Here is a 53,691-nt window from a genome sequence, read left to right as displayed (position 1 = left end):
GGGTAAGCTGTCCCTCCGCTTGCAATGTTTCGATTGTCCGATAAAACAAGGAATAACCATCCATCTCAAAATAATCAGCCACTAGCTTGCGCAACTGAAATTCTAAATCGTTACTATTAATTTTCTTTTTTTGTTTAGGGTGTTGGATATCGCTAATAAAACCTCTTACCCTTGTTTCAATGATGTCGATTGTACTCACCTACTTATATCTTCTTAGTGTCATAAAATAGACTCAGTTTACCTTTTTTTCACATCCTTTTATTATAAACTAGTTGAGTGATTGTTCGTAAATGAAATTTTTCTAAAATAATAGATTGAAATAAAAAAACACATCAGTGGAAATTCACCTTGCGATTCCGTCATAATGACGAAAAAACTGCCTAATAGCTTTAGTGCCGTAACGAACGTACTCGGTTCCTTCTTCCTTGTTTTACATTTTTGTTTCTATTTACTCAATAGTTACACCTACTCTTTCTGAATACCTTATTACAAAAGATAACATAAAACACAAAACCAAATTAAGAGAATTTCTTACAATTGTTCTATCAAGGCCTAAGCTTTTGTTTGACTAAAGTTGAAGGTAAAAAAACGAGAATGGCACTGTTTGGGCACCGTCAATAAAAAAAGACCAAGTGCCTCTAGTCAATGTACAACAGGAATTCGTCAGAATCCCTGGTATTATCGAGTTGGCGGGAATGGGTGGGAATCGAACCCACCAGACCTGGCACGCAGGTCTCAAGCAGTTTTGAAGTTAGAGGGAATATCTTTTTTCTAGTTATTCTCTGATAACATATGTTTTCATGAGATATTTATTTAAAGGGATTTTCGGGCTCATTATATGATATAGTAATTTTTTATTTTCATTTTGGAATTTTTTGAGATAACAAAAATAATGCTTAAATCTACCCATGCTGGGTCACATGAAATAATCCCACCTTAAAAGGTGGGATTAGGTGTTAGGCACAGAGGTTTTGATACAAGAAGCGGAATTTACCAGCCTACGGCTATGATTCAGTTTTTCTAAAGAATACATCCGGATTAGGTTGTCCATTCAACCTATTCCGATTATCGCCCCAAGAATGGAGCAAAGAATTCCCAGGACCAGTGATCACTTGGTTATAGTCACCCATATAACAAGTTACAGTAAATACAGGTGAAGATGGATTGCTGACTACCGATTCCGGACTTAAACCCTTGGTCAAAGAGAATGTTCTCTTGAATATTCCGAATGTTCCATTGCCGACTCCGCCAACTCCTGCTGGATCATTAAAACGGTTATATTGAATATGCGCTCCTTTTGCGTTGGCAGCTACTGAAGGGAAAAATGCAAAGGAAAGCCGATCAGGTGTTACATTCAACGGCGGGGACCAAGTTACCCCTTGATTTCTGCTAAATGCAAGGAAGATATTGATGAAAGTCTGCCCATTAAGAACTGTACCAGCATTCCATACAACATAAATCGTGCCATCAGGACCAATCGCAGCTTGTGGAAATTCATTATTCCTGATATTACTTTGAGCATTTACCGAAATGACTGGACGCAAAGCGTCACATTGTACAACAGCGTTCGCTGCGGCAGCGAAAGGAGGGGAAACAGCTACGTTTTGAGGGAAAGTATTTCCTCCGTCAAGTGATCTGACCATTCGAATCGTCCTATTTGGCTGCCCCAAAGTTAGAAAGTTAGTTATTTCTTCATAAACCACATAAATAATCCCCTGCTTGTCTACTACAACATTGGCCCCACGAACAAATGTATTGGCATTGGGAGGAATAATGATATCCCTATCAGTAATCAAAGGATTTACATTAACACCAGTTGTATATTTGGAGAAACGAATTCTTGGGTTACCACCTGTAGTCGTAAAATCAGTCCAAACAATATAAAGCGCCTCTTGTCCTGGTCTATTTCTATCAGGTCCTACTGTAATCCATTCTTTATCTTGAGTTCCTCTGTTCGCACTAGGGTTTTGTCCTCGGCCAACAACTTGAGGGGTACGCATTGTAATGGTTCTGTTTCGATTGACAGTTCCTGTTGAAACACTAACTACGCTTTGAAATACACCATTAACTACTTGCCTGCTTAATCCACCGTAATAGAATATACCATTTCTATCTACTGCGACTACTGGGTCACCATCAGTGAATTCCCCTGGATTTACCGGAATCGTACCGCTTTGTTTCCAACTTTTACCTAAATCAGCAGAAAAAGCAAACCCTGAAATACTGTTTGTGCCATTGAGATCATTAAATCCGTAAAGAATAGAGTTTTTAAAATGTGCTAAGCTTGTCTCACTTTGAACGATATTCGGAAAATTAGCTACATCATTCGCACGACTGTTCACTTGAACTTCTCTATCTTTTGGTTTTGGAGGTTTTGGAGGTATTTTAACCACCCTTTCATTATTATTTTTTCAATATAGAATATTAAAAAAATGAAAAGGTGCTTGTACTATTTCATCAATTTATATTTTTTTGATAGATTCTTTTTTGGTATCATCCAGGATTTAATGATAGGGATACAAGTGATCGGAGCAGCAAACGGCGTAAAAAATGAGGCAAAAAAAAAAATGTGCAACGTTCGCACATTTCTCTTTCCACGCTTCTTGCAATTAACTTGTTCAAGCATTATTGGTATTTTACATACTATGTAATGACCATTATTACTGGGAGGTGAAGTGAATGTCCGATAGTTTTGCCATATAATACGATGGCAGAGGAAATCTACAACATTATCCCAGGAAAGATATATCGATCTACTAGAAAATGGAATGGATCCACTGGTAAGCGGATATGCACCTGAAGACTGTCACTACTAGAGTAGTATCGGTTTTTGACAAAATACCAATAGTGATTGGCACTTATTTGTTATTTATGGTAAGGGTCCCCGTAATTAATGCTAAACTCCTCCTCCACAATCTGGCTGAGAATTTCTGCAACAAGGATTACATCCAAAAGTGGTTTCGGAACGAATAGGACAATCAACTAGTGGTATCACCGTGGACACCTATACCCAGGTGTTACAAAAATGCGAAAAGAAGCTGCCCATCAATTCGAGCAGCTCAATAAATAACCTATGTAAAAGATGAAAAAAGACATGTTACCAAAATGTGACCGAATATGATATTTTCAGTTGTTGGCCACCAACATTAACCTCAATTTAATTTCTCAAAAACCTTTAAAAACCCTTATCTATCAAGGTTGGCGGGAATGCGTGGGAATCGAACCCACCAGACCTGGCACGCAGGTCTCAAGCAGTTTTGAAGACTGTGGAGGACACCAGTCACTCAGCCAATCCCATTTAGGCTTAGAGCCTCAAGCGTTTGAAGGAAGACCTTAACGGTTTCGACGGACAAACCTCCACGGTCTAGTCCGTAGCCTTCACGGATTATTCTACACTATCCACGGACAAGTTTCCAGTGTCAAAACAAAAAAGACTCCCCGATCAGTCGGAGAGTCCATCAAGTATTTCACCAAGTATTTTGAACGGTATTTTGAACAATTTGAATAGAGCTTTGAAGACGTTCCCCAAGACCTTGAAAAACGTCTTCCTTCTAGTCGTCCTCATATTCAAACTCCTCCTCGTCGTCCTCCTCAATGTAAATGACACGGTCATTGTCGTCTTGTTGGACTTCAATTTTCTCGTCTCCGTTGTACTCGTAAGGGTCAAAGTCGTCGTCACTTTCGGCACAACCAATGAGAACAAAAACCATTCCAACAATTAGGAATAACGTTAGAGCAAACTTTTTCATAAATTACTCCTCCTCGTAAAAAGAGAATTGTGGAACCGTGTAGCCGTCGTCTTTCACTCCAAGAGCATTGAGAGCAGACTTCCGAGCCAATAAGTATTCCTTGAGAGCGTTTCGGTCACCGTTGACCACTTTGTCTTGAAGTTTCAACATTCCTTCGAGACTCTTTACAAATTTGACCTCACGTTCGGTGTCAGCCTCAACTCCTAGAAGGTCAAAGTTTTGAACGTCGTCTTTGTCGGACAACTCAAGAGCCATTGTGTCGTCGTCTATTTCGGCAAAGATTGAGACGGCTTTGTCTCCAAATTGAGCGTCAATTCCGTCGGCATACGAGCAGCCAACCAAACCAAACACCAACAAAGTTCCCATAATTCCAGCAAGTAACTTTTTCATATTAAAATTCCTCCTTGTTTTGAAGTTGAAATTGAGCGTCGTGAAGTTCCTCCTCCACGGCTCCAGCGTAGTCCTTTAACCACTCGACCTCACCTTCGAGACGGTCAACCTTTTCCTCAAGTTCTCGAATGTATTTCATTTGTCGTTTGGCAATTTCACTCAAGTCAACCACGTCTTTGAATAGCCGACCCATTAATTCGGCTCTCTTTGGAAAAAGAAGACCAAACAACCGACCAGCAACAATTTCAAAGAAGTCTCTCAATTGAACTCCACCTTTACCAATTGAACGACCATTCCAACCAAACACCAAAGAGCAGCGACGGCTCCAAAAACTCCAAGACCAATATCTCCGTCCATGAAGTTCCCAATAGCCAAATAACCGTTGAGGCCAGCCAAAGCTCCGTTTAGAATAGCAAATAATAAGTTCATTCATATTCCTCCTCGTCCGAGTATTTATAGCCGAATTGGTCGACGTAATGGTCTCCCCATTCTTCCATTTTCTTCAACGACTTCATGAATTGTTTGTGACTCAACTTTCCAGAATTATATTTCCGTTACAACTTCTCGAAGTATTTGTTCATGTAGTCCTCAATCCAAATGTCATAAAACAACGGCTCCATTTACCGAACCTCCTTTTCCGCGGTCTCCAGCCGAGCCTCCAAGGACTCTTTGGCGAACTCAAAGAAACAATCCTCGTGAACCCACTCACCGAACTCAGTTCCGATATAGTAAGCCTCCTCACCTTCGTAGACCTCTCCGTCACAATGGAGGCAACGAGAGACAACAACCTCGTCGTCACAAGGATTGTGGAGTTTCCAGTCGTCATAATTCCTCACGAATAGCTCACCGATTTCTTCCACTCGGAAAGCTCCTCACAAGCTGCCGTCAAGTTCATGAGCATTGTGAAAGCCTCTTTTCCTTTGTGGGTTTCAATGATCAGCGAGGAAAGAGCAAAATGAACTCGGTGAACGACCTCGTTGGTCTTTCCTTCCTTCTCGATTTGGTTTTGAATGTACGACTTGAAAAACTCTTTGGAGCCAAACTTCAATTGACTTTTAGTCACGGCCACTCCTCCTTATTGGGTTGTATTTTCGTACTTCCTACCCAACCCAACGAATTACAACCCAGATTGTGACATTGGAAACAATAAAGTTCAGAAAATAGGGTTGTATTTGGAAATTACCGACTTCTTGGAGAAATATTGTAAGAAATAAAAAAGAACTCCTCAAAGCCTGGGGAGTTCTATTTCTTCCACGAAAAACGAGCTGGAGTTTCTGGGAACCGACGAGCTGGAGTGTTTGGGTGAGTAAAGTCGTAAGCGTCTAGATAAAGACCTCTCTTTTCTTCAAACTCCATATTGTGTTCATATTCGAGGTCAATTTTGCAACGTAGAGAGTGAGACCACTCAAACAATGTTCTCTCTCCTTTACTTGACTCAACGTCTCGAATGTATGCAACCAAGTCTTCAAAAATTTGTTGTTTACTAACTCGTTTTTTCATTTTTAATTCCTCCATTTCGCTATTTGGTAACCAAGGAGCCAAGAGGCTCCTCGTTTTTATAGGATTGGGGAGAGTATCATATTGTTTTTGTTGCATTTATATTTTTTGTCGTCCATTGCCTCAAGGAAGGAGACTATATAAACATTTTTTGGTTCCACTCCGTATTGTGATTTATGCCACTCAATTTCGTCTTGGAGTCCTTCAAGAGCTTTCACCTTGTCTTTGTAGTAGTCGCTAATGTAAATTTTCATTTCATTTCCTCCATTTCGTAATTTAGTATTTATTGCTATGCCTAAAATATACACTGTGTTACATTCGAGCGTCAACAATTTTTTAATAAATTTCGTAATTTCGTAATAAAAAGGAGCCAACTTAGGCTCCTATGTAGAAAACTCGTTTGTTTTTCAATCTTACCTTCTCGGCTCCGAGGACTGGCTGCTCCGTGTCAACGTCGACAAATGAGTCATAGTCATATGGATTATAGGTAGCTCTCTTTGGTTCAAGAACGATCAGTTTTTGTGGTGTATAGTAGCCGACCACTCCAGCGTGAACATTCTTCCGACGTTCACGAAGAACACGTTGCCGTCCAGCCTCACTCACTTTGAAATAAGCGTTCTCAAGCGTTATGTCGTCCGTGTGAGCAATTACTAAGCCAGTTTTGAAGTCCTTGACCGAGAAACACTTCTTGTGAAGGTTATAGTAAACAAACACCTTTTGACCAACCTCAATTGTTCTTCCTTTAATTACTTGTAACATTTCCGCTTCCCTCTTTTTTAATTTCGTAATTTCGTAATCGAGGAGAAGAAAAAAAGTCTTCTCCTCTTTTATTTAGTTACAAGATAGGTTGAGTGTTACTTCCTCGAAAGACCACCAAGCCAAGTTGTTCTTGAGGTCTCCACCGATTTCGAGCTTTTCACCAGTCATTTCCTCGAATTGTTCAACCAGCTCCATGATTTCCTCATAGTAAGTGTCGAACCATTCATGAGTTTGTGAGTAGTAAATAAGCTCTGGGACGATACCACTTGCACAACCATGTTCGAGAACTTGATCAGCGAACTCTTGACCTCCGTTTTCCTCAATAATTTCCTTCACTCTTAATTCTAACTTGTTCATTTGAACCTCTCCTTTGTTTTTTATTTTTCGGTTGTTTCAACCTTGATTAAATAATACACTGTGTTACATTCAGTCGTCAACATAATTTCGTAATTTCGTAATTAAATTTTTAAATTTTTTTTTCGAGCAATGAAAAACCTCCGAACAATCAAGTTCAGAGGTTGCTGAGCAGCCTATTCAATTGTTTTCCAAGTTAGGTTGTCAAAGCGAAGGTCCAGCTTGTTTCCGTTCTTGAAACCAATGACCTCGTCGTCTCCAGCGAAGGCAAGAAAACGGTGAAGTTGGAACACTTCCCAGGCTCCGTTGACCATTTGTTTATGTTGGACATAACCGTTGGTGTCAATGTTCAAGCGGTTTTTGACAATAGCGTCAATTCGAGGAAGGTCAATTTTATCAACAATAACAATGTGGTCGAAACCTTTCCGACGAACATGAATTAGAGCAACGTCGTCCTTGATTTCCACTTTGTTTTTTAAATTCTTTAGGTTCATAATATCGTCCTCCTTGAATTATTTTATTTCGTAATCAAGTAACCAAGAGGAGAAAAACTCCTCAAGGTCTTAGTTCAAGGTCATAATTTCAACGTGGTCTGGAGAAACCCAAAAAGCTCGACCTGCTCCGTTGTCATAGTAAACAACTCCTTCTTCCGTTGGGTCGAAGTCTCCAGCCTCAACACAAGCCTTGAAGTTTTCATCATACTTGGCAAACTCCTCTGGACTTGGGTTCACGGCAAGAAGTTCACCTTCAAAAGCAGGTTTCTTACCACTTCCGAACAATACTTCACAAAATAACATTTCGGCTTTCAAACCTTCGTGAGTAATCTTAACTAATTTCTTCATATTCACATTCCTCCAAATATTTATTTGAGCCGTGGCTCCTTACATTTACTCCAACGAAGTTATTCGGCAAGTGTGACCTCGTCAGCGTAAAAAATTCCAATCTCATTTCCAAAATTGACATGGAAGTTTGTGAAACCTCCAGAGGTCGTTGTTATATCAAAGACTTGACCCACCTTTCCTTCAAACCTTTCCAAATAATAAACAGACTCTGGGTCAACCTTCTCCCACTCCGTCCTTTTCTCCTTGGTCATGACCAACACTTTCACTTGGTCTCCTTTGTAAATTTTCTTCTTCATTCTCCTCAACCTCCTCGACATATTGAACCACTTGGAGCTTGTAGACAATCTCAGCAGCCTTTCGACCAAACCAATTCTCTCTTTGAACTGGCTCTTTTTGGAGAACATACATGAGACCCAGTCGGTCACAACTAACCATGATTTCAATTATTTCTTGAAAAGACTTTGTCTCGTAGTACATTTAATGTCCTCCTTCATACTCTCCGAAGACCTTGAAACTCTTTGGTTTTCGTCGACCATTCATTTTGTGTTTGCCACTTGAAGACATGTCTCCCAAGTGTTCAAAGATTAGTTCACGTCTTCTCCTCAATTTGTACTGATCATGAGTCAAAATTGGATATTCCGTTTTTGTCACTTTGTATGGGTCATTGGTTTTGTCCTCAACTAACCAAGTAGCAAGACGTGAAAGTTCATATGAATCTGGCCTTTTACCAGTTTGTTCGACATAAGCGTCCGTGAGAGCTTGAATGAGTTTCATTTTGAAGTCGTCCGTGAGGTCTTGTTTTATCAACTTGTCGACCTCTTGTTTGAACGTTTCTTTGTAATTTCCATGAGTGAATAATTCGTCAAATAGTGTAATCATTTCGTGTTCTCCTCCTCTTTAGCTGCCTTCACTATTTTGGAAATAGCCTTGTCAATGTGTTTCGACACGGCTTGTTGTGATATTTTCATAGAGTTAGCCACTTCTTCTTGGGTCAAGTCTTTTTCGTATTTGAGGTACATAGCCTCCAGTTGACGTTCGGTCAAATTGGCTTTATCAATGAGCCTTTCAAAGTCGATCAGAACACAAGAGAGAAACGTCGTGTCGGTTCCTTGAAACCGTTGTTCTCTCAAGTCGTGAATGTCGTGGAACAAGTTAATAACTCCAAAGACCTTTGTCAATTGATACTTCTTGAGCAACTTTTGTTCATAAGCGTCCAAATTAAAAACCTCCTCCAGTAATGTTCATGAGAAGGACTTCCACTTGGTCAGTGAGTTCGTCCTTGGTTCCGTTGTTGTAAATGTCATAGTCAACCTCGAAGGTTCTCACATATTTCTCTGTAATGTGGTTGAAGGTTTTTTCGTCGTAGGTTTCACCAGCGGAGAGTATTCTTTGTTTACGAATGTAGGGTTTGGTGTTCACTCGGACAATGGTGAACCCACTCTCAACGAGTTTTTCATATTCATGTGGTTGTCGGAGGTCAGTAATAACAACGTTGTCGACGACTGGGTCAATTCCTTCAAAGAGCATTTCTCGGAACAAGTAGTTGACCCAAACGTTTTTGTCTTGAGCCACACAAAATTGTCCAAAGTCTTGAAGGAGTTTCCTGGGTTTCTCTCCTCCAAATTGGTCTGGAAAGAGTTTTCGGCAAGTCTTTACAATTCCGTCACCGAAAGCGAATCTTTTGAAACCGTGAGTCTCAACAAGATACTTTCCAACGAAGTCCTTTCCAGACCTCATTTCACCAGTCAAGGCAATTTGGAGACCTTTAAAATTTGGCATAGACTCTCTCCTCTCCGTTGAATTGGAGCCAAGTCAACTCGGTAGCTTCGAGGACGAAGGACTCAATTCCTCCGTTGATATTTCTTGGAGGAATTTCCTTCTTACAATTCCGACGGATTTTCTTGAGGTCTTCCACCGAGAAGAATGTGAAAGCTGGAGTCCTTCTCTCGATACCATTCACAAATAAAAGAGCAGCTCCTTGGCGAATGTACGAGTCAACTTGGTAACATTTCAAATAAATTGTTATAGAATGAGCCGTTGAGGTTTTTACTTCCATTGGAAGTTTGTTGAACCCAACCAAGTAATCGGCAGCGAGTGAAATTTTGGAGTCGTCCTCAATGTAGGCTCCACTCATGTCCACTCCGTTTTCAACGATTTGTCCTTTGAAACCATATTGTTTTTGAAGAAATTCGTTGAAAAGTTCAACAGCTCTTTGCTCTCGTTGGTTACCAACTAAAATGTCTTGAATGAATTGTTCTTTTGTACGACTTCCCATTCTTGTGTGGGTAAGTGTTGTCATACTCCAAAACCTCCGATTTCGTAATTGAGGAATTGACTTCCTAGTTACTCCAACGGAATGGTTTTTCTTGTGTGACAAAATTTTCTGTTGTTAAAGTTCGTCATTGCAGTATATAATAAATAACGTAATAGCGAAATTGAGAAATTAGGGAGTGTAAAAATGAAACTTGAGTTTGTTATGAAGTTGAGGAGTGTGTTAGACAGTCGTGGCATACAACAAAAGGAGTTAGCCGAAATGACTGGGCTTCGTGAGGCAACTATTTCCGAAATAGTTAATGATACAAGATCAGCTTATAATAAAAAGCATTTACTCAAAATTATGGAAGTGTTAGAAATAGACGATTTAAACAAAATTTTAGAAGTTAGAGTAGTTAAGTAATTGACGAGGCACATAGTACACAATATAGAAATTATAGAATTTAATATTTAATGGACAAACTATGAAGAATATAGTTTATTTAATATCTAAAACAAAATTATTGCATATATAAACGACCTCCAACCGTGAAGGAAGGAGGTCTTTTTATTACTTCAATACTTCAACCATTTCACCAAACAACTCGTCAAATTTAGCGTCGGAGTAGCCGTTGGCATAAGCAATTTCAAAAATAGCTTTTTCTCTCTCGGAAAGTTCCTCAATGAACGACTCAAAGTTCTCCATTCCTTGAGTAGCCTTCTCAACAATTTCCTCCGTATGACGAGCCTTTACAACTTCCATTGGAATTTTGAACATTAGTCATTTCTCCTTTCAAATTTCAAGAATGTATGAGGAATGTTCCTCACGTCGTGACTTCCTTCTCTTAGTTCAACGAGTTTCCAGCGAGTGTGTGACAACTTTGGGAAAAAAGCGTCACAACCATAAATTCCGTCGACCTCGGTCACAAAGACTTGATCAGCATGAGGAAAGAATAGTTTATATATTTCGGCTCCTCCAATAATGAAAAAGTCACCTTTCATTTTCTTGAGAGCAGCGAGAACAACTTCAAACTCACGAAATACATAAATTTGGTCTCCAATATTGAACTTTGGAATAGTCTTGGAAAGGACAATATTTCTCCTTCCAACAAGACCTTCTATTCTTCCAATAGACTCGTATGTTTTACGACCCATGACCACGGTGTGACCATAAGTCAAGTCTTTGAAGTGTTTCATGTCATTTGGTAGTTTCCAAGGAAGTTTGTTGTCCTTTCCAATTCCTCTGGCTCGGTCATGGGCAACAATAAGAGAGATTTTACCCATTAAACACTCACGGCTCCTTTCAAGACTCCGTGGGACGTATAGCCAACAATCTCAATGTCCTCAAATTTGAAGTCGTCAATGTTATTGACCTCTGGGTTGAGTTTGAGTGTAGGCAGCTCGTAAGGTTCACGACGAAGTTGAGTGAGAATTTGTTCAACATGGTTGTTGTAAATATGAACGTCTCCTCCAACATGAATGAACTCACCGACTTCGAGACCAGTCACTTGAGCGACCATGTGAGTCAAGAGAGAGTATGAGGCAATGTTGAACGGTAAGCCGAGAAAAACGTCAACACTTCTTTGGTATAGTTGGCAACTCAACTTTCCGTCGGCAACGTAGAATTGAAAGAAGGCATGACACGGAGGCAAAGCCATTTGAGAGACCTCGGCTGGATTATAAGCCACAACCAAATGTCTTCTTGAGTTTGGGTCTTCTTTTATTTGGCGAATAACTTGAGCCAACTGATCAATATAGACAATGTTTTTATGTCCAAGAACTGGGTCGTCTTGAACTCCTCTATACTCTCTCCATTGTTTTCCGTACACTCGACCAAGGTTTCCGTTCTCGTCTGCCCATTCGTCCCAAATATGAACTCCGTTGTCCGTCAAATATTTTATATTGGTATCTCCTTTAATGAACCAAAGGAGTTCGTAAATAATTCCTTTTATAAACAACTTCTTGGTAGTTAATAAAGGAAAGGCTTTCTGGAGGTCAAACCTCATTTGAGAGCCAAAAATGGAATAGGTTCCAGTTCCAGTTCGGTCTTGTTTAAATGTTCCTTCTTCAAGAACTCTTTGAGCCAAGTCCAGATATTGTCTATCTGCCATTTTTCAACCTCCTAGCAACTTCATGTAATTCCGAGTAAGCGTCGGCAATGACCTTCAATTTTGGGTCTTCGAGTGTTTTCAAGTGAGGAAGAAAAACCTCACGAGTCTCCTCCTTCACCGTCCAATTTAAAAGCTTCGTGGTTTCCGAAATTTCAATGTGTTCCAGGTTCCGAGATATAAAAACGAACGTCTCTTTCTTGATCAGACCTTTGAAAAACGTCCGTGTCTTTCTCATTACTTCTCATCCTTTCGGTTCACTTCGTCCATAGCCTCTTTAATTTGGAGAGCCAAGAGCTTATTCTTGAGGACTGGACTCTCGGCAAGACATACGGCAATGGTCAAAAGGTCTTCTCGGTTCATAACGACATTCAATTTGTCTTTTTGTTGGTGAATTTTCATTATTGGTTTCCTCCTTGGTCACGGTAGTCGTAGGCAGCTCCGTCTTTTGACTTTCCATGTTGACGAGCAAAATTCTCTTTTCTCTTTTCCTCGTAAACTCGAAAAATATCGTCTGGACCCATTCCTACACGTTGGGTCAAGGCAATAATGAAGAACCACAAGTCCGAAACTTCTTCATGGAGCTTTTCCATGTTGATTTCACCTTTGGCTTTCCACCATTTCCAAGCAATGAGTCTCCTAATTTCGTCAATCTCGGACTCAAGAGCCACGGTGTATTTCAAGACCCAGTCATGAAGGTCTTGAGGAAGTTTGTCTTGGTGTTGTTCAAAGATAATGGAGTCAAGTTCCTCCTGCATTTTGAACAATTCTTTCAAACGGTCAAAACTAGCGTTCTTTTGAAGTTGTTGGCGAATATACTCCTTGTCAGCCACGGTCATTGTAGTTTTGTCAATTCTCATTACTTTTCCTCCATTTCGTAATATTGTAATTGAAAACTTGACCAGCCAACTCATGTCTCCGACCTTGAAGTTCGGTCGATTTTCCAGAAAACATGGAGCCAACAATGACAGTCAACTTTCCAGCTTTAGTCCTCATAAATGACCTCCATTCTTTTCAATAAAATGAATAAGGCAATTCGGTCAGTAAGGAAAAATTCCTCGAACCAACCTTTTGAGTTTTCAAAGCGAACCAATTGTTCGTTCCACTTGACATAGGCTTTGTCGTAGCTGGAGAGAATGTCTTCCATAAGTCTCCAGTCCATGTTCAATTCCTCCTTCCATTTACTCCAACGAGAGAGGTCGTCAACCGTGACGAACCTTCTCAAACTTTTTCAACCCAATTCTTTCTTCGATACATTGGAGACCGAACTCAAAAGTCATGTCTCCTCGGTCACGGAAAAAGTCCTCGAAGGAGAACGGAGCAGCGAAGTAAGAGTTGAGGCAGTCCGAGGCATATTTGAAAAATGTCTCCCAACGTGTGAAACCAAGTTCCTTCAAAACGTCCACGGCACACAACCAAGCACGAACCTCAATGTCGTTGGTTCCTTGTTCATCATATTTCCAAATGTCTCCGTCGAAGTTTTCCGAGAGGTCAATGTAATGACCCAGTTCATGAGCCATTGCAATGACTGGAATTAAATTCGTTTCGTCATTCCAAAAGGAGCCACAACCGAAGGAAACCTCCTCCGAGTCTGGATTGAAATTGAAATAACAAATGGACGGCTCTGGGACTTCCCAGTCGACCTCGAAGGAAACTCCACGATCAGCAAAGGCTTTCTTGATTTTTTGGCTCCACGTTCTTCTTTCCTCAACACTTACTTGAAAATAGTGGTCAATTTTGAACATTTAAAGTTCCTCCTCGTTTTGTTTGCCTTACACCTGCTCCAACGAGGAAGGAATTTCGGTGTGACCAAAAAAAAGACAAAAAAAAATAGGAACCTCATTTCGAGGTTCCGTTGTTTCGTAATATGGTAATTATCTAACTGGACAAATACCACTCTCACAACCGTCTTGACCAATGTCGAAGTCTTCCGTTGAGCCAACTTCAAATTGAGCAAGAATGTCCATGTTGAATGGTTCCATTTGGTTGAGCAGCTTTTCATATGTCTCTTTGTCACACTTCTCATATGGAGCGAGCTGGTAGGTTCCTCCGTCGTGAGCAAGGAATGAGACTCCAACGAAGTTGTTCCAACCGTCCCAAACACGTTCCTCGGCTCTCTCCCACTCGTGTGGTTTGACCGTGATTGTGTTGGAGGCATTGTGTTCCGTGTAATATTCTTGGAACATGAAATAAGTGTCAAATTGTTCGTCGACGGTAACGTCGTCCTTGGTCACCTTGGCTCCAGAATAAATTGGGAAGTCAATGACAAATGTTTTAGCGTTCTTCATTTGTTCTTCACGAGTCTCACCAATGGTTCCGACTTCTGGATTGACAACCCAGCCTTTGTGTTCGAGAACGGCTTTGGCAAGTGGGTCATTAGCGGAAATTCTGATCCTTCTAATGTAATACTCGGAGTGAGCATAATGAAGACCACTTGAAACTCCTCCAGCAACCTGGGAAATGGTTCCTTCTGGCTTGACCGTTGTCACCAACAATGGAGTCGTCACTCGTAACTTCCGAGCGTACTTGTCAGCCTCGTCACGAGCTGCCTTCTTTAATATAGCAAGAAGTTCTTTCTCTTGGTCACGAGTAAAATTCAATTGTCCCATAGCGTCTTTCCAACCAGTTAATGAAGTTCCAAGAAGACGGTCAGTTTGTTGACGTTTTGACCAATGTGGAATTTCAAGCTCAACAAGAGTCATTCGGAGACCAGCACGAGCCGAACGTCTTTGAGCATTAATAAGACCTTCAAGGTCAAGTTTTCCTTCCTTGACGAAGTTCACAACGTTAATTGTTGTTAGGTTACAAACACCATAAGACCACAATAAAATTTCAGCACATGGGTTCATTCCCAGCTTTTCCATGACTTCTTCAAGTTGTTTCCGTGTTGGGTTCTCAATTCCAAGCATACGGAAACGACGGAGAGCAAGTTCCTCAAGGTTAATGAAAGCTGGTTCACCTTCGGCTTTCATCATTAAGAAAATGAAGTGTAAATACTCACGAGGAGGTTTTGAAGTGAAAGCCACGGAGTTGTTTGACATACGACGGTGGTGAAGTTCGGTTCCAATGTTCATTGGGAACATATAGAAACCACCAGTCTCGGCAGCGTAAGCTCTGGCCTCGTCTTCGTCGTCAAATTGTTTCCAAACTCCGTCAACGTTGACTCCGTGTTTCCTCTCACCGACACGACGAGCCGACTCTGGAACTTCCATTCCTAGACGATCAGCCTCTCTCATTATTTCCTCATGTCGTTGGAACATTTCCTCGGTCCAGAAACCGTTCAAGCCGTACTTGGCGAAGATTGTTTCAACGTCTTGGAAACCGTCAATGAGAAAAATTTCAGCCGTTCTCCGAACTCCTCCAACCACGACGTTGTTTCCAATAAAGTTCCCAAAGTCAAGGACATGAATTGGACGAAGACGAACAAATTTTTCGTCGATACGAACTGGAGGCTTGAGCGTTGGGTCAATTTGGTTTTTAATTACTCTCTCAAAGTTCGTGAACATTTCCTTTAGAGGCTCGTGACCACTAGCATGACCTCCGAACGTGTGGAGCTTTGCTCCGTTTGGACGAACAAAGTCATAAACGAAATGTAATTCCGTAATGTGTTCATGTTCTTTTAAGGAAATGATTTGGAAATAAAGTTTTAGAGCGTCAACCCAACCTTCCTTGGAGTCACCGACAACAATTGTTGCCTTGGTTCCTTCAAAAGACACGGTTGTTTTGTCAATTCGTACTCCAAGAGAATAGAGGTCTTCATATTCCTTGTGAGTCACAATGAAATTGTCACGGACTGGAGCAATGTTCTCAGCCATTTTGAATGTGTGTTTGAAACCAACTCCAGTTCCAACGAGTAGCAAATAGAACTGGTCGGCAAGGTCTTCCCACTTCTCAATTGTCACGAAGGAACAATTGAAATTTCCTAGAGGATATAATTCGGCAACTCCACCTTCGGCTCCACCGACCCAAAGAGTTCGACCACTCAAGAATTGATTGAGGTTGAACATGGAGTCGAACCAAGCCTCGCACTCCTCCATTAGTTCCTTGTAAGTAATTGGGAGACCTAAAAATTCAATATGTTTCCGAGCAAGGTTCACGTTGTATTCGACTGATCGTTTTACAGTCTCCTTCCAAGTTTCACGTCGTCCTTTTTCTGGAAGATAGCGAGAATAAGTTCTCAAATAGACAAAGGTTCCAATAGCGTTCATATGACTTGGAAAGTCGTCATATTTAGCAAGGAATTTTGGACTCAATCTAATTTCTTTCATTCTAGGTTTCCTCTCCTTTTTCAAAAGTTGTTTCCGTACATAGAGCCAAAAGGCTCTCGGTATTTATAAGTGAGGTTCCACCGTACTCAATACAACGAGGTTTTGAGGTTGTAGTGACAAAGAAAAAGGAGCCTTTTTCAGCTCCTTGTTTCTTACAACTGGACTCCAAATTCTTTTATTTTTTCTCGTATATAGTCTGGAGTAATTCCTTTGGCTCCAACTATTCTTCCAATCTCCTTTTCTCCGTCCAAGAATAAAAGAGTTGGAGTTCCCATAATGTCAAAGTCCTCAACATAATGTTTGTTTTCCTCACGGTCAATGTTGACCTTCTCAACAATAGCGTTGACTTCTGGAGTAGCCATAAGAATGAAGTCAAGAGCTTTACATTGTGGACAAACGTCAGCCTCAATTTTGATAATTCTCATTAGTCATTTCCTCCTTCATACATTTCCATTGGTTTTTTATGATAGAAACGAAACTTGGTCCAGCCTCGGACTCCGTCTCGTTGAACCCAAAACTCAACTCGAATGTTGTCTGGGAGATATGGTAAGGAGTCCACGAATTGTTGTATGGACTCCATTTCCTCACGATACATGGAAGGAACCAGCCGTTTTCTCTTGGTTCGTTTGGTTTGGAGTAATATTCCACCGTTGAACCCAACTCCGACAACGTCGAACATTCCTTTCGAGGCTGGAGACCTCGTCAAATAGAAATATCCTTCTTTTTCTAGGTGTCGAATGGCTTTATATTCGGAGTAACGTCCACGAGCGTAATTACTAGCCATTGTTGACCTCCTTCTCAACCTCGGAGCAGACCGTTTTGAACTTACAGAATAAGCACTTGGAGAAGTCTGGGTTCGGAAGTAGTCCTTCACGAACGTCCTTGGTTATTTGAGCGAGTTTGTCGAGAAGGTCATTTCTCATTTGATCAGTAATGTTGATATGGAAGACACGAAGGTCACTCCGAGCCTCTTTTCCTTTTGTCCAAGAGTCCTTGGCAAGAGATTCATAGCAAATAATATATTCGTTCACGTCAAACAATAAGGAATAGGCGACGGCTTGAAGGACGTTGTTCTCTTGTGGAGCTTTCAATTTGTAATCACCGACGGCAGCGATTGTTGTTGACTTTGTTTTGAAGTCAAACCCAATTCGTTTCCTTTCTGGTCGGTAGTACAACATTCCGTCCACCATTCCGTAAATTTGGAAGGTCTCACCATTGTGAGTAAATTGTTTCACGGTTCGAGTGTTCCGTTCCCAAGCTGGTTTTCCTTCTTTGGTTCGGCACACTTCAAACGGAGCATTTGGGAGATATTTTTCAATATAGAGGAGGTCTCGTTGAATAGCCTCGTGAACAGCCGAGCCGTTCCGAACCCACCGTTTTTGGTAAGGTTCAAATTCTTGAGCGTCCTCCTCGGCTCCAATGATTTTAAAAGCGAGTGACCTCTCACATGAGTCAACTCCACTTGGAGAAAATGTGTAAAGATTTTCGTCCCACGTTCCTCTCAAGTTGGCTGCTCCGTCGGTCATTTCTTCAATTTTCCATTGGAGAATTTGAACGTCGAGTTTGTAGTCGTTATTTACATTCATTGAGTGAAAGTCGTCCAACATTTTATGAAAGTCTTGGGCAATGTGTTGACCTTCACTCGTTAGCTTGTAAGCGTCATTTTTCTTTTTTATAGCTTTGGCTTTGTCTTTGTTAGTAATCATTAGGCGACCTCCTTATTTAGACGGAGAGCCTCTTGAAGACTAGGAGTCTCCCAAAGAGTTTCCCCAGTTTTTTCGTTTTTCAAGAAGAATAGTTTTCTAGTTTTATCAAACTTGAAACCTTCTCCCCATGTCGTCATAGCCTCGGTGTCACACTTCAATGGGACTTCGAGCTTGACGGCTTTGGACATGGTTTCTTCCATTTGAATAATTTCGTCGTGTGAAATTGTCTGGTCCACAATCATGAGGAGTTCGTCGTGAACCGTAGCCATTAAGTCCCAACATTTTGACTTCAAAAAAGCGTCCATTCGTAACATGGCAATTTTCATAATGTCGGCAGCCGAACCTTGAATGACGGCATTGACTGCTTGACGACGGACTCTTTCCACGGACTTCTTCACGGCTTGGAACTTCTTCTTCAAGTTGTATGGAATTTGAGGATATTTCTTTTTGTTCCAAAAGTCTTGAGGAAGTGTTTCACGGTTGATCAGCTTGAGAATTTGTTTTTTACAATCGTCATAAATACGAGCCTTTTCTTTATGGTGTGGGAAACGTCTCTTTCGACCATAAAGAGTTTCAACATACTCGTTTTCTTTAACAAACTCCCAAATGGACTCAATCCAAGCCTTTACTTTTGGGTAAGCCTTATAGAAGTCCTCAATGAATTGTTCTGCCTCCTCAACGGAAATTCCTAATTGTTTGGAGAGTGTCCACATTGAAGTTCCGTACATTACGGCAAGGAGTCCAGTTTTCATCATTTTTCTGTATTTGGAGCCGTCTCCACATTCCTCAATAGGTTTCTTGAAAACACGAGAGGCCAGTGTGGAGTAAAGGTCTCCACCAGTCAAATATGGTTCTCTCAAGTGTTCGTCCCCAGAGATATGAGCCAAAACACGAGGTTCAATTTGAGAGAAGTCAATTCCGAAAATGACCTTTCCTTCTGGAGCAATTACCAATTTCCTAGCACGACCTGGAAGGTTTTGAAGGTTTGGCTCCGAGCTTGAGAAACGTCCAGTGTCGGTCTTGTCTTGGTTGAATTGTCCGTGAATACGTCCGTCGGACTTGATTTTCTCTGGGAGAGCCGAAATATAGGTTGAATTGAGTTTGAACAAGTCTTTGTATTTCAAGAGTGTGTTCAAAATTGGAAGGTCGTCGGAAAGAATTTCAAGAGTCTTCTTGTCCGTTGACCGTTTTCCACTCACGTCGTCAAGACCATGTTGGTCATATAGGACGGCTTGGAGTTGTTGAGGAGAGTTGAGGTTTATGTCTCCGAGTTCGGCTTTAATTTCCTCCTCAAGTTCGACCAAATACTCCGTCAACTCGGCTCCGTATTCCTTTCCAAACTCAAGGTCAACCAACATTCCAGTCCGTTCCATATCCACAACAACTGGGAGCAACGGACTCTCAATGTGGTAGAAAATTCGGTTTAGACCTTCACGAGCCTTGAGAAATTTCTCTTGCCATTTCCCTAACAAATAGCAACCGTGAGTGTCTTTACAAGCGTAGACTTTGGCAATTTCAAGAGGAACTTCTGCGAATAGAGCGTTCTTTCCAAAGAGCTGCTCGAACGTGTAAGAGTCCTCTTTGAAACCAAGAAAATGTTTGTATTTTGTGAGTAAGTCCTTGAGTCGTTTTGACGGTTCATTTTCGTTCAAGACTTGTTGACCAATTTGGGTGTCGTGAATATCTCCGAGAATGTCCAGTCCGTGACGTTTGAACATATGTTTGTCGAACTTGGCATTGTGGAGAAACTTCTTAATGGACTGATCAAACAAATATGGTCGGAGCTTGTTGAAGACGTAATCACGAGGAAGTTGTTTTTCTCCAGTCGTGTGACCAAATGGAATGTAAACGTGAATGTCCTTCTTTGGAAGTGTGATTGAAATTCCAACCATAACGTCAACATAAACGTCCAACCCAGTGGTCTCAGTGTCGAGTCCAGTTTCAACCTCGTCTTTGAGATAAGTGACCAACTTCTCCATTTGGTCGGTCTCGGTAATCAAATAGTAGTTGTCTGGACATTCGTCAATCATTTGTTGAATACGAGCAGCTCGTTTCCTTTCCTCAAGGACGGCATATAATTCCTTGGCTTTGGACTTGGAGAACTTTCCAATTGGAATTGGTTCCTTAGTAATTGGGTCAATAAGACCAAGCTCTCCTTCCTCAATAGCCATTTTGACTTCCAAGAGCCACTCCTTGTGGGCGGTCAACGAGTCCTTGAGTTCCCAAATTCCTTTTTTCCACTTTCCAGACTTTGGGTTCTCGTAACCGTTCCAAACTTGTTCCCAAGTCGGCTCAAATTGGGCAGCCTTTTTCTTTTGTGTAGCTTTTTTTGAACGAGCTTTTTTCTTTGTTTCTTTGACCTTTTCTTCTTCGAGGTCTTCTGTTAAGTCGAAAGTCAATTCTTCATTCATAGAAAAAACCTCCTTTTCTCTTGGAACAACGAGAAATAGGAGGTCGTGTGACAAACTAACCAATGAATTTTTTATAGTGGGCTGCTATGAGAGCCTTTCCGTCCTTCACGGAGTACAAATAAGGCTCGACTCTCAAGCGAATAGAGGTCATTCCTTCCACATGATCAGTCGGAATGTAATAAATGGAGCCGTCGTTGGAGTCATACATGGCAACAACGTCAACCTCATTCTTGGTGTAAGGAGTGTGAGAGAAACCGAGCAGCTCTCTTTCACCGTTGAACGTGGTTCCGTGTTTCACTTGAACTTTGACTGATCGTCCGTCTTTCTCGGCAATAAAGTCATAACGAGCAGGACTGGTCGGAATGTTGACCGTGTAGCCTCTCCGAGCATATTCGAGCATGACGGCAAGTTCACTCACGGTTCCAATTGTTTGAGCTTGTTTTTTAACCTCACTCACACTAGTTCCTCCTCTCGTAGTCGTTTCACGGTTTCATGAATGTTGTCGGCTTTGTCTGCGAACCAACCACGGTAACAAGTCACGAGTTCATGGAAGGAAACTCGGTTGTCTCCTTTGAAGTGTTCCATATAAACTTGATATGGAAGGAGGCCAGCAATTTTCTTTATTTTCTTGTTGTCCACTTGGCGAACGGAACCAATGGACACAATTTTTGAAGTCTCGTCACAACGAGTGTATATAGCTTGAAGTTCTTCCAAGTCCATGTTTTGACACTCGTCAATAATTACGAATGACCTTTTCCATGTAATCCCACGGACAAAGGAAGTTGTTATGGGAACCAGCTTTGGTTGTTGTTTTTCTCTTTCAATCGTCCACTCCTCAAATGTGGCTGGGTGAACCAACTCAAGAGCGTCCATAATTGGAGCCATATACGGAGCAGACTTTTGTTTAATGTCACCAGTTAAGAAACCTTGGTCACGGACTGGAACGGCATTTCTTATATAAATCATTCGGTCATAATGTTCTCCTTTTATGACCTCATAGGCTCCTGCCAAAACAGCAAGCGTTGTCTTTCCAGTTCCAGCTTTAGCCTCACAAAATACGGCTTGGACATGGTTTGGGTCTTTCCAAAGGTTCAACATATAATCCAGTTGGTATGGGTCTCCATATACTTCAATCCCACGTTCCTCAAGCCATTTCCAACGAATGTCGTCGAACTTCCCCATTGAGTTCTCTCCTTTAATGATTGATATAGCAAAAAGGAGTCAAGGTTTTAGCCTTGCTCCTTCGTCGGTATTAAACTAGCTCATACTCATGACAGTCCAGCGGTCTTGGGTCTCCTTCACGATCAGTGAACAAATACTCCTCCTCGGACTCGGACCAGAACACTTCAAAAACGTCTCCTGTTTTAAAGCCGTCAACAAAGTCGTCTTCCAACATACGAATTTTCCGTCCGTTCAAGTCGTGAACAACTTCAAAGTCGTCAAAGACCAAGTTGGCAAAGTCTTCATGACCTTCTCCAGTTTTTACATGGACTCGTTCTGGAAGGTCAACTTTTTCAGCTCCAGAGAGAGCAGCCATGAACTTAATAAACGGAGGCATATCGTCGAACTTTGTAGCTGGGTTGATACGTTCAACAACCCACTCGGAGCCAATTGGAAGACCATGTGGGTCTTGAGTGAAAGTGTCGGCAATAACACGAATTTTTTGACCAACCTCAATTTTCTTCTTCATAAACAACCTCTCCTTTTCTTCTTCGTATTCATTGATCAGAGTGAGGAGGAGAAAACTCCTCCCAGGAATTAAAAGACTTTTGTTGGGTCAACGTCTCCACCGTCTTGAGCTTTTGGCTCCTCATTGTTGTCTTCCTTTTGGTCGTCTTGGATTTCGTAACCGAGTAATCCTTCAACGACGAAACCAGCGTTCTCAAGGTCAATTCCCATTTGGTTCGTTGACTTGATATAGAGAGCCTTCTCGAAGAAGTTGTCGTCAACTTTTAGACCGTTGGCTTTGTCAAACTTGGCTTGGTCGTCACCTTTCAACTTTAAGATTGGAGCCAGCTTGTAAGTTGTTTTTGTTCCTTCACCTTGACGTTTTAATTGGAAAGCTACGTCCTCAATGGACTCCTCATATTCCTCAATGTCGTCCATTAAAGAGCCACCTTGAGTGTAAGACACGTCAATATAACGAATCATTTCAAGGTCAATGTCGTAGAAGGCAAACAAAAAACGAGTTGTTTGTTTCAAAGCCGTGAAACCTTCATGTTTACTGGCCTCGCAAAATAGGCAGCGTTTGTCTCCTTCTCCAGTTGGGTTAATACATGGAGTAGTGTAAATTCCTTTTTCAAAAGAACCGTGTGACTCGTAAGTTGTGAAGTCTTCTGGACCTAACACACGAACACGGATTGAGTCACCAGCTTTTTTCAAGTCCTTGTTGATTTTGATTTTCTTGTAATCGAGTTTTTCACCTTCACTTTGAGCCTTTCGGTTTTTCATTTGTTCCTTAATTTCTTTTCCTTTACCAGTGAAAATTGACATAACTTTTTTCCTCCTTGTGAATTTGACTTGTATTGGGAGCCGTCTCCCATTAGTAGCAACGAGAAACTGTCACGCTTGTGACGGAAATTTTCCCAACTCCCACGAAGTTTTTGGTATAGACTCCGTGGAAGTTGATATATTCAAAATCGAAATCAATTTCGTAATTGGGTAATTGAATTTACATTTTCCAACTCAATTGATTAGCAAATGAGATTTGTCCGTTTTCAATAGCCTTACGAAGTTCCTTCACTGCTCTTGACTTGGCTTGGCGAATAGCGTCGGCTTTCGGCTCAATTCCTTTTTCAGCCTTGAGTAATTCTGATATTTCGTTATTTAGTAATTCGGTAGACCAATCAAACTTGTTGGCTTTGTAGATAAGAGGAACAATTTTTGAGTGGCGACCTTTACCCATTTTCTCGAAAGCCTTAACAACCTTCTCAACGGTAGAGCCTTCAATTGACTCAATGACTTGGTCTTCCACGGACTTTTGGTCGGCAGCCACAATGTCGGACATAGTGGACTCACCGTCTTCTCCAATGTGAGCTTGCAGAGAAATTTCACGGTTGACCATTTCGTCACCGATTTTCATTTTTGAGGAGCGTTTCTCGGCTCCAAGAGACTTGTTAATGTCAATGAGCTTACGACGGCAAGCCGTATAAATCAAACCCATTACATTGTTTTGACCGTCATTGTAACGATCAGCAAAGTCAAAGCATTTTTCAATGGCAACAACCATAAATTCCGCAACAAGGTCTTCCTTTTCAATTGGGGAGTATTTTCCACGAGCGAATGACTTCAACTTCGGCTCAACGATTGAAACGAATTTTTCTCCAGCCTCTTGGTTTCCTTCGGCAAACTCCACGGCTAAACGGTTCAATAAAAGGTCTTCAGATACATTGAATTTTTTCATGGTCAATTTCCTCCAAATTTTAAATTTTTGTTGTTTACACTTGCTCCAACGAGGAGCGTTTTTTGTTGTGACAAACTTTTTTAAAAACTTTCCAATCTGCCATTTTAGCGAGATTGAGATTTTTGCAAAAAATAAGTTTGAAATTTTTCAAATTACATAATTACGATATTTCGTAAGCAAAGATATACGAATAGAAACAAAACACCGATAGCATAAAGACAAGTGAAAATTTTATCCAACATACGACGAACCTCCTCCACTTTATAAATTACGAAATTGGGTAATTGTTGTGAAAAAAATTACGAAATTGAGTAAAAAAAATACGAAATTGAGTAAAAAAGAGGATAGGAAAGACACGTCCTCCATAACATGACTTTGATTTTCTAAACTTCTTACCTTACATTCAATTGAGAAAACTTGTTGTAATTTAATGGTAAAAAACTTCAAAAATAAAAATTATGTGAGGCGTGCTTTTCTATAAAACTCTTTATTACTTAATTTCGTAATTTGTAAATTTATTTTACTGCTACACTTTTATCTTGTCAACGGTTACATACCAAAATTTTCGTATAGTACAAAAATAATAAAAAAGACCTAGTGTTCGGTTACACTAGGTCAAATATTCTTTCAATTGTGTTATTAGCGTACTCAATAAGCTCCGCAGTCGGAATGTCATTCACGTCTTTATATTTTTCTGGGAAACTCATTTCTTCAATAACGAGGAGACCACCGAGTTGGTCGTGAATAGAGTCGGCAAGTCGTCGACCTTGTTTGTCATTGTCCGTGGCAATGACTAATGTTTCAATTCCTACGTCGAGGATCAGCCGTTTTTGTTTCTTGGTGAGGCTGCCTCCCATAACGGCAACGGCTGGAAAGCCATTCTTGAACAAGGTAATAGCGTCAATTTCGGACTCCACGAGCCAAACCTTCTTGGAGCCTTTTTTCATGACCAAGTCGAGCAAATATAAATGGTCACGGACTGGGTTGTTGTTGTAGTACCAAAAGATTTTGGAATTAACCGAACGGAATTTGATATTCACCAACGTTCCATTCTTATCGAATATGGGGAAGGAAACGGCTTTCTTTTGTGGGTCATAACCAATTTTCAAGGCTCGTTGGTAAATTTCCTCAATTCCTCGTTGTTTTTCCAAATAGGAATGGGTGAACTTGAACTGATCAAGAACGGAAAGAGGAATGACCTCGTTTTCTTTTTTGGTTTCTTCCCAACCGTCAAAGGAGAGTTCCAAGTCGTCGGTGTCTCGGAACCCAATAATGAAGTATTTTTCGAGGAGATATTCCTCAGTTTCCTCCCATGTCTCGTTTCGGAGCCATGAGAGTAGTTTTATGAATGGACCAGACCTCCACTCTCCACTTCCTCCAGAGTCAATCCAAATTCCACCTTTGTCATATGTAACGGCAAAACTTGGGTGAGTCTCGTCACGGAATGGAGAGCAAGCAATTAGCTTACTGTCCTTCCAACGAGGTCTGTACCATTCGTATTGACGGAGTTCGGACTCGAAGTCAACGTCGACTTCGTATTGTCTAATGAGGAGCATAACCTCAACCCCTTTCCATAGTAAGCGATTGGTTCAAAGTGGTCTCCTTTAACAACAAATGTGTATTTATGTTCCATGCAAATTGGACAGAAAATATCAATTTCATAATGACCAGGCTTTACGTTGTAGTAAAAGCACTCCCCACACTTTGTTGTTATTTCGTACAACCCACAAACATAATTCACACAAAGTCCTCCCTATTATTTTCTGTATGGAATTATTATATAAAAATATTACAAGCCAGAAAAGAGGTTTGAACTAAGACTATGGAACTAAGGTCAAATATAGTCAAGGTCAACCTCTTTCCATAAATATTATAACGAACGAGCGTTCCTGTGTGAAGTATTTTTTGTAAAAATTTCGTAATCGAGGAATTTAGAAGTATTCAATGTCACTTTGTTCCTTCAAAATACCATTATTCACGTCGGCAATAAGCTCGATAATTTTCCCAACTGCTCTTGGTTCACGAGCCTTCCTTATTCCGAGTTTGGCAATTCCGTCATAAGCGTCCATTGTGATAATGGTTGCCGAGTCTTGAATGACGGCACTCGTCTCCGAGAAGTCCGTAATTTCTGGAGGACTAATTATTCTCATTCCGTCTTCGTCCTCCTTGGCTTTTTCCTTTTGGCTTTGAGCCGAGGTTTGGTGAACGATCAGACCGGTCACTTTGTATCGACCCAAAATTTGACGGAGTTTTCTTGACGTTGCCGTCATTTTGTTCCGTGTGGAGTCGGCTTTCTCGTGAACCATTAAATTGAAACCGTCAATAATTACGAACTGGGCATTTGGGTTCATTTGAAGGTCAGCCTCCAACACTTCGAGCGAGAGACCGACTGGAAGGTCTTCCATTGTTTTCACTATATATGGAACCGTTTGTTTGTCTGGGTTAAAGTCACGAAGGAACTTTTTGAACCGTCCTTCTTGGTCTCCGAGCTGCCCACGACGGAGCTTTTGGTTGTCAAATTGTCCAGCCAATGTGTCCAAGCGGAACAATTGTTGACGTTTGGAAAGCTCTGGGGAGTAGTGAAGGACTCCAAAGCCATTTAACCAAGCGTGAAGACCCATTTTTGAGGCCAGCCAGCTCTTTCCAACGTTGGTGAAAGCCAACAACATGATATAGTCACCAAGCTCCATTCCTCCACCGAAAATGTCATTCATTACATTAAACGGAAACGGAATGAGAACCGTGTTGTTTGGGTCTTTTCCTTCCTCATACATTTTGAGCCGTTCTTCTCCGTTGGTAGCGTAATTTGTCCCAGCCTCGTAGTCAATGGAGGTCATTTTTTCAATTTTGGAAGACTCGGCAGCCAGCCACTTGACAAACTCGTCACCATTCAACTCCTTGAACTTTTGTTTGGCTCTATGTTGGAGCATTTCAAAGGCGAGTCGTTTACCAGTCCGAGCCTTTAATTGTTTACAAAGATATTTGAAGGTGTCGGTCACTTCTGGCTCATATTCAAATTCGTCGAATTTCTCAACGACGGTTCGGAAGTCGGGAGTTGTTCCTTCACTCTTTACATAGTCATGAACGAATTGGAACACGTCGGCATGAGTCTCGAAGTCATGAATGTCGACTCCATAGCGAAAAAGGATATAAAATTGTTGTTCGTCAATCACTTTTGAAAGAAGTCGTTGTTCAATCATGGTCAATTCCTCCTCCTATGGTCTGGACCTTCAAAACCGATCAGCTCACACGAACCTTCAATCCTTGACCGAATTTGTTCGGAGAGTAATTTCCCAACGGTTTCAATTGGTTCGTTGGAGGTCAAAATTGTGGCTCGTTCATCCGTGACTCTTTCGTCGATTATTTCATATAATTCATTGGCAAAAGCCTCGGTTGAACCACGGAGAGCAATGTCGTCAATAACCAAGAGGTCGGTCTTTACCATGAGCTTTTTCAACTCGTAAAATTTGAAACTGGCCTCCTCTTGTTGCTCCTTGGTTCCACGGAATTGAGCGTTGTATTGGTTTTGAAGTTTACTAGCTTTGACGAATAGAGCTGGAAGTTCTTCAATGAGTCTCTCACCTTTAATGTGTTGAACCAACCTTTGTTGTAGGTAAGTGTTCAGGATAGTGAGAGCCGAGGTCGTTTTTCCAGTTCCAGTTCCTTTTGGGTTCTCATTACACGGAATGGAATACAAATAGAGTCCGACTCCTTCGTCAATAAAGTCCTCAATGTTTTCACATATTCCAACAATAGCCTCGTAAACTTCTGGGTTGTCTTCCTTTATTGGGAGGTTTTCCTTCGTACAAGTTTTATATTTTTTAGGAATACCAGCCAAACCAACAATCCCAGTTTCCCCACTCTCTCCGTGAGCTTTACGGAATGGGAAACATAGGTCATGGCAATGTGTCGGCTTTCCTGCGAACTTACAAACTGGAGCCATGAGACAACGGTTCACATTTGTTTCACTCATTATCGTTGTCCTCCTTTTTTCTTTATTCGAGACATGATTGAGTCGAGAGCAACCTTTTGTCTTTCACTAGCCACAACGACTTGTTCTTTCATTTGTGACGACTCTTTTTTCATTTTTTCAAGTTCCTTCTTAGCTCGTTCAATAACCCAGGCTCTTGTAATGACTCCGACCTCCAACGGGTATTGAGCCGTATTTGACCAAGACTCGTAATTCTCGGCAACAATTTCGAGCAGCCGTTTTATATCGTTGTTGATCAGTCCGTTAAAGTGACCTTCAACCTTTTTCATCATTGACATTACTTTTGGATAATGAATTTTTTGTTTTTCACCAAGTTTGTCTTCAAGTAAACTCTTGAAATATGAAACAATTTCTTTGTTGGTCATTCTTTCATTCTTCATTCCTTCGTCCTCCTCACTATTATTCTTTTTATATATTTCTTTAGAGATATTATTTTCTTTAGTGGGTGTCAGTTTGACACCATTGATTTCATTCTTTGGTGTCAAGTTGACACTATTAATTTCATTTAATGGTTCCAAATTGACACCATTGATTTCTCCATACACGGAGAACACTGGGTTCGGATTGAGTTTGTAAACGTTTTTAGGTTTGCCTCTCCAACTTCCTTCAATGACTTCCACGAGAGGTTTTCCTTCATAAGTAAATTCCTTGAGCTTGTTCATTTCACGGAGAACCGTACTTCGTGACATACCAGTGTATTGGGCAATTTGGTCAATGGAAAGGTCACAATAACCACCTTGACCTTGAAAATTGGCAATACAACAAACAATGGAGAATAGTTTCGTTCCTAGTTTTTGAACGACGGTCTCGGTCTCACCTTCTCCAAGGTAGAAATATCCTTCAAACTTGATTTTGAAGAATTTCATGGTCATGTTTTCAACCTCCTTTCCGTCACCAAATAACAACGAGGTCTATTTGTGACCGTGACGAGACAAAAAAAAATAGCTCTCACGGTTGACCAGACCATGAGAGCAAAAAGGAGGCGAAACTATGACCATGAAAGAATTTTACTTTTTGGTGAACAACTTTGACTGATCATAAAGACCACTCGAAGATAGTCCAGCCATTATTCCAAAAATGACCTTTTCTTGAATTGTTGGAGCATCCACGGTTGTGAGACCAGCGATAACACCAAGAATGAGGTTCATTAATGGAACATACTTAGTTGGAAGACCTAATTGTTTTCCAACTTGGCTCAAACCAACTAGAACTGCAATAATGACTCCTACTTCAACCATTCGGAGTTCCTCCTTTCTTGTTTGTTCCTATCTATATCAACGAGAGAAGGAACAACTTGTGACATTACTTGTTTTTGAAAACGTCTTTCATGTCTTGACGAATTTCGTCCACGTCTTCGGCAAGTCTTTCATATTGCCGAGCAAGGACTTCAAATTGTTTTGAAATTTCGTCAATGAAGGTCATTAGCTTTTCCTCACGTTTCCGAGAGTCCACAATGGTGTATAAAAGTAAAATAACGAAAAGGACGGCAAACAAACCTTCCTTTGAGGCCAGTTCTAATAACACTTGTTCCAAACCAGGCTCCTCCTTTCCCGCTAAATGAAAAAGACCTCCAACGGTCATTTCGACTCGTCAAAGGTCTTTGATTAATGTTACTAATACCAACGAATTTTCAAGGAATTAGTGACCTCTCATTTTGACTAAAAGTTGAGTATTTTGAGCAGCCGTTCCTTTGTAGTTGGCAATTCCGTATTGACCAGCTAGTCTTTTTCTATTGGCAAAACTTGAGTCCACTCCAATTGACTTCAAATAGTCAACTAGACTATTAGTCTTTTGGTCTCCTTTTGGAGCAGGAGGAGCCACTGGTTGTGGAGCTGGAGTCGAACCTTTCCTCATTAGTTCAAGAAGTTTCAAGTTTTGATCAGCCGTTCCTCGATAACCAGCAATTCCATATTGAGCAGCGAGTTTTTCACGGTTAGCAAAACTTGAGTCCACTCCGATTGAGTTCAAATAAGTGACAATTGAATTTGTATTCATATCACCTTTTGGTTGTGGAGCTGGAGCCGTCTTTTGAGGAACCACAATGTAAGAACCAATTTGTAAGGCTCTTGGGTTGACTCCTGGGTTTGCTTGTTGAATGTCTTGGACGGAAATTCCAAAGTCACGAGCAATTGAATAGAATGTGTCCCCAGCCTTGATTTTGTAGTTTCCATTATTGTGTTGAACTGGAGTCTCATGTGTAATTTCAATTTTTGTTTCATTGTAAGCAACTCCGAAATAGTCACAAACGGTCTTGACGATTGCCTCGGCGACTTGTTCTCTATATTTTTCTTTGTGTTCTCCAAACATATATTTGAAGTCACCAGCAATGTTTGAGAAGAAACCTGCCTCGATTAAACAAGCTGGAGCGTTGGTCTCACGGACAATATGGAAGTTAGTCCAAGAACCTCTTTCAGAGACCCAAATTCCACTTCCCCAAAGTCCAACTCCGTCAACCATTCCTTTCCAGTTCTCAACGAACTTTTGAGCAAAACAAAGACCGTCGTTGGAGCCTTTCCAATAAAAAATACCCATTCCGTGAGCCGTTGCATTTCCAGAATAGTTGCCGTGAATGGAAACAACAAAGTCAACTTTTTCACGGTTGTAGAGGTTTGTTCTTGTTTGGAGAGGAACGTCGTTTTTGTAAGCTGGTTGACCAAGGATTGTTCGGAACCCAAGCTCTTTCAATCGTTTTTCAACGATTAGACCGACGGCAGCGTTGAAATGGTGTTCTTCGTAGTCAACACCGTTGACCTTAATTCCTTTGGCATGATGAACCGTCCATGTGTCTTCACCGTGACCAATGTCAATTGCGATATATTTACTCATTTAACATTTCCCCTTTTCGTAATTTAGTAATTTAAAGGAACAAGGAAAATTCCTTATTCCTTTGACTTCTTTGAAATTTCAGCAAGACAAGTTGGACAAATGTCCAATTCTCCAATCTTGCGTGTCTTACCATTGTTCATTCCACAAACGTCACACTCCTCGTCCTCGTCAGCAGTACGAATGAATACTCCATAAGCGTCCGAGAATACTTCAACCTTTCCTCCAGGCTTAATTCCAGCGAACTCTAATTTATCAAGCGGAAGAACAACGGTTCCGTCTTCTCCCACTGGAATAATAATTCCAAGTGTTTGTTTTTTATTTGGGTTTTTCATTTTAGCAGTCTTTGTCATATTATTTTCCTCCTCTTATTACCAGCGTTTAGTCCAACCGTTTTGGTATGAATAGAAACCAGTACCAGCGTAACCATTTCCGTACCAAATAGCACCGTTGACTCCATAAGCACCAGTTGAAGAACCAGAACCAAGGATTATATTAGGACAGAACACTTGACCGTGGTAAACGACAAGGTCTGCACCTTGAACTCCCAATGTCCAGTCATTACCCATTCGACCAATTCTCATGTCATAGTCAACCGAACTACTAGACTTAAAATCAATGTAAGCCCATTCTGAAGTCAACTCAATTGATTGAGCGTCTAGACCCCAGTCCGTACTAATTTGGTCATTGACATGAAGTCTTGACGTGATACGAACTCGGTCTTGCCAGTCGTTTTGAGCGTCAATGACAAGTTCCATAGACTCTGGGTCGGAACCATTTGTGTATTTTTGAACGTAAAGTCCTACCCAGTCTCCAGAGCCTCCATATGGGTCGGTTGGGAAAGAAATTCCACCAAGTCCAACATTGAGTTTTCCGTTGATTGTAAGGTCTCCAGAAGACCAGAACCAAGCCGAGTCTTTACCGTCCACTTTGACAACAAGACCGTAGTCACTATTGGCATTAGCGTTCCAAAAGATTTCGGACTTGTTTGTTCGATCAGCGTCGAACTTTATTCCTTTTGTTGCTCCGTCAAATATAAGGTTTCCAGTAATTGTTGTGTCACCATTTACCGTAATACCAGCACCGAATGAGCCAGCTCCAGAAACACTCAATTGACCTTCAAGCTCAAAAGAGCCGTTCAACTCTGGAAACTTATTTACTCCAACACTTTTCTTCACCGTGTCAATGAAAAGGATTGGCTGCCCAGTCCCAACACTTGCTGGGTCGGTGTTAGAGACGAGTTTGTCGTCAACTTGCACCTCGAAGTCCCAAGCCTTTGTGTTTTCAAGTTGGAGAATTACGTCCAAAGCCATGAACGTTCCTCCATTCGTTGAGAAGGTGAGAGCCGTCCAACCTCCAAAGTCAGTTGCCGTCTTTTCCTTATAACGATATTGGAGAGTAACAATAGCGTTTTTGGTTACTCCTCCAACGGATAAAATGGAGAAGGTTCCACTCACTTTGAGAGTTGTGTGGTTCTCGAATTTGTTCAAACGTTCAAGACTGATCGAGAGAGTTGGGTCGGTGTATGGAAGAACATTCACGTCCAATGTCAACGGAGTTTGGTTTCCTCGTGAGTCGATTGCCGTAATGGTCAAAGTTTGGTTTGTTCCAGCCGTAATTGTTCCAATGTTCACGTTCCCAGTTGCCGTCGTGATTTCTCCTTGTTTACCGTTGATTGTCACGACATATTTTACAAGAGTAGCAGACTTTTGAGCCGTGGCTGCCGTGTTGACGTATGCGGTCAATGAAGATTTGTTTTGGATAATAAATTGGTTGTTTCCAGTAATTCCAACGGTTGTTTGGTCAACGTCGGCATAAGAAATAGACCCAGCCGTGAAAATTGGGTTTGCGTTGGTCACATAAGCCGTGAAGTTGAAATTTGGGTCATATGTCGGAGCTGGGAGTCCGTCGTTTATGTCAACTCCGTTGTATTTACTTGTGACCGTGACTTGACCAGAAACCGAGTTTGAGTTTGGAGTCAAGGAATACATTTGGTCAATTTCGGCTTGAGTAAACGTCAATGTTGGGTTTGGAGTTGAAGGACTAAATGTGAATGTCTTTATTGTCGTTCCAGCAATTTTGAAAATACCAGTGTATTGGAAACCTTCGTAGTCTTGCATACCACTAATTGTGGCTGGAATACTAGCTCCAATGTTGAAGTTGGAGAACGAAATTTTGGCAATTCCTGCTCCATATACGGTTCCGACCTTTTCAGAGCGACCAATTTCACTTCCTCCGTTGTAAGTAATACAGAGGACTTTGGCTGGTCGGTTTTCGTATTGACCAATATTAGTGTAAATGTTTGTGTTTTCTTGAAGTGAGAAGTCAAAAGTCACCGAGGTTCCAACATTGTCTCTTTGAGCGACCCATTGCCATGAGTTGTCCGAAGGTCTTTGAACATACAAAGCGACGGTATGGGTGAAAGAACTTGAGGCTCGTGAAATTGAAACGGCAAGGTCTTGTGTCCCAGCCGTCCAACTCACGTCCGAACTAACACTTGAGGCTCTCGGAATTGTGTCCAAGTAAATAATGTCTGAACTACAAGAAACACGTCCGTAGTAAGTTCCTCCGAGAGTAACCTCAATGTCGTACCAAGCCGACATATAAAGCGACTTGGTTCCGTCAGCGTTGTGGTAAACCGTTCGAGTATAAGTGTTTAATAGTTTCTTTTGATTTCCCGAAAGGCCAGCTCCAGCCGTTGTGAAGGTGTTTGAAACTCCGTCGATAGTTTGAGAACCGTCCTTTGTTGCCGAGGAACTGATTGTGTAAGAGGAACCCAAAGAAATTAAATATAAGTTTGCCGTGATTGTTGTATAGTTTCCAGAGATTGACTGGCTACCAGACCAATCAACTTGAAGTCGGTAACCAGTCCTAAACGTATTACCAAATGAACCACTAAGAGCCATTTATTCTTCCTCCTTTTCATTATTCTTCGGAAATAAATGCCCAGCCAGTGTAGTTCGTTGACTTGACTGGAACAATTTTGACTGGAGCCATTGTGACCTCCTTGTCAATGTCAATTTTTGAAACCTCGGTCACGTCCTTGTTCAAGGTAAAAACTTTGGTCATGACTGGATTGTTGTTCTCGTCTGGAACTTCGGCATAACCTGAAAATTCTTCTGGAGTAATTGCCGTATAACCTTTATAAGCCGAGGAGTTTACTCGAATACCATTTAAGTCCATGAGAACATTCGTGTTGTAAATTTCCCCAGCCGAGTGTTGCCATTGGAGAGCAACATTTCCGACGTTGACCATTGTTCCAGTGAAAATAATTCCAGAGTCCGTTGTTCCGTATATTTCAATTGTGATTGTGTTTCCGACTGGCTCAATGATGATTTCCTCTTTCTTGTAGTCATAAGCCGTTCCACTCACAAAGTCACGTTGTTCCACCGTTCCGTTGTCGTAGGTCACTTTAATGTAACCACTCCCAGCCGTTCCTTTTTTGACGAGAGTTGAAATAGTGTGATATTGAGGAGCGTTGACAATCGTTTGAACGAGTTTGGCTCCTTTCAACTCGAAACCACTTCCCACTCCTTTTTCACTAAGCTCGGCATTTTGGAGAGTTTCAACCGTACCAATTGGGAGTTGAGTTTGTTGGTCAATATCAAGAGTGACTTCCCAAAAGTCCGTCCCAGCGAAACCAACGGAGTTTTTCAATAAGTTTACTCCACCAGAACTTGTGAACTTAATGTCAATTTCGTCGGCTTTCTGATCAACTGCCGAGATTTTTTCAAATACGGTCTTTCCGTCGTTGTCTGGGTTCACACCAATGAGGTCATTTACGGCTTTGACCTTTCCGTCGGTGTACTTGTTAGCGTCGGAAATGCCTTGAGACAAAGCATTGTTTGTTGCATAACCACCGAGAGCCGAAGCGTCTGCTTTTGAGTCGAGGTCGTTTTGGTAAGATTGAGAGTTTCTCACCGTTGCAATAATTGAGGACTCCGTCGTTCTCAAGTCGACCTCATTGACCGTTTCTTGTAGAGATTGAATTTCGGTCACGTCTTCAAACTTCACGAAGTCAACCTCAACCGTTCCGTCTCCTCCAGAATAGTTGACAATGAACATTGGTCTCACAAATGTTGTTCCAGCTCGGAATGTGTCGTGAGTGTCACCAACTCCAGTGATCAGACCTTCAAACGTTTGCCAACCCATTGAAAAGTCAATTGGTGTCCCAGCCACGGCACAATAACGGTGAGTTCCAGCTCCACCAGTTATGTTTTGGAAGTTAGAGTCAAGAGTGGCAACTCCTGCATAGACATTTGAACCACCAATCGTTTTGTCAACCGTTTGACGAACACGGAAAGTGACTTTATAAACTCGGTTCACGTTGACTGGAATTGCATTTTTGGAATAAAGCCAAGCGTTTCCTTGGAGTGTCCAAACATTTCCACCTTCAAGAGCCTCCGTCGAAGGAGTGATTGTTCCTTTTGTCGTCGAAGTGACCTCTTGACCGCTATATGAGTCGGACCAGAATGACTTCCCATTTACAAAGCCGTGGTCGTAAACTTGAACCACCGAAGGTTTTGCGTAGTTTTTAGCGTTAGTCTCAGCCGTAGCCGAAACCGTGTCAGCGTAACTTTTAGCGTTGGACTCTGCTTGAATTGCTCTCGTGTCGTCCGTATATTTAGAGGCTTTCTCCCAATCACTTGCAACATAAGAGCCACTTGCACGAGCAACCTTACACTTGTAAATGTCTCCACTTGCTCCTTGTGTCCAAAGGTCTCCAACGTCATATGGTGGAATTGGTTGAGTAACAAACACTCGACGTTTGGAGTCAGCCGTGTCTTGAGCTTGAGCTGCGTCTGCTAGAGCTTTTTGAATGTCCGTGTCTTTTATTTGAACCCATGAATAAGCTCCAGTTGAGGAGTCCTTTGCGAACCTCCAACCATAACCAGTTTGTGTGTTATAGAATAAGTCTCCAATGTGGTTGTCTTTGTCCGTGTTGGTTGCCCATGTATTGGCTGGAGCATTTGTCAACGTTGGGTCATAATCGTAGAACCAAGTTGTAATGTTTCCGTCAATTTGATTTTGGATATTCTCCAAGTCTTGACCGTAAGTCGTAACGTCCACATAATTCACGAGTTGCTGGTCCGTGTAGTCTTTTGCGTTTTGTTCGGCAGCGTTTGCCTTTGCTTGAGAACCACTCGGAGTTTCTTTCGTGCTTGGGTCATAACCGTTCTCATATGTGGTCGTTGAACCAATTTGGACATATTGAGCTTTTAGCTTTCCAGCGTTTATGTTGTTAGCGTCAATGTTGACAATGGTTGCTTTGGTTCCGTCCAAGGTTCCGAAAGTGATTTTGTCAGCCGAGAGGTTTCCGACCTTCTCGTTTGTGACCGACAAGTCCTCGAAGTCTGGAGTTGCAACCTGGGTTGTCGTTGCCGAAAATTCTTGAGTGTATGCCGAGGAAACTCCATGTGGGTTGACGGCTCTCACTCGGAAATACCAAGTTTCGTTCGTGTCAGCGTCAATCACATGACCTCCACTCTTTCCTTTGAACAATAAGTTCGTTGGGTCTGGAGTGAAACCTTGAACCTTTGAACCATAAAGCTCATAAGAGGAAACTCGAATGGACGGGTCAAAAGTCCAGCTCACATTAATTGACTTGAACAAACCTTTTGCCGAGACAAAAGCTGGAACCGAAGGAGCAACGTCCACAATGTCCGTGTCGTCAATTGGGTTCTCAACCGAGTCCCATACTCCTTTTCGATCAGTAATTGTTGCCTCGATTTGTTCAATCTTTGAATTATAGTTTGTAATGTCGTCAATGAAGTTACCAAGGACAATTTCCGTTGCCTCTGGGTCTTCTGGGTCTCGTTTAATGTCAAGAACACGAGCCTCAATTTCAAGACCAAGTTCTCGGTCAATTACATAAACGGTGTCTCCTTTACGGACTTTCTCATGCTCGTAGCCAGCGAAATGCTCCAAGGAAATGACACTCATTTCATAGGTCACGACTGGAGTTGAAACTCGTTGTAATTCTTGCCAAGTCTTCTCAATAAGTTCATTTGGGTCGGTTGTATCAACCTCAAAAACTCCGAATCTATGGCGAGTTCCATTGGCTCGACCAAACTTGGAAAGAGCCGTTGGGTCTCCAATCCACTCTTGACCTGCTGGCTTGTCGACTGGGTCTCCGTAAGTTGTCGACCAAACAACGTCTCGGAAAGTAACCTTTCGAGTATAGCCATTGTCCTCCGTTTGTTCACCTTTTCCTCGACCATAAAAAGCCGTTTTTAGACCGTCCATTTGAACCGTTCTTTTGACCTCGACCATGTCCTTGGTGAACTCGAAACGTTTTCCAGTGTCGGAACCAAGTCGAGTCCTCAAGTCAACAAGACGTTGAGAAATTTGGTTTCCGTTCAAAACAAAACGGAAGTGAAGTTCACCTCCGTAAGTATTAGCCACCTCTTGAATGTTTTTTAGTCCACTAGAATAATAAAAATTGATTGTTCCAAGACCCAAGTCGTCAACGGTTCCAACTTGCCAACGAGACGAGGAAAGAGCCTTTGTCATTGCCGTGGCTGCCGTTCCGTCAATAACTCTTTGGTCTTCAACAATGTCGTCGTTTAATTCATAAAATAAGTGTTCGGAATAAACTCTCTTTTCAAGTGAGTCTCCGTTGTGAATTTCCTCAGTCTTGTAAATTTGGAAAACTTGGAGGTCACCGTCAAGGTCATAAATACCAACCAAATTTCCTTCAATGAGGAGCTTGGAGTCCTCGTGATCAGCTGGGACGGAAAACTCGAAGGTGAAGTCTTTATTTAGTTGTTCGTGAATTTCTCCGTCGAAAAAAGGACATTGGTCGTTGTCCTTGTTGGAGAGCATAGCGACCAATGTCTCGGTCTTGCCGTCAAACACCAAAATATTATTCTTCTTCATTGTCCAACCTCCTCATTTATTATTTGAACCTCTCCGTGTAGTCCACTTTAACCGTGGCTCCAGCCGAAATTATGAGAGAATTTACTCCTTTCACTAATGGGAAAAAGTCCGAGTCAAGACTGATCGTTTGTTGATTAAGAGTCCCATTGATTGTGACTTTCCCAGTTTGGTTGTCTATTACGAGAGTCGTGGACGTTCCAAGACTTGCCGTAATATGAACCTTTTCCGTTCCGTTTGAAATTTCAAAGAATGATTGAGGAGCCGAAAAAGTAACCGTGAACTTTGGATAAGTTGGAGCCGTTCCGTTGTAGGTCAGCGTTCTTGTTCCAGCGGTGAGGCCAGTCACCGTTCGAGCTGGACCAATAGAAAAAGGTTGAGGACATAAGAACGTCAACGTTCCAGTTCCCAACCTTAAAATTTCGTCCAAGTCCGTGTCTCCGTCGAGAATAGCGTAGTCTGTCAAAGTCGGCTCGTCGTCAAAGACGAGAGCCTCTGGTTTGTCGGAGTCGAGCCAATTGGCAAAGTCACGAACGTCAACACGAAAGTCGTTTTGATTAGCTCCAATAATTCCAACCTGGACTTCAATTTTCCTTACTCCATGAGTTTTGGAAATGAAGTAGGCTCCATTCTGTCCTTCAATCTCTAACACTTTGAGTTTTGAAGGAGGAAGAATTGACCTAGTAACCTTCAAAACTTTTAAATAAGAAGGAGCCGAGACTCCTTTGAACGTCATAGTCATTTATTATCGTCCTCCTTTATTCGTCCGTTTTTGACGGTCTAGTTGTCGACGAGAAACGTATTTTTCAACTTTCCGTCCAACAACTTCTCCGTCAAGCTTAATTGTCGTGTGAACAATGTTTTCAACAACGACTGGCTCCTTGTCGTATTGGTTCAAGGTGTCCATGTGTTGAGCAATAGCGGAGGCGAACGGTTTCATATAACGTTTGTGTTGAATTGGGAGAACAGCCTCGGCTCCTTTTTCACCAACTCCCTGACCTCCACCAAGGAGAGTTGCTCCGTCGAAAATTCCACCTTTAGCGTTCCAGCTAATGTCAAAGTCTGGATAAGGAATACCCATGACACCTTTCTTCATTGACACGGAAATTTTCGGAATACGAGGTTTTGGGATTTCAATTTTCATATTGCGGAAAGCTCCAACAATCTTGTCAATAATTCCGAGAACCGTGTTCTTTGCCGTTTCAATTGGGTTCGTAATGAAGTCTCTCACTCCGTTGAAGACCGACTGGACGGTTGACTTCAAGCCATTGAATACATTGACGGCTCCATCTTTCAAACCGTTGAAAACACTCAAGGCTTTAGTCTTTGCTCCTTCAACAGCCTCAACGATTGTTTGTTTCACGGCTTGGAAAATGTTTGCTCCGACACGTTGGAAATAGTTGATTTTCTCAATCACATTGTCAACCCACTTGGCGACACCGTTGAAAATGTCGTCCCAAGTATTCTTGAAGAAATTAATGATTGAGGTTCCCCAACCTTTAAAAAGTTCATATCCAGCCTTGACGAAGGAACCAATTCCTTTAATAATTCGACCAATGAACATGAGGTTCATTAAGTTCCAAATGAACTCAACGGCTCCTCCAAGAAGTTGTTTTATTCCTTCCCATAACTTTGACCAGTTGCCAGTGAACAACCCAGCAAAGACTTTGATCAGACCCATGATAATGTTCAAAGCTCCGTCAATGACTCCTTTGATATTTCCCCAGACCATTTTCACAATTCCGAGAATTAGAGGCATGACAAACTCAAACACGGCAACAATTCCGTTCCAGACATTTTGGCAGGCTTGAAGTATCATTGAGCCGTTTTCGTCCCAAAATTGTCTAATCTGATCAAGTTTCTCCTTCAAGAATGTGACCACAACTCCAATTGCCTCCATGACCTTCTCCTTGACGGCATTGAAAACCTCAATGACCCCATTTCGGAATGTCTCGGAGTGGTTCCATAGAGCAACAAAAGCAGCCACGAGGAGAGCAATGACTCCAATCACGGCAAGAACTGGAGCAGAAATTGCACCAAAGACCGTAATTAAAGCACCAACACCTTGAGCAATGAAACCTATTACAATTAATAGTGGGGCAATGGCTGCCACTAACAACCCAACAATGACAATTACTTTCTTGATAGCTGGGTCAAGTGAGTTGAACCAATTCACCAACTCGGTAATTTTGTCAGCCAACCTTTGAAGGTCTCCTTTCATAACGTCCGAGAAGGAAATTGCCAAGGACTCCAAGGCTCCAGTCAAGTTGTCCCAAGCTCCAGCCAAGTTGTTGGTCATGGTGTCAGCCATACGACCAGCCTCACCATTAGCGTTTTTCAATTGGTTTGTATATTCATTGATTTTTCCACTTCCAGCGTCCATGAGAACCATGAACCCAGAAACAGCCTCGGTTCCAAACAAGGTTGCCAAATAGTTGGCTTTTTGTTGGTCGGTCATGTTCTTGGTTGCATTTCTCAATACGTCGATAATTCCAGCTAGACTTTTCATTTTTCCGTTAGCGTCGAAGAATTGTGACCCAGTTTGAGCCATGAGTTCTTTCATTTCCTTGGTCGGACTTGCCAACTTCAAGAGACCAGCTCGGAGTGTCGTACCAGCTTGAGAACCTTCAATTCCAGCGTTTGCCATAATACCAATAGCAGCCGAGGTCTCCTCAAGAGAAATTCCAAGAGCCTTTGAAACTGGAGCGATATATTTGAAAGCCTCTCCAAGTCCAGTTGCATTGGTAGCAGAAATTGCGGCAGCTTTTGCCAATACGTCGGCAACGTGTCCTGCTTGGCTTGCCTCCAAGCCGAAACCGTTTAGAGCAGAACCAGCTATTGCACTTGCCTCGGCAAGACCAATCCCAGCACTAGCTGCTAAGTCAAGAACACCTTTTGTTGAGGCGAGAATTTGTTCGGTATTCATACCAGCGGAGGCAAGTTCCTCCATTGCACTTGCAACCTCACTTGACGAGAAGGAAGTTGAGGAACCAAGTTCAAGAGCCTTTGCTCTCAGCTTTTCAAATTCCCCAGCCGTTGCTCCAGAGATTGCTTGAACCTTAGACATTTGCTTGTCAAAACTTGCTCCAATAACAACGGCAGACGTAGCAAGAGCCATAATTGGTAATGAGACCGTTTGAGCCATTTTGGAGCCAGCCTCACCAACGGAGCGACCAACATTCATGAGTCCACGACCAGTGTCTTCCATAGTTCTTTGGACGTTTTGCATATTTCTCGTAAACTCGGAAATGTCGGCTCCGACTTGAACCATTAATTCTGCCAAACTAGCCAATCGTTTCTCCTCCTTTTCTTATTCGTAAATACAAAAATAAAAGGACGACCTCCTCATTGGAGACCGTCCGTTTCTAATTCTTTTCCGAACTTCTTCATGAGGTTTTTCAAGTAGTCCTCTTTTTGTTCTTTCGACTCGAACCTCTTGACAATATTTTGTTGTTCCTTTTGTTGCTCCTCATAGTTCAATGGTTTATATAGATCAGTCGGTTGAATACGTCTCTTGTAGTTTCCAGAACTATTCATAATGTGAGCAACTGCCCACGAAGTTCGTTGGTTCAACATATCGTCTTGACGTTTTTCCTCCTCAATGTAAGCCTCCAACATATCGGACAACTCATTGAGCGTCAAAGACCAAAATTCGTCTGGCTTGAGTTTTAATGCTCCGAACGACCAACGTTTGAGTTCGGTCCAGTCCAGAGCAATTACTCGTTTTTTGCCATTGCGAAAGCCTCGGCAACTTTCTCTTGAACTTCTTGAAAGTTCCCAAGGTCAACCATTTCACCAACTTCCTCAAGAGTAAGCTCCTTGTCCTCATGAATAAGTCCTGCCCAAAGAATCACACGGACGTTTTTGATTGTCATTTTGATTTTGTCCATTTCGGATAATGGAACACCAAGTTGGTCTTCAATCTCAGCCAAAGCGTTCATTGTATAGCGAAGATTTCTCTTTTTATCAAGTTCAATTTCAACAAAACCTCTATGTTTGTTAGCCATTTAAAACACTCCTCATTCATAGTTTTTTAGTCTTCTAATGTGCTTATTTCGTAATTAAGTAAGAGGAGCCGTGAAGACTCCTCATTCATTAGACACTAGCGGTCTTTGTTAAAGCTCCAGTTCCTTGGAGAGTAATGGAGAAGGTCAAAGCGTCGTCTTGTGGAGCCTCAAGAGGAAACTCGGAAATTAAAGCCTTTCCTTTGTATGTGTTGCCACTTGGAACCACAATTTCAACTTCGATTTCGTCTCCATTTTCCCAAGCCGTTTCCATAGCGTCATAAGCAGCGTCGGAAACAACAACGTAACCTTCAGCCTCAATTGACCAAGACTTGACTCCAGCTAAGTTCTCTGCCCAACCACTCTCTTTGGAAGTAACCTCCATGATATTTGTCTCACGGTTTAGCGTTGCACCACTTTGTCCTCCGAGAACGGTACGGACTGGAGTCGTAGTTCCAACCATTGCATAAAGCAATACGTCAACACCTGCAACTTTTGCCATTAGGTAAACACTCCTTTTTGTAATTTAGTAATTATTAGCGGTCAACAATAACGTCTATATTGACCGAGTATATATGTCGAGAGCTTTCGTCCACTCCAGTATAAAGAGGAACGGCTTGTTGTCCTCGACTAACAACAATTCTCGTTGTTCCAATCACATAGTCCGTTTTATTGTTAAAGTGATTGTAGATTAATAGAGCCATTGTCTCGGCTTGTTCTGGGTCAATGTTCCGAACAAGGAATTGGAATTGTAAGGCCCCAACGTTTCGATCAGAACGACCACTTGACCCAAGCAATACAACACAACAATTGTCTGGAGTTTGTGAATGAAACATATTCACCACATATTTGTAAGGAACTTGAGTTTCAATGTAGTCCTTCAATTCCGAAACTCTCATTGGAAACCTAACCTCCTAAACTTGCTCGAATTTGTTGGGCGATATATTGGACGTAAGTGTCCGACTCACCTTCAAGAACTCGTGTCAAGAACTTCCGTCCGACGACATATGAAGTTCCAGACATTCCAGTTCCGCCAGCTTTGGCTTGAGAACCTGGTCCCAAGAAATAAGTCCACTCGTGCATTGCAATAGCGTAGTTGAACCCACCTTTAAACACGGCAAACTCAACCGTTGCAACGATTTTGTCCCCAGCCATTGAATAGGAAACCGTGTAAGAGTCCTCAAGGTCACCAGTCTTGTGAGGAGCAGACTCCGAGGAAGTTCGAGCGAGGTCTTGAGCAATTGTCCTCACGGATTGTTTGACCGTTGATTTTATGCCTCTTGTTACGTTGGGAACGAGGTTCCTTTCAATGCGAACGTCAAAGCGTAGTCGAGCCATATTAGACCACGACCTTTGTGAACAAAACTTTGGACGAGAGGTCTTTTAAAGGACTAACCGAAAGAGGTTTTGCTTGGTGTGTTCCGTATGAGTCCGACCATGTGAGCGTGTCTTCCGTTGTAATGAGAGCGACACCTTTGATCAGAATAACGGCTTTGGAAAGAGCAACAACTCCATTGGAAACTTTGACTTCTTCCGTTCGGTAATCAATTCGGCATTGATAGGAAGTTGTTGTCGTTCCAGTTTGTCTTCCCCAATCGTCAAGCGTTCCAGCTTTTTCAACCGTGACCGTGTCTTTAGTTGGTATCATAAGCGAAACCTCCCAAGACGAACTCCTCCAGCTCCTTCTTTTGCCATTATCATTTTGACTTCTGGACTAAGTGGGTAGCGAGGAGCGTCAACCGAAATGGAGAGGCCAGAAACCGAAACTTGTTTGACACCAAGAGCAGCCTTTTGAACCGTCTCGTCAACTAACATGAGGAAATATGCTTGTTCAAAGACGGCTTTGTCTGGAACTGGCTTTGTAGTTGGGTCAAATTGGGAGTAAAAACGGTAGAGCATATTTTCGGCATTTTTCAAAGCTCTATTTTTCTGATCGGTAGTTGCGTCCAACCAAAGCTGGTTGACAAGAACTTCGTTTTGAAAGTAAGTGTCAGCGTCCATGAGCGTGTAAGCCATTTAGTTGACCTCCTTACTTTTTAGATTTCTTTTCCTTTGGTTGAGGTTGTTCTTCAACTTCCTCAACAATGAATCCCCAGTCCTTGAAAATTTTCACTTTGTTTTCGTCTTGGCAAATATGTTCACCTTTGACAAATTTGCAATCAAAGAAAACAACGTCAACCTCTACTGGAGCAATGACTTTGAATTTACTCATTGTCACGTTCCTCCTTTAAAAATCGTTGAAAGTAGTCCAAGTAGTAGTCCACCGTCTCCTCCAGAGTCTGGATTATCGTCCTTCAATTCAACTAGGTGTCTAAGACGACCTTCGGTGAGACTCATTTCAACACCGTAAAGAGTGTTATAAAAATCTCTTTCCATGTCGTTGATTGTTCCGACGAAACCAATCGACTTCAAATATTGGACTTTAGCGTCATTGAGCGTCTTTGCCGTTGGGAATCGTGAGAACCAATACTCATTGACTTGGTCTTGAGAATACATTACACACTCTCCTCCCACATAAAGGCAAAAAGAAAAAGACCTCCAAGCTGGGAGGATAAAAACCTACCCAACCCAGAGGTCAATTAATTAGTTGGACTTTAAAACACCTTGTAAACGAGCAGCTGCTCTTGGGTGGAATACGGCAAGACCAGAATAGAACTCGATACGAGTACGGAACACTGGTTTAGCGTCGATTTCACCAAGGTCACGAACATTCACGGAACCGTTGCGAAGACCAGAAACGTATTGGTCAGCACCAAACTTCACGGCATAAATAGAGCCAGCGTTGGTTGCCGTTCCAACAGTTTCATTGAAACCTAAAATTTCAGCTCCAGCTCCGTCGGTTTCAATAACACGGATAGGAATACCACCGTAAGTTGCAACTGGACGACCAAAAGCGTCAGAGCCGTTCTCAATGTAGTGTTGAGAGGCTTGCAATAATTTCTTGACTTCACGTCTCATTGCTTTAGACATGAATAAAACGTCTGGTTCACCTTCAACAGCGTCAATTAATTCGTCTAACATAGTTAGAGTTAAAGTAGCTCCGTTAGTACCAGCAGTAATGACTTGGTTTCCTTGAAGACGTTTTTCAAGACCGTCAAAAGCGTTTGCGTTTGCGGTTGCGTCACCTTTGAAGAATGTCTTTGTCCATTCAAGAGCAAGAGTCTTTGACTTCATTTCAGTTTGGATTGCACGAAGGTCGTTGACATTGCCACGAGTTTGAGCCAAGAATTTGTCAACGTCCACGTCACCACCAAGAATTGTCAAGCCTTCACTTAACTGGTTGATAACACCAGCAGACTCAACATAACCTTCGTTTACTCCACGGAAGGAAATTCCAGGAAGTGTTTGCTCTTGATTGTACTTGTAAGAGTTACCAGCGATTTCCATGAACGGAAGTAATTCAAAAACGGCAGAGTTACGAGCGAAAGTTTCAATTACTCCACGACGAAGAACGTCGGTAGAATACTTTTCAGCCTCTAAAAGAGTTAAAGCCATTATTTATTCCTCTCCTTTGTGTTAGTTTTTATATTTCGTAATTCCGTAATTTAACGGAATTAAAAAAGCAATTCCTTTTTCGGAATTACTTCTTTGAACCATAAGCATTTTTCAACAATTCGGTCACACTCATTTTGGAGAAGTCAACATTATTGGTTTGTTGTTGGTTGTTTGTTGCGTCTCCAAGAGGTTGATCAGCCTTGTTGTTTTGAGCAGCTCCAAAAAGACCTTTCTTCTTTGCGTTGGTAATCCAGCTCAATTTTTGTTCTGGAGTCATATTTTCTGGAACCAAGTCACGAAGTTCTTCTGGAACGGACTCAAGTTCTGCGTCAACTAGAGTTTGAATAAGTCCTTCCAATTGAGTCACACGTTCACTTGCTTGTTTGTGTTCACCTTTAAACTTTTCAAGCTCTTTGTGTGTCTCGTTGTATAAGTTTTCAAACTCACCTTTTTTCTTTTTAGCCTCAAGTTCTTCTTGCTCTTTTTGTTTGTGGAATTTGTCAAGTTGTTCTTGAAGCTCTTTCATTTTATTGTTGACCTCGTCGAAACGAGATTTTGGAATAAATTTATCGTCAAATTTTTGACCTTGGTTTTGGGAACCGTCGTCCCCATGCTCATGAGCATTTGTATTTTGAGAACCTTGACCTTGATTTGGGTCTTGGTTATTACCAGCGTTTTGATTTTCACCATTTGGGTTTTCATTATAAAAACGGAATGTCTTCTTGAACTTCTTCATTTCAATCTCTCCTTTGGTTTTCGTTTTTTACGAGTAACGACTCGAACCAATTATTTGGAACGGAACCTTTTAATGACTTGACCTTCCAATTGGTCAAACCGTGTTTCGTCACGGTCAACGAATTATTTGTTTTCTCGATTTCTCTTTCGAGTTTCACGAGCTTTCTCAAGAGCCTCACGACGTTTTCTCTTGAGTTCTTCTTTGAGTTGTTTCTTTTCTTGGTAACGTCTTTGAGCGTCTTCTTTTCGGAGTTGCTCTGGGTTCTCCAAAGCTCTTTCGGCAGAACGATCAGCTTTGGCTGCTTTATCCTTCAATGATTGAGGCAAAGCGTCAACGTCACCAATTGGGTGAACCGAGTGTTGACAATTTGGGTGAAAGATAAGCATTGAGCCTCGAACGTCGGCTAATGTCATATAGCCTTTCGTCTTACCTTCGAGAGAAATAATCATTCCTTCAAAGTGTCGACATGAGTCTTTGGCTCCGTGAGAAGAAATAATTGCGAGGTCTTTGTCGTTCTCAAGAGCCGTCAACCTTGCTCCTTCAATTTGAACTTGCTGGAGCTTGGTTCTTGCAACCATTCTCGTGTAAGTTGTCAAGTCCCAACGTCGTCCACCAGCGTCGACAATTCCTTTCCAATTCTCCTCAACCAAAGACTTGGAGAAACCTTCTTTCATAAGAGCCGTTTTCAAGTCCTTTGCCGAGGTCACGGTTCCTCTTTGGAGAGCCGTGTTCACTCGGAGGACTTCGGCTTGAACCTCACGAACAAGTTTCTTCATGTCCGAACTCATTTTGGTTGTTGCTTTCAACACGTCCTCGAATGTGTCGTCAATCATTGCCTCGATACGTTGCCGAGACAATAAAGAGAAATTGAGGTTTCCTTTTGCCTCCTTCAGCGAGGCAGCCAAACCCATTGTGACGAGAGCAGAGGCTTGAGCGTGTTCAAAAGCGTCGTACAATGTTTTTTCAATCCAATCTCTTGACTCGTTGTTCACGTCGTTAATTATGAAAGTCAATTGACGAATAATAGACTCGTAGATTTCACGACGGAGCAAGTCGTTCGGATCAGTTGCGACCAACATTGACGTAATTCGTTTAAGAGCTTTCTTGTAAACTCTTTCGAGTTCTTCGAGGTCTCTCTTATAAGTAGGAGTGGGAGGAATACGGAAAGCCATTTATTATTCCTCCTTTTCTTCTCCATTTTCATTGTTAGTAGTTTCGTCCGAGTTCTCGTCCTCTAGGTTGTCATTAGTTTGGAAAGCCTCCATATTTGCAACCATTGAAGACATTGCCTCGTCCTCGATTTCGTCGAGAATTTGTTGAGCTTGTTCCTCACTAATGTTTTCAAGCTCCATGATTGCTCGTTTTTGCGAGATTGTGGCTTTGGCTCCAGTCCGAATTTGCATAATTGTAGCCTTTTCCATTTCGTCCTCTGGAAGACCGTCCTTAAACTTAATATGAGGAGCGAAAGGTTTGAAGTCGACCTTGCCTTTTCGGTCAATCTCTAGTAATTGAGCAATTGTGAAAATACGTCTCAAAGCCTTGTCGTAATATTGCCGTTTTCGGTTAATCTTTGCGAGCAGTGAGTTCAACCTCCACTTGATAGCGAGGCCAGAGGCTCCACTCGTTCCAGAGTCACCGACTCCAAGAGCAACGGCTGGTATTTCGGCTTTCATGAGAATTAGTTCAAGAATTTTTTCAATTTCTCGGAAGGCATATTCCAATTGACCGTTCCAAGTTAAATATTTAGGTTCAAGTTCTCCGTTCATAACCTCGAAGACCTTGTCAACTCCAACTCGGAAAGCTGGTTGACCATTCTCGTCCTCAACAAGTGTTCCTTGTGGGACAATCATTGCTGGGTCTGCGTGTTTTGAAAGAATTTCGGAGAGTTGACTCATTCTCAAGTTGAGTTCGGCAAACAAACCTTTCAACTCGGTCAAGTCGTCTATTCCTTCCCAAGAGTCGTCCGTTGAATAGTTCGGAACATGAACAACAAGTGGGAATGGAACTCCAGTTTCAATCTCTTGGTATGCCTCAACAATCTCGGCATAAATTCTCCATTCCGTAGGAACTCCCATGACCGTCGTGGTCGTTGGATTCATTCGGAATTGACGTTTCACAATTTTATTTGGGTAATGACTTTCAACGTTCAAGACCCATTCTTCTCCGTCGGTTCCAATAACCTCGGAAGGAATAGCAATGTGGAAAGCCATTATTTTTGTGTTGTCATTTGGATAAGTTTCTGGGAAGACATACTCTGCATTTTGAGCCTCAATAATTACACGGAATGGGTCCAGTTCTTTTGAAACAATTCCACCGTGTTCTTGTCCCCAGCGCACTTTATAGAACGAGTCTCCTCGGTAACCGTTCGAGAGAGCCGACTCGTAGTTTGTAATGTGGAGGTCGTTTTCACGAACCCACTCGTCCAGCTTTGCTTGTTCTGGAGAGTCGTCCTTTCCTCCAGCCGAGTAAATTGCATTTTCACCAAAGAGAAAATCAGCCGACTTTTTGACGATTAGACCAGCGAGATTTGTTGTAACATAAACGGTTTGTTGTTGGTAAGTCGTGAGAACGTCATTGTACTTTGAGAGAGTTTCAAAGTGATTTCCTTTGAACAATTCCTTGTTCTCACGGTAACGTTCAATTCTTGCCTTGTGGTCTGGGTGTGGGTAGAATTGACCAACCTCGAACATTACACATGACCTCCTTTCCTTTATTAATGTCACGGTATGTGTAATAGACCAAGTTCACTTTATAGTTCGGTGTGAACATGGTCTTCACAACCTAGTGGTCAAAATTACAAACCAGTTGGCTTTCTTGCCCATGACTTCCTTGTGTTTAAGGAGCAAAGCTCCATTGTCATTTGGAGAGCGTCTGGAAGGTCGTCATGGTCTCCGAAAGGAAACATTTCCAATTGTTCGAGGAGCAGCCGTTGAGTCCTATGAGGACGAATGACTCCGTTCTCAAACAACGGTTCCATTTGCTCAATACGTTCCTCTTTCTTTCCGTGAGAACGGTTCGTTGTGATGGGCTTGAGCTTGGTGAAATAAATTCGTTCCTTGATCAGCTTTTCTTGTAATTGACGGTAGAGGTCAATTTGAGCTTGAACCGTTTCAACGGCAAAGGTCTTTGGTCGATATTCCTTGATAATCTCCACGACCTTCTCAAGAGCAATGTGGGCAGCACACTTCTCTGCCCATGTGTGGAGAACGTAAATGACTCCACTCCTCCGTTCACGTCCGACAATTACACAAGCGTTGTAGTCTGATCGGTTCGACTTACCGAAAGCCATGTCCCAAGCTCCATAAATTTCGAGGCTCTTGTCTTCGAGGTCTCCATAGTCCCACATGACCATTCGGCTTGAGTTGAAAATTTGAGAGTCCTCGTCAATTGGGTTGTTGAGATATTCCGAGGCGAAGGCTTTGGAAGTCATTGAACTTCTTTCAATCATGAGTCCAACATAGGACCAGCGTTGCTCCCAAAGAACCTTGACTCCTTTGTCCATTTCAACCTTGTTCATTTCGTAGAAATGGAGAGCGTTCTCCTTTCGGTCTGGGTCTTCTTGGTTTGTAATGATATTTTGAAATTCGTCCCAAAGGTCTTGACGTTCTGGAGGAGAAACAACAGCCGAGAACAACTTGCTTTGGAAGTCGGCTCGTTTCATGACCTCGAATAATAGACCACTTTGGTGAACTGCGGTTCCCATGTAAATGAAAGCCGTCCGACTTGGGTCTCCTATTGGAATAACAACCGAGTTGAACCAATGGAGGTTCTTTTCACGGAGTTCAGCCGTGTTTGTATTTTTGCTAGACTCCAAGTCGTCACAAATGACCAAGTCTGGACGATAAGCTCCGTTACGTTTACCACGGAGTTGTTTCCCCATTGAACTGGCCTCAACCAATGTTCCAGCTTTTGAAAGGAAAGCCTCTTGGTTGTCTCGTTCGTTCATTTGACTTCTCGGACTCAATAATTCTCCAAAGTCCTCACGGAGTAGAGCGTTGAATTTCAATGTGTTTGAGACATACTCCACAAACTTTTTGGACATAGCGTCGGTCTCGGAAATGATCAGAATATATTTCCGTTTTTGAAAACAAACCTGGTGAAGTGGAAAACAGTTCGACAAATAAGCAGACTTTGCATGACCACGAGGAGCAGCCCAGGCAATTCTCTTGTTGACCTCCTCATTGGAAACCACATTCAAAATATTTGTTAGCTCAACGTGAAAGTCTGGAGCGTCTTGAACGGAGACTCCACTTGGAATGAGTGGGTCGTCAAACTCTGGGTTCAAGTCGGCACTCAAATATTGATACATGAAAAAGAGAACGTCGTTTTCGGCTCGGTCAATTCGTTTGAGTTGCTTGACCTTCTTGAGAAGTTCCTCGTATTCGTCAAGGTCAATTCGTTTTCCCTGCTCACGGAGTTTCCTAAAAATGACCAACTCTCTTTGGAGCAATTCAATTTCCTTCTTCCGTTTGTCTGGCTCCGTGACTGGACAAAAGCCGTATTTTTCCACTAAGTGTTGAACCTTCAAAAAAGTTTCCTCCTTTCGTAATTTAGTAATTGACCAGCGAATGTAACACAGTGTATTATTTAATTAAGAAATAACGTAATTAACAAAGGAGCTTGGTAAGTATGGAATTTGTTCAACCAATTCGTGACCCACAAAAAATTCAAGAAATGAAAGAAACTCTTTCCCCAAGAGACTCATTCATGTTCACTCTTGGAATTAACGTTGGTTGTCGTATTTCCGACCTTCTAAACCTCAAGGTCAAGGACATTCGAGGCAAGAGCCACTTGACCATTATCGAGAAGAAAACTGGAAAGTCTAAACGGTTCCTCCTCAACAAGAGCCTTCAAAATATCATTGGACTATACACTCACGGAATGGACGGAGAGGCTTGGTTGTTCCCAAGTCGTAAAGGCGACAAACCGATCAGCCGAATACAAGCCTACCGAGTATTGAACGAGGCAGCTCGTGAAGTTGGTCTCGACGAGATTGGAACACACACATTGAGAAAAACCTTCGGATATTGGTTCTATAAGAAACACAAGGACGTGGCAATGCTCCAAGAAATGTTCAACCACTCGGCTCCGTCCATTACTCTCCGATACATTGGAATAAACCAAGACACAATGGACGAGGCACTCGAAGACTTCTTGATTTAAGGTCAAGAGGTCTTTTTGTTTGCATGAAAAAAGGAAGGTCTCAATTGACATTCCTCGTTTTCGTAATTTAGTAATCTATTTCAATAGTCTTTCAAAAATAGCCTCCAACACGTCAACCACAATAGCGTTCCCCACTTGTTTATAAAGGAATTTGTCTTGTGGGTTCACGGCTTGAGCCTTTTCAAAGTCCTCGTCGGAGCAACCAGTCAACCTCCAAGCCTCTCTCGGTGTAATGTTCCGAATTTTGAGAGCTTCAAGGTCAACCTCGTTGAGACGACCTCGAAGGTTCATGTTATGTGGAGCCGTGGAAATTAGAATTTGACCACTATGGTTGAGACCTGCTCCACGAGCCGTGAGTGTTGGGGAGTGGGACTCACGACCAACAATTCTTTCAAGTGGGTTTTGGAATGACTTCCAAGTTTCAAACTTCTCAAGCTGCTCCTTCGTCTTGAAGTATTTCTGATCAACAAGAGCGTCGTCTTCAAGGTAAGCCTTTAACGGAAGGTAAGGTCTTCTCTTGAGTTCTTCAAAGGAGAAGTCCTTCTTGGAGCCACCAAGGATTGAAACGGCAAACACTCTCTCACGGTTTTGACCGACTCCGAACTCAAGAGCGTTCTCCACACTCCACTCCGTGTGGTAACCTTGAGCCTTTAACCAATCCAACCATTTCATGAAGGAGCCAAGGTTCTTCTTTCCAACAAGGTTCTTCACATTCTCCAACAATAGGAAGTTTGGTTTCTTGTTTTCAATTACTCTTTGGCACTCCCAAAGTAGTGAGGAGCGAGTGTTGGAACCTTCCTCCAACCCAGCCTTTTTCCCAGCGAGAGAAATGTCTTGGCAAGGAAAAGAATATGTGAAAAGGTCATGGTTTGGAATGTCCTCGACGGAAACCTTGGAAATGTCTCCGAAGTTCCGTGTCTCCCCATGTATAGCCATATAGGACTTGATTGCCTCTGGGTCAATTTCGGAGATACCAACAACCTCGTGATTTACTCCGATATTTCTCAAAGCCATTCGTTGTGTACCAATTCCCGAAAAAGCCTCAAAAACTTTTACCATAGAAAAACCTCCTTGAGTTTCGTTGTTCACACTCGAACCAACGAGAACCCAAAGAGGTTGTGACCAATTTTGAAATTATTTCTTAGACTTTTTCTTCGTCTCTACTAACTTGTAATAACTTGGCGGCAGCGTCATTGTGAGACCACTTCCTTGTGGACCAGACTCAACACGGACAACGGTTCCTTCGACGTGAATGACCGTACACACGGCTTGAATACTAGCCACATAAACGAGGTCACCTTTGACTGGCTTTCGGAAAGGAATAGCCTCATATTTCTTTTGTAGTTCTTCGAGCGACGTAATTTTCTCAATCATTCTTTGAACCTCCTTTTCTGATTAAATAAAAAGAGAAGACCACTCATTCAAAGTGGTCGAATTGTTCTTCGTCAAGTAGTTTCCATTCAAGCCGTCTTCTTTGGAGCCGTTCCTTGAGTAGCTGCTCGGTAAGAAACTTGACGGTGTCTTCCAATTGAGCGACCTTTTTCTCAAGTTCTTCGACTTTGTCCATTACTGGCTCACTTCCTTGAGAGCCAACTCGTAGACCTTCACGTCGGAGAACTGGGTCTTCAACCAATCTATTTCTTTTTGAGGAATGACTTCTTCAACGTCTTCTCTCTTGGTGGAGAGCTGGACCTTTCCGAGCATTGACCAAGAATGAGTGACCCAAAGACCATTGGCTTGAACAAAGTATTTTTGTGTGAACTCCATTAAAAAACCTCCTTGAGTTTGAAGTGTTTTGTTTCAAATGATTTGAAACTTTACACTTAACCCAACGAGGTTTGAACTGGAGTGTGACTTATAATGTTTTTGTTTTCTTCAAGTATTCGTCAATGTATGGAGTAGACTTTTCGACCTTGATTTCTCCAGTCTCAACGTTTTTAGTGAATTGAAAAACTCTCTGGCCTTTATACATAGTTCCAACCGTGAGCGTTTTAGGTTTCTTGTCCAAGGCTTTAACAAAGTCGTCTGATCGTTGAATAACGTTGGCGACTTGAGAACCTTCTCCAATACTTTCGTCCAACTTGACGACCACGGAAATTTGACCTGTCGTTTCACGGTTGTCGGACACTTCTTCAATTTTGACGTGCTTGAATTTCTTCAAGGCTTTCTCAAGTGGGTTGACCTCCTCGACCTTGACGACTTCTTTTGTTGGCTCCACTTTCTTTGGTTGTTGTTCGCTTGAGCAACCACCGAGGAGACCAAGGACAATAACACCAAGTAACAATAAATGTTTCATACAAAGCTCCTCCTATTGTTATTATTTTTTATTTTACAAAGGAGGCTCCTTTTTTGTCTATTGTTACACTCAATGACCCAACTTATAAAAATTTTGTATGGAAATTGTAGACGAGAGACGGAGACGAAAGACCTCCCCACTCCCCACCATGTAGGGTGTCAAGTTCTTTTCCTTGACCTTCAAATTGAGGACTTTTTCTTGATCAGAATGAACTTTTTTGGTCCAGTTTTTGAGTCCGAATGTAACACAACGGAGGAGCAGCCGACACTTTTTTATTGAAACGTTGATTTATCAACATTTCTCATGTAACACAATCTGTATTTTGTTACATTCAAGTTTAATCCTCAAGAAGTTCACGTTCCATTTCAATGATTCTTCTTTCTCTTTCCTCTTGAGAAATAGTCTTTTCTTCCTTGAGAATATGAACCTCTTTGTCTTGTAATTTACCACGGTTTTGAAGTATCATTCGTAGAGCCTCTAATTGTGTACGTTCCGAGCGTCCTTCTCTCATGAGAGTCCGTAGTTTAGCATAAGCCTCGGCAACAAAGTCCTCCATTGCTATTTCTG

At 41.9% G+C, this 53,691-nt stretch carries 72 protein-coding genes, 1 tRNA gene and 1 pseudogene (2 of these 74 only partly in view); 2 read left to right on the top strand and 72 right to left on the bottom strand.

The annotated features are described in order from the left end of the window. The 21 genes from ACZ5AE_RS10790 to ACZ5AE_RS10690 form a co-directional block, all read right to left on the bottom strand. Positions 1-199, bottom strand: partial view of a Wadjet anti-phage system protein JetD domain-containing protein gene (locus tag ACZ5AE_RS10790; protein ID WP_464572114.1) — the 5' portion only. Its footprint begins 875 nt before the window's first position; only the first 199 of its 1,074 coding nucleotides appear in the window; its start codon is at positions 197-199; its stop codon lies off the left edge, out of view. 805 nt (positions 200-1,004) lie between these two features. After that, the gene (locus tag ACZ5AE_RS10785; protein ID WP_464573594.1) at positions 1,005-2,384 is read right to left on the bottom strand and encodes an exo-alpha-sialidase; all 1,380 of its coding nucleotides are present in this window, start codon (positions 2,382-2,384) and stop codon (positions 1,005-1,007) included. A gap of 815 nt (positions 2,385-3,199) precedes the next feature. Continuing rightward, positions 3,200-3,296 (bottom strand) — tRNA-Sec (locus ACZ5AE_RS10780). Positions 3,297-3,551: 255 nt separating this feature from the next. Further along, entirely contained in the window at positions 3,552-3,749 is a 198-nt protein-coding gene (locus tag ACZ5AE_RS10775; protein WP_464572112.1) for a hypothetical protein, read from the bottom strand. Positions 3,750-3,752: 3 nt separating this feature from the next. Further along, positions 3,753-4,139: a hypothetical protein gene (locus ACZ5AE_RS10770; protein WP_464572110.1), complete on the bottom strand. Its 387-nt coding sequence runs from the start codon at positions 4,137-4,139 to the stop codon at positions 3,753-3,755. Position 4,140: 1 nt separating this feature from the next. Beyond that, positions 4,141-4,401, bottom strand: a complete 261-nt coding sequence (locus ACZ5AE_RS10765) for a hypothetical protein (RefSeq protein WP_464572108.1) — start codon at positions 4,399-4,401, stop codon at positions 4,141-4,143. Next, a complete protein-coding gene (locus ACZ5AE_RS10760) occupies positions 4,398-4,568 on the bottom strand; it encodes a hypothetical protein (RefSeq protein ID WP_464572106.1) in 171 nt (56 codons plus the stop codon). Before ACZ5AE_RS10760 ends, ACZ5AE_RS10765 begins: the two co-directional genes overlap by 4 nt. Positions 4,569-4,759: 191 nt before the next feature. Next, positions 4,760-4,999 (bottom strand): hypothetical protein, encoded by a 240-nt coding sequence (locus tag ACZ5AE_RS10755; RefSeq protein ID WP_464572104.1) that lies wholly within the window; start codon positions 4,997-4,999, stop codon positions 4,760-4,762. Then, complete coding sequence (locus ACZ5AE_RS10750) at positions 4,972-5,202, bottom strand: hypothetical protein (RefSeq protein ID WP_464572102.1); 231 nt, start codon at positions 5,200-5,202, stop codon at positions 4,972-4,974. The genes ACZ5AE_RS10755 and ACZ5AE_RS10750 overlap by 28 nt, the downstream gene beginning before the upstream one ends. A gap of 179 nt (positions 5,203-5,381) precedes the next feature. After that, complete coding sequence (locus ACZ5AE_RS10745) at positions 5,382-5,639, bottom strand: hypothetical protein (protein ID WP_464572100.1); 258 nt, start codon at positions 5,637-5,639, stop codon at positions 5,382-5,384. A gap of 56 nt (positions 5,640-5,695) precedes the next feature. Further along, positions 5,696-5,890: a hypothetical protein gene (locus ACZ5AE_RS10740; RefSeq protein ID WP_464572098.1), complete on the bottom strand. Its 195-nt coding sequence runs from the start codon at positions 5,888-5,890 to the stop codon at positions 5,696-5,698. 121 nt (positions 5,891-6,011) lie between these two features. Next, entirely contained in the window at positions 6,012-6,395 is a 384-nt protein-coding gene (locus tag ACZ5AE_RS10735) for a hypothetical protein (RefSeq protein WP_464572096.1), read from the bottom strand. A 72-nt stretch (positions 6,396-6,467) separates the two neighbouring features. Next, positions 6,468-6,752: a DUF7222 domain-containing protein gene (locus ACZ5AE_RS10730; protein WP_464572094.1), complete on the bottom strand. Its 285-nt coding sequence runs from the start codon at positions 6,750-6,752 to the stop codon at positions 6,468-6,470. Positions 6,753-6,925: 173 nt separating this feature from the next. Further along, positions 6,926-7,243 carry a hypothetical protein gene (locus tag ACZ5AE_RS10725; RefSeq protein ID WP_464572092.1) on the bottom strand — a complete coding sequence of 106 codons (318 nt, stop codon included), beginning with the start codon at positions 7,241-7,243 and terminating at the stop codon, positions 6,926-6,928. A 69-nt stretch (positions 7,244-7,312) separates the two neighbouring features. After that, a complete protein-coding gene (locus ACZ5AE_RS10720) occupies positions 7,313-7,591 on the bottom strand; it encodes a hypothetical protein (protein ID WP_464572091.1) in 279 nt (92 codons plus the stop codon). Between the two features lie 59 nt (positions 7,592-7,650). Next, positions 7,651-7,842, bottom strand: coding sequence for a hypothetical protein (locus tag ACZ5AE_RS10715; RefSeq protein WP_464572089.1), 192 nt, complete (start codon positions 7,840-7,842; stop codon positions 7,651-7,653). Further along, on the bottom strand, positions 7,805-8,068 hold the full coding sequence (locus ACZ5AE_RS10710) for a hypothetical protein (protein WP_464572087.1): 264 nt from the start codon (positions 8,066-8,068) through the stop codon (positions 7,805-7,807). Before ACZ5AE_RS10710 ends, ACZ5AE_RS10715 begins: the two co-directional genes overlap by 38 nt. Next, the gene (locus ACZ5AE_RS10705; protein WP_464572085.1) at positions 8,069-8,470 is read right to left on the bottom strand and encodes a hypothetical protein; all 402 of its coding nucleotides are present in this window, start codon (positions 8,468-8,470) and stop codon (positions 8,069-8,071) included. Next, complete coding sequence (locus tag ACZ5AE_RS10700) at positions 8,467-8,808, bottom strand: sigma factor-like helix-turn-helix DNA-binding protein (protein ID WP_464572083.1); 342 nt, start codon at positions 8,806-8,808, stop codon at positions 8,467-8,469. Before ACZ5AE_RS10700 ends, ACZ5AE_RS10705 begins: the two co-directional genes overlap by 4 nt. 1 nt (position 8,809) lies before the next feature. After that, a complete protein-coding gene (locus ACZ5AE_RS10695) occupies positions 8,810-9,370 on the bottom strand; it encodes a deoxynucleotide monophosphate kinase family protein (RefSeq protein ID WP_464572081.1) in 561 nt (186 codons plus the stop codon). Further along, on the bottom strand, positions 9,357-9,890 hold the full coding sequence (locus tag ACZ5AE_RS10690; RefSeq protein WP_464572079.1) for a hypothetical protein: 534 nt from the start codon (positions 9,888-9,890) through the stop codon (positions 9,357-9,359). Before ACZ5AE_RS10690 ends, ACZ5AE_RS10695 begins: the two co-directional genes overlap by 14 nt. Positions 9,891-10,049: 159 nt before the next feature. On the opposite strand from ACZ5AE_RS10690, the gene ACZ5AE_RS10685 reads away from it, so the two are divergent. Then, entirely contained in the window at positions 10,050-10,268 is a 219-nt protein-coding gene (locus tag ACZ5AE_RS10685; RefSeq protein ID WP_464572077.1) for a helix-turn-helix domain-containing protein, read from the top strand. Between the two features lie 147 nt (positions 10,269-10,415). On the opposite strand, the gene ACZ5AE_RS10680 is transcribed toward ACZ5AE_RS10685, so the two are convergent. The 45 genes and pseudogenes from ACZ5AE_RS10680 to terL all read right to left on the bottom strand — a co-directional run bounded on the left by ACZ5AE_RS10680 (position 10,416) and on the right by terL (position 50,193). Then, positions 10,416-10,622: a hypothetical protein gene (locus ACZ5AE_RS10680; protein ID WP_464572075.1), complete on the bottom strand. Its 207-nt coding sequence runs from the start codon at positions 10,620-10,622 to the stop codon at positions 10,416-10,418. Then, positions 10,622-11,128 carry a dihydrofolate reductase gene (locus ACZ5AE_RS10675; RefSeq protein WP_464572073.1) on the bottom strand — a complete coding sequence of 169 codons (507 nt, stop codon included), beginning with the start codon at positions 11,126-11,128 and terminating at the stop codon, positions 10,622-10,624. Before ACZ5AE_RS10675 ends, ACZ5AE_RS10680 begins: the two co-directional genes overlap by 1 nt. Beyond that, the gene (locus ACZ5AE_RS10670) at positions 11,128-11,955 is read right to left on the bottom strand and encodes a thymidylate synthase (RefSeq protein ID WP_464572071.1); all 828 of its coding nucleotides are present in this window, start codon (positions 11,953-11,955) and stop codon (positions 11,128-11,130) included. Before ACZ5AE_RS10670 ends, ACZ5AE_RS10675 begins: the two co-directional genes overlap by 1 nt. Then, positions 11,945-12,190 (bottom strand): hypothetical protein, encoded by a 246-nt coding sequence (locus ACZ5AE_RS10665; RefSeq protein WP_464572069.1) that lies wholly within the window; start codon positions 12,188-12,190, stop codon positions 11,945-11,947. Before ACZ5AE_RS10665 ends, ACZ5AE_RS10670 begins: the two co-directional genes overlap by 11 nt. Continuing rightward, a complete protein-coding gene (locus ACZ5AE_RS10660) occupies positions 12,190-12,354 on the bottom strand; it encodes a hypothetical protein (RefSeq protein ID WP_464572067.1) in 165 nt (54 codons plus the stop codon). The genes ACZ5AE_RS10665 and ACZ5AE_RS10660 overlap by 1 nt, the downstream gene beginning before the upstream one ends. Then, positions 12,354-12,812 carry a dUTPase gene (locus ACZ5AE_RS10655; protein ID WP_464572065.1) on the bottom strand — a complete coding sequence of 153 codons (459 nt, stop codon included), beginning with the start codon at positions 12,810-12,812 and terminating at the stop codon, positions 12,354-12,356. The genes ACZ5AE_RS10660 and ACZ5AE_RS10655 overlap by 1 nt, the downstream gene beginning before the upstream one ends. Positions 12,813-12,937: 125 nt before the next feature. Beyond that, positions 12,938-13,114, bottom strand: a complete 177-nt coding sequence (locus tag ACZ5AE_RS10650) for a hypothetical protein (RefSeq protein WP_464572063.1) — start codon at positions 13,112-13,114, stop codon at positions 12,938-12,940. A 40-nt stretch (positions 13,115-13,154) separates the two neighbouring features. Then, positions 13,155-13,697, bottom strand: a complete 543-nt coding sequence (locus ACZ5AE_RS10645) for a hypothetical protein (protein WP_464572061.1) — start codon at positions 13,695-13,697, stop codon at positions 13,155-13,157. Between the two features lie 129 nt (positions 13,698-13,826). Next, positions 13,827-16,220, bottom strand: coding sequence for a glycyl radical enzyme family protein (locus ACZ5AE_RS10640; protein ID WP_464572059.1), 2,394 nt, complete (start codon positions 16,218-16,220; stop codon positions 13,827-13,829). Positions 16,221-16,372: 152 nt separating this feature from the next. After that, positions 16,373-16,645 carry a thioredoxin family protein gene (locus tag ACZ5AE_RS10635; RefSeq protein ID WP_464572057.1) on the bottom strand — a complete coding sequence of 91 codons (273 nt, stop codon included), beginning with the start codon at positions 16,643-16,645 and terminating at the stop codon, positions 16,373-16,375. Continuing rightward, the gene (locus ACZ5AE_RS10630; RefSeq protein ID WP_464572055.1) at positions 16,645-17,004 is read right to left on the bottom strand and encodes a hypothetical protein; all 360 of its coding nucleotides are present in this window, start codon (positions 17,002-17,004) and stop codon (positions 16,645-16,647) included. Before ACZ5AE_RS10630 ends, ACZ5AE_RS10635 begins: the two co-directional genes overlap by 1 nt. Further along, complete coding sequence (locus tag ACZ5AE_RS10625) at positions 16,997-17,926, bottom strand: PD-(D/E)XK nuclease family protein (protein WP_464572053.1); 930 nt, start codon at positions 17,924-17,926, stop codon at positions 16,997-16,999. The genes ACZ5AE_RS10630 and ACZ5AE_RS10625 overlap by 8 nt, the downstream gene beginning before the upstream one ends. After that, positions 17,926-20,337: a DNA polymerase gene (locus tag ACZ5AE_RS10620; protein ID WP_464572051.1), complete on the bottom strand. Its 2,412-nt coding sequence runs from the start codon at positions 20,335-20,337 to the stop codon at positions 17,926-17,928. Before ACZ5AE_RS10620 ends, ACZ5AE_RS10625 begins: the two co-directional genes overlap by 1 nt. 55 nt (positions 20,338-20,392) lie before the next feature. After that, positions 20,393-20,794 carry a group I intron-associated PD-(D/E)XK endonuclease gene (locus ACZ5AE_RS10615; RefSeq protein ID WP_464572049.1) on the bottom strand — a complete coding sequence of 134 codons (402 nt, stop codon included), beginning with the start codon at positions 20,792-20,794 and terminating at the stop codon, positions 20,393-20,395. Then, entirely contained in the window at positions 20,791-21,519 is a 729-nt protein-coding gene (locus tag ACZ5AE_RS10610) for a PhoH family protein (RefSeq protein ID WP_464572047.1), read from the bottom strand. Before ACZ5AE_RS10610 ends, ACZ5AE_RS10615 begins: the two co-directional genes overlap by 4 nt. 70 nt (positions 21,520-21,589) lie before the next feature. Then, the gene (locus ACZ5AE_RS10605; protein ID WP_464572045.1) at positions 21,590-22,027 is read right to left on the bottom strand and encodes a hypothetical protein; all 438 of its coding nucleotides are present in this window, start codon (positions 22,025-22,027) and stop codon (positions 21,590-21,592) included. A gap of 68 nt (positions 22,028-22,095) precedes the next feature. After that, positions 22,096-22,830 (bottom strand): hypothetical protein, encoded by a 735-nt coding sequence (locus ACZ5AE_RS10600; protein ID WP_464572043.1) that lies wholly within the window; start codon positions 22,828-22,830, stop codon positions 22,096-22,098. 178 nt (positions 22,831-23,008) lie between these two features. Continuing rightward, positions 23,009-23,740, bottom strand: coding sequence for an RNA polymerase sigma factor (locus tag ACZ5AE_RS10595; protein WP_464572041.1), 732 nt, complete (start codon positions 23,738-23,740; stop codon positions 23,009-23,011). A 605-nt stretch (positions 23,741-24,345) separates the two neighbouring features. Further along, a complete protein-coding gene (locus ACZ5AE_RS10590; protein WP_464572039.1) occupies positions 24,346-25,296 on the bottom strand; it encodes a toprim domain-containing protein in 951 nt (316 codons plus the stop codon). Positions 25,297-25,671: 375 nt separating this feature from the next. Continuing rightward, positions 25,672-26,940 carry a DnaB-like helicase C-terminal domain-containing protein gene (locus ACZ5AE_RS10585; protein ID WP_464572037.1) on the bottom strand — a complete coding sequence of 423 codons (1,269 nt, stop codon included), beginning with the start codon at positions 26,938-26,940 and terminating at the stop codon, positions 25,672-25,674. 2 nt (positions 26,941-26,942) lie between these two features. Continuing rightward, positions 26,943-27,713, bottom strand: a complete 771-nt coding sequence (locus ACZ5AE_RS10580) for an ATP-binding protein (protein WP_464572035.1) — start codon at positions 27,711-27,713, stop codon at positions 26,943-26,945. Further along, a complete protein-coding gene (locus ACZ5AE_RS10575; RefSeq protein ID WP_464572033.1) occupies positions 27,713-28,603 on the bottom strand; it encodes a helix-turn-helix domain-containing protein in 891 nt (296 codons plus the stop codon). Before ACZ5AE_RS10575 ends, ACZ5AE_RS10580 begins: the two co-directional genes overlap by 1 nt. Before the next feature lie 135 nt (positions 28,604-28,738). Further along, positions 28,739-28,969 carry a holin gene (locus ACZ5AE_RS10570; RefSeq protein WP_464572031.1) on the bottom strand — a complete coding sequence of 77 codons (231 nt, stop codon included), beginning with the start codon at positions 28,967-28,969 and terminating at the stop codon, positions 28,739-28,741. 64 nt (positions 28,970-29,033) lie between these two features. Beyond that, entirely contained in the window at positions 29,034-29,255 is a 222-nt protein-coding gene (locus tag ACZ5AE_RS10565) for a BhlA/UviB family holin-like peptide (RefSeq protein WP_464573593.1), read from the bottom strand. A 114-nt stretch (positions 29,256-29,369) separates the two neighbouring features. Next, positions 29,370-30,557, bottom strand: a complete 1,188-nt coding sequence (locus tag ACZ5AE_RS10560) for an N-acetylmuramoyl-L-alanine amidase (protein WP_464572029.1) — start codon at positions 30,555-30,557, stop codon at positions 29,370-29,372. Between the two features lie 53 nt (positions 30,558-30,610). Continuing rightward, positions 30,611-30,907: an AbrB/MazE/SpoVT family DNA-binding domain-containing protein gene (locus ACZ5AE_RS10555; RefSeq protein WP_464572027.1), complete on the bottom strand. Its 297-nt coding sequence runs from the start codon at positions 30,905-30,907 to the stop codon at positions 30,611-30,613. An 18-nt stretch (positions 30,908-30,925) separates the two neighbouring features. Next, a complete protein-coding gene (locus ACZ5AE_RS10550) occupies positions 30,926-33,460 on the bottom strand; it encodes a hypothetical protein (RefSeq protein WP_464572025.1) in 2,535 nt (844 codons plus the stop codon). Positions 33,461-33,479: 19 nt separating this feature from the next. Further along, positions 33,480-37,433, bottom strand: coding sequence for a phage tail spike protein (locus ACZ5AE_RS10545; RefSeq protein ID WP_464572023.1), 3,954 nt, complete (start codon positions 37,431-37,433; stop codon positions 33,480-33,482). A gap of 19 nt (positions 37,434-37,452) precedes the next feature. Then, entirely contained in the window at positions 37,453-38,172 is a 720-nt protein-coding gene (locus ACZ5AE_RS10540; RefSeq protein ID WP_464572021.1) for a distal tail protein Dit, read from the bottom strand. Between the two features lie 3 nt (positions 38,173-38,175). After that, entirely contained in the window at positions 38,176-40,722 is a 2,547-nt protein-coding gene (locus ACZ5AE_RS10535; RefSeq protein ID WP_464572019.1) for a phage tail tape measure protein, read from the bottom strand. Between the two features lie 53 nt (positions 40,723-40,775). After that, positions 40,776-41,048, bottom strand: coding sequence for a hypothetical protein (locus ACZ5AE_RS10530; RefSeq protein WP_464572017.1), 273 nt, complete (start codon positions 41,046-41,048; stop codon positions 40,776-40,778). After that, positions 41,049-41,141, bottom strand: a pseudogene (locus tag ACZ5AE_RS10525) (phage tail assembly chaperone); the annotation flags it as partial. A gap of 5 nt (positions 41,142-41,146) precedes the next feature. Further along, positions 41,147-41,437 carry a hypothetical protein gene (locus tag ACZ5AE_RS10520; protein WP_464572015.1) on the bottom strand — a complete coding sequence of 97 codons (291 nt, stop codon included), beginning with the start codon at positions 41,435-41,437 and terminating at the stop codon, positions 41,147-41,149. Between the two features lie 88 nt (positions 41,438-41,525). Continuing rightward, positions 41,526-41,936 carry a phage tail tube protein gene (locus tag ACZ5AE_RS10515; RefSeq protein WP_464572013.1) on the bottom strand — a complete coding sequence of 137 codons (411 nt, stop codon included), beginning with the start codon at positions 41,934-41,936 and terminating at the stop codon, positions 41,526-41,528. Positions 41,937-41,970: 34 nt separating this feature from the next. Continuing rightward, a complete protein-coding gene (locus tag ACZ5AE_RS10510) occupies positions 41,971-42,333 on the bottom strand; it encodes a minor capsid protein (protein ID WP_464572011.1) in 363 nt (120 codons plus the stop codon). Positions 42,334-42,340: 7 nt separating this feature from the next. After that, entirely contained in the window at positions 42,341-42,772 is a 432-nt protein-coding gene (locus tag ACZ5AE_RS10505; RefSeq protein WP_464572009.1) for a hypothetical protein, read from the bottom strand. A gap of 1 nt (position 42,773) precedes the next feature. Further along, a complete protein-coding gene (locus ACZ5AE_RS10500; protein ID WP_464572007.1) occupies positions 42,774-43,082 on the bottom strand; it encodes a hypothetical protein in 309 nt (102 codons plus the stop codon). Then, the gene (locus ACZ5AE_RS10495; RefSeq protein ID WP_464572005.1) at positions 43,079-43,450 is read right to left on the bottom strand and encodes a hypothetical protein; all 372 of its coding nucleotides are present in this window, start codon (positions 43,448-43,450) and stop codon (positions 43,079-43,081) included. The genes ACZ5AE_RS10500 and ACZ5AE_RS10495 overlap by 4 nt, the downstream gene beginning before the upstream one ends. A gap of 13 nt (positions 43,451-43,463) precedes the next feature. Then, positions 43,464-43,646 carry a hypothetical protein gene (locus ACZ5AE_RS10490; RefSeq protein WP_464572003.1) on the bottom strand — a complete coding sequence of 61 codons (183 nt, stop codon included), beginning with the start codon at positions 43,644-43,646 and terminating at the stop codon, positions 43,464-43,466. A gap of 2 nt (positions 43,647-43,648) precedes the next feature. Then, on the bottom strand, positions 43,649-43,930 hold the full coding sequence (locus tag ACZ5AE_RS10485; protein ID WP_464572001.1) for a hypothetical protein: 282 nt from the start codon (positions 43,928-43,930) through the stop codon (positions 43,649-43,651). Positions 43,931-44,017: 87 nt separating this feature from the next. Next, positions 44,018-44,929 (bottom strand): major capsid protein, encoded by a 912-nt coding sequence (locus tag ACZ5AE_RS10480; RefSeq protein ID WP_464571999.1) that lies wholly within the window; start codon positions 44,927-44,929, stop codon positions 44,018-44,020. Between the two features lie 85 nt (positions 44,930-45,014). Further along, complete coding sequence (locus ACZ5AE_RS10475) at positions 45,015-45,665, bottom strand: hypothetical protein (protein ID WP_464571997.1); 651 nt, start codon at positions 45,663-45,665, stop codon at positions 45,015-45,017. 122 nt (positions 45,666-45,787) lie between these two features. Continuing rightward, positions 45,788-46,837 (bottom strand): phage minor capsid protein, encoded by a 1,050-nt coding sequence (locus tag ACZ5AE_RS10470; RefSeq protein ID WP_464571995.1) that lies wholly within the window; start codon positions 46,835-46,837, stop codon positions 45,788-45,790. Between the two features lie 3 nt (positions 46,838-46,840). Continuing rightward, on the bottom strand, positions 46,841-48,355 hold the full coding sequence (locus ACZ5AE_RS10465; RefSeq protein WP_464571993.1) for a phage portal protein: 1,515 nt from the start codon (positions 48,353-48,355) through the stop codon (positions 46,841-46,843). Between the two features lie 104 nt (positions 48,356-48,459). After that, positions 48,460-50,193: a phage terminase large subunit gene (gene terL, locus ACZ5AE_RS10460; RefSeq protein ID WP_464571991.1), complete on the bottom strand. Its 1,734-nt coding sequence runs from the start codon at positions 50,191-50,193 to the stop codon at positions 48,460-48,462. Between the two features lie 101 nt (positions 50,194-50,294). Here terL and ACZ5AE_RS10455 point away from each other — a divergent pair, with 101 nt between their 5' ends. Continuing rightward, positions 50,295-50,828 carry a site-specific integrase gene (locus ACZ5AE_RS10455; protein WP_464571989.1) on the top strand — a complete coding sequence of 178 codons (534 nt, stop codon included), beginning with the start codon at positions 50,295-50,297 and terminating at the stop codon, positions 50,826-50,828. 75 nt (positions 50,829-50,903) lie between these two features. On the opposite strand, the gene ACZ5AE_RS10450 is transcribed toward ACZ5AE_RS10455, so the two are convergent. The 6 genes from ACZ5AE_RS10450 to ACZ5AE_RS10425 all read right to left on the bottom strand — a co-directional run. Further along, the gene (locus ACZ5AE_RS10450; RefSeq protein WP_464571987.1) at positions 50,904-51,887 is read right to left on the bottom strand and encodes a DNA cytosine methyltransferase; all 984 of its coding nucleotides are present in this window, start codon (positions 51,885-51,887) and stop codon (positions 50,904-50,906) included. A 75-nt stretch (positions 51,888-51,962) separates the two neighbouring features. Next, on the bottom strand, positions 51,963-52,202 hold the full coding sequence (locus ACZ5AE_RS10445; protein WP_464571985.1) for a hypothetical protein: 240 nt from the start codon (positions 52,200-52,202) through the stop codon (positions 51,963-51,965). Positions 52,203-52,245: 43 nt separating this feature from the next. After that, positions 52,246-52,395 carry a hypothetical protein gene (locus ACZ5AE_RS10440; RefSeq protein WP_464571983.1) on the bottom strand — a complete coding sequence of 50 codons (150 nt, stop codon included), beginning with the start codon at positions 52,393-52,395 and terminating at the stop codon, positions 52,246-52,248. Further along, positions 52,395-52,595, bottom strand: a complete 201-nt coding sequence (locus tag ACZ5AE_RS10435) for a hypothetical protein (RefSeq protein ID WP_464571981.1) — start codon at positions 52,593-52,595, stop codon at positions 52,395-52,397. Before ACZ5AE_RS10435 ends, ACZ5AE_RS10440 begins: the two co-directional genes overlap by 1 nt. Positions 52,596-52,683: 88 nt before the next feature. Continuing rightward, on the bottom strand, positions 52,684-53,124 hold the full coding sequence (locus ACZ5AE_RS10430; RefSeq protein ID WP_464571979.1) for a hypothetical protein: 441 nt from the start codon (positions 53,122-53,124) through the stop codon (positions 52,684-52,686). Between the two features lie 337 nt (positions 53,125-53,461). Next, positions 53,462-53,691: the 3' portion of a phBC6A51 family helix-turn-helix protein gene (locus ACZ5AE_RS10425; RefSeq protein WP_464571977.1), read on the bottom strand. Its footprint extends 184 nt past the window's final position; only the last 230 of its 414 coding nucleotides appear in the window; its start codon lies beyond the right edge, outside the window; the stop codon is at positions 53,462-53,464.

The organism is Neobacillus sp. S1227, from assembly GCF_055385255.1.
Note: the sequence above shows the minus strand (reverse complement) of the source record. Positions and strands in the feature narration are given on the sequence as shown.

Excerpts from the sequence above, each read along its gene's own strand:
- ACZ5AE_RS10465 (WP_464571993.1), bottom strand. The coding sequence starts at position 48,355 with ATGTTCGAGGTTGGTCAATTCTACCCACACCCAGACCACAAGGCAAGA.
- ACZ5AE_RS10475 (WP_464571997.1), bottom strand. The coding sequence starts at position 45,665 with ATGAAGAAGTTCAAGAAGACATTCCGTTTTTATAATGAAAACCCAAAT.
- ACZ5AE_RS10610 (WP_464572047.1), bottom strand. The coding sequence starts at position 21,519 with ATGGGGAAGTTCGACGACATTCGTTGGAAATGGCTTGAGGAACGTGGG.
- ACZ5AE_RS10730 (WP_464572094.1), bottom strand. The coding sequence starts at position 6,752 with ATGAACAAGTTAGAATTAAGAGTGAAGGAAATTATTGAGGAAAACGGA.
- ACZ5AE_RS10710 (WP_464572087.1), bottom strand. The coding sequence starts at position 8,068 with ATGTACTACGAGACAAAGTCTTTTCAAGAAATAATTGAAATCATGGTT.
- ACZ5AE_RS10650 (WP_464572063.1), bottom strand. The coding sequence starts at position 13,114 with ATGGACTGGAGACTTATGGAAGACATTCTCTCCAGCTACGACAAAGCC.
- ACZ5AE_RS10635 (WP_464572057.1), bottom strand. The coding sequence starts at position 16,645 with ATGAGAATTATCAAAATTGAGGCTGACGTTTGTCCACAATGTAAAGCT.
- ACZ5AE_RS10640 (WP_464572059.1), bottom strand. The coding sequence starts at position 16,220 with ATGAAAGAAATTAGATTGAGTCCAAAATTCCTTGCTAAATATGACGAC.
- ACZ5AE_RS10495 (WP_464572005.1), bottom strand. The coding sequence starts at position 43,450 with ATGGCTTACACGCTCATGGACGCTGACACTTACTTTCAAAACGAAGTT.
- ACZ5AE_RS10645 (WP_464572061.1), bottom strand. The coding sequence starts at position 13,697 with ATGTTCAAAATTGACCACTATTTTCAAGTAAGTGTTGAGGAAAGAAGA.
- ACZ5AE_RS10725 (WP_464572092.1), bottom strand. The coding sequence starts at position 7,243 with ATGAACCTAAAGAATTTAAAAAACAAAGTGGAAATCAAGGACGACGTT.
- ACZ5AE_RS10510 (WP_464572011.1), bottom strand. The coding sequence starts at position 42,333 with ATGAGAGTTTCGGAATTGAAGGACTACATTGAAACTCAAGTTCCTTAC.
- ACZ5AE_RS10505 (WP_464572009.1), bottom strand. The coding sequence starts at position 42,772 with ATGGCTCGACTACGCTTTGACGTTCGCATTGAAAGGAACCTCGTTCCC.
- ACZ5AE_RS10690 (WP_464572079.1), bottom strand. The coding sequence starts at position 9,890 with ATGACAACACTTACCCACACAAGAATGGGAAGTCGTACAAAAGAACAA.
- ACZ5AE_RS10585 (WP_464572037.1), bottom strand. The coding sequence starts at position 26,940 with ATGATTGAACAACGACTTCTTTCAAAAGTGATTGACGAACAACAATTT.
- ACZ5AE_RS10685 (WP_464572077.1), top strand. The coding sequence starts at position 10,050 with ATGAAACTTGAGTTTGTTATGAAGTTGAGGAGTGTGTTAGACAGTCGT.
- ACZ5AE_RS10675 (WP_464572073.1), bottom strand. The coding sequence starts at position 11,128 with ATGGGTAAAATCTCTCTTATTGTTGCCCATGACCGAGCCAGAGGAATT.
- ACZ5AE_RS10605 (WP_464572045.1), bottom strand. The coding sequence starts at position 22,027 with ATGAAGAAGAAAATTGAGGTTGGTCAAAAAATTCGTGTTATTGCCGAC.
- ACZ5AE_RS10520 (WP_464572015.1), bottom strand. The coding sequence starts at position 41,437 with ATGGCTAACAAACATAGAGGTTTTGTTGAAATTGAACTTGATAAAAAG.
- ACZ5AE_RS10490 (WP_464572003.1), bottom strand. The coding sequence starts at position 43,646 with ATGAGTAAATTCAAAGTCATTGCTCCAGTAGAGGTTGACGTTGTTTTC.
- ACZ5AE_RS10670 (WP_464572071.1), bottom strand. The coding sequence starts at position 11,955 with ATGGCAGATAGACAATATCTGGACTTGGCTCAAAGAGTTCTTGAAGAA.
- ACZ5AE_RS10630 (WP_464572055.1), bottom strand. The coding sequence starts at position 17,004 with ATGGCTAGTAATTACGCTCGTGGACGTTACTCCGAATATAAAGCCATT.
- ACZ5AE_RS10450 (WP_464571987.1), bottom strand. The coding sequence starts at position 51,887 with ATGGTAAAAGTTTTTGAGGCTTTTTCGGGAATTGGTACACAACGAATG.
- ACZ5AE_RS10595 (WP_464572041.1), bottom strand. The coding sequence starts at position 23,740 with ATGAAAAAATTCAATGTATCTGAAGACCTTTTATTGAACCGTTTAGCC.
- ACZ5AE_RS10680 (WP_464572075.1), bottom strand. The coding sequence starts at position 10,622 with ATGTTCAAAATTCCAATGGAAGTTGTAAAGGCTCGTCATACGGAGGAA.
- ACZ5AE_RS10445 (WP_464571985.1), bottom strand. The coding sequence starts at position 52,202 with ATGATTGAGAAAATTACGTCGCTCGAAGAACTACAAAAGAAATATGAG.
- ACZ5AE_RS10575 (WP_464572033.1), bottom strand. The coding sequence starts at position 28,603 with ATGACCATGAAATTCTTCAAAATCAAGTTTGAAGGATATTTCTACCTT.
- ACZ5AE_RS10770 (WP_464572110.1), bottom strand. The coding sequence starts at position 4,139 with ATGAAAAAGTTACTTGCTGGAATTATGGGAACTTTGTTGGTGTTTGGT.
- ACZ5AE_RS10530 (WP_464572017.1), bottom strand. The coding sequence starts at position 41,048 with ATGTTGGAGGCTTACATTGAGGAGGAAAAACGTCAAGACGATATGTTG.
- ACZ5AE_RS10740 (WP_464572098.1), bottom strand. The coding sequence starts at position 5,890 with ATGAAAATTTACATTAGCGACTACTACAAAGACAAGGTGAAAGCTCTT.
- ACZ5AE_RS10775 (WP_464572112.1), bottom strand. The coding sequence starts at position 3,749 with ATGAAAAAGTTTGCTCTAACGTTATTCCTAATTGTTGGAATGGTTTTT.
- ACZ5AE_RS10545 (WP_464572023.1), bottom strand. The coding sequence starts at position 37,433 with ATGAAGAAGAATAATATTTTGGTGTTTGACGGCAAGACCGAGACATTG.
- ACZ5AE_RS10745 (WP_464572100.1), bottom strand. The coding sequence starts at position 5,639 with ATGAAAAAACGAGTTAGTAAACAACAAATTTTTGAAGACTTGGTTGCA.
- ACZ5AE_RS10720 (WP_464572091.1), bottom strand. The coding sequence starts at position 7,591 with ATGAAGAAATTAGTTAAGATTACTCACGAAGGTTTGAAAGCCGAAATG.
- ACZ5AE_RS10480 (WP_464571999.1), bottom strand. The coding sequence starts at position 44,929 with ATGGCTTTAACTCTTTTAGAGGCTGAAAAGTATTCTACCGACGTTCTT.
- ACZ5AE_RS10455 (WP_464571989.1), top strand. The coding sequence starts at position 50,295 with ATGGAATTTGTTCAACCAATTCGTGACCCACAAAAAATTCAAGAAATG.
- ACZ5AE_RS10590 (WP_464572039.1), bottom strand. The coding sequence starts at position 25,296 with ATGCTCCTCATTAGACAATACGAAGTCGACGTTGACTTCGAGTCCGAA.
- ACZ5AE_RS10580 (WP_464572035.1), bottom strand. The coding sequence starts at position 27,713 with ATGAGTGAAACAAATGTGAACCGTTGTCTCATGGCTCCAGTTTGTAAG.
- ACZ5AE_RS10435 (WP_464571981.1), bottom strand. The coding sequence starts at position 52,595 with ATGGAGTTCACACAAAAATACTTTGTTCAAGCCAATGGTCTTTGGGTC.
- ACZ5AE_RS10665 (WP_464572069.1), bottom strand. The coding sequence starts at position 12,190 with ATGAGAAAGACACGGACGTTTTTCAAAGGTCTGATCAAGAAAGAGACG.
- ACZ5AE_RS10540 (WP_464572021.1), bottom strand. The coding sequence starts at position 38,172 with ATGACTATGACGTTCAAAGGAGTCTCGGCTCCTTCTTATTTAAAAGTT.
- ACZ5AE_RS10715 (WP_464572089.1), bottom strand. The coding sequence starts at position 7,842 with ATGACCAAGGAGAAAAGGACGGAGTGGGAGAAGGTTGACCCAGAGTCT.
- ACZ5AE_RS10485 (WP_464572001.1), bottom strand. The coding sequence starts at position 43,930 with ATGTATTCTCAAGACCAAGTCAATGAGTATTGGTTCTCACGATTCCCA.
- ACZ5AE_RS10560 (WP_464572029.1), bottom strand. The coding sequence starts at position 30,557 with ATGAGTAAATATATCGCAATTGACATTGGTCACGGTGAAGACACATGG.
- ACZ5AE_RS10555 (WP_464572027.1), bottom strand. The coding sequence starts at position 30,907 with ATGACAAAGACTGCTAAAATGAAAAACCCAAATAAAAAACAAACACTT.
- ACZ5AE_RS10570 (WP_464572031.1), bottom strand. The coding sequence starts at position 28,969 with ATGGTTGAAGTAGGAGTCATTATTGCAGTTCTAGTTGGTTTGAGCCAA.
- ACZ5AE_RS10695 (WP_464572081.1), bottom strand. The coding sequence starts at position 9,370 with ATGCCAAATTTTAAAGGTCTCCAAATTGCCTTGACTGGTGAAATGAGG.
- ACZ5AE_RS10655 (WP_464572065.1), bottom strand. The coding sequence starts at position 12,812 with ATGAGAATTGACAAAACTACAATGACCGTGGCTGACAAGGAGTATATT.
- ACZ5AE_RS10550 (WP_464572025.1), bottom strand. The coding sequence starts at position 33,460 with ATGGCTCTTAGTGGTTCATTTGGTAATACGTTTAGGACTGGTTACCGA.
- ACZ5AE_RS10470 (WP_464571995.1), bottom strand. The coding sequence starts at position 46,837 with ATGGCTTTCCGTATTCCTCCCACTCCTACTTATAAGAGAGACCTCGAA.
- ACZ5AE_RS10705 (WP_464572085.1), bottom strand. The coding sequence starts at position 8,470 with ATGATTACACTATTTGACGAATTATTCACTCATGGAAATTACAAAGAA.
- ACZ5AE_RS10440 (WP_464571983.1), bottom strand. The coding sequence starts at position 52,395 with ATGGACAAAGTCGAAGAACTTGAGAAAAAGGTCGCTCAATTGGAAGAC.
- ACZ5AE_RS10430 (WP_464571979.1), bottom strand. The coding sequence starts at position 53,124 with ATGAAACATTTATTGTTACTTGGTGTTATTGTCCTTGGTCTCCTCGGT.
- ACZ5AE_RS10735 (WP_464572096.1), bottom strand. The coding sequence starts at position 6,395 with ATGTTACAAGTAATTAAAGGAAGAACAATTGAGGTTGGTCAAAAGGTG.
- ACZ5AE_RS10760 (WP_464572106.1), bottom strand. The coding sequence starts at position 4,568 with ATGAACTTATTATTTGCTATTCTAAACGGAGCTTTGGCTGGCCTCAAC.
- ACZ5AE_RS10600 (WP_464572043.1), bottom strand. The coding sequence starts at position 22,830 with ATGTCAATTTTCACTGGTAAAGGAAAAGAAATTAAGGAACAAATGAAA.
- ACZ5AE_RS10660 (WP_464572067.1), bottom strand. The coding sequence starts at position 12,354 with ATGAAAATTCACCAACAAAAAGACAAATTGAATGTCGTTATGAACCGA.
- ACZ5AE_RS10500 (WP_464572007.1), bottom strand. The coding sequence starts at position 43,082 with ATGATACCAACTAAAGACACGGTCACGGTTGAAAAAGCTGGAACGCTT.
- ACZ5AE_RS10625 (WP_464572053.1), bottom strand. The coding sequence starts at position 17,926 with ATGATTACTAACAAAGACAAAGCCAAAGCTATAAAAAAGAAAAATGAC.
- ACZ5AE_RS10515 (WP_464572013.1), bottom strand. The coding sequence starts at position 41,936 with ATGGCAAAAGTTGCAGGTGTTGACGTATTGCTTTATGCAATGGTTGGA.
- ACZ5AE_RS10620 (WP_464572051.1), bottom strand. The coding sequence starts at position 20,337 with ATGAATGAAGAATTGACTTTCGACTTAACAGAAGACCTCGAAGAAGAA.